Origin of the sequence: Escherichia sp. Lx600-2 (assembly GCF_036662595.1) — a bacterium.
Lineage (GTDB): Bacteria > Pseudomonadota > Gammaproteobacteria > Enterobacterales > Enterobacteriaceae > Escherichia > Escherichia coli.
This window is the reverse complement of the sequence record NZ_JAYQWM010000006.1, coordinates 1-56667: the sequence shown is the minus strand read 5'-3', so window position 1 is coordinate 56667 and position 56667 is coordinate 1. Positions and strand designations below refer to the sequence as shown.

Genomic DNA, 56667 nt, shown 5'->3' with positions numbered 1-56667 from the left:
GTAAGCAGACCGAAGAAGAAGTACTGAATCACCTGTTCGCGAATGAAGATTTCGATCGCTATTACCGCCAGACGCTTTTAGCGGTCAAAAACAATACGCTCTCACCGCGCACCGGCCTGCGGCAGCTCAGTGAATTTATCCAGACGCAATATTTTGATTAAAGGAATTTTTATGTCTTATCAGTATGTGAACGTTGCCACTATCAACAAAGTGGCGGTCATTGAGTTTAACTATGGCCGAAAACTTAATGCCTTAAGTAAAGTCTTTATTGATGATCTTATGCAGGCGTTAAGCGATCTCAACCGGCCGGAAATTCGCTGTATCATTTTGCGCGCGCCGAGTGGATCCAAAGTCTTCTCCGCAGGTCACGATATTCACGAACTGCCGTCTGGCGGTCGCGATCCGCTCTCCTATGATGATCCATTGCGTCAAATCACCCGCATGATCCAAAAATTCCCGAAACCGATCATTTCGATGGTGGAAGGTAGTGTTTGGGGTGGCGCATTTGAAATGATCATGAGTTCCGATCTGATCATCGCCGCCAGTACCTCAACCTTCTCAATGACGCCTGTAAACCTCGGCGTCCCGTATAACCTGGTCGGCATTCACAACCTGACCCGCGACGCGGGCTTCCACATTGTCAAAGAGCTGATTTTTACCGCTTCGCCAATCACCGCCCAGCGCGCGCTGGCTGTCGGCATCCTCAACCATGTTGTGGAAGTGGAAGAACTGGAAGATTTCACCTTACAAATGGCGCACCACATCTCTGAGAAAGCGCCGTTAGCCATTGCCGTTATCAAAGAAGAGCTGCGTGTACTGGGCGAAGCACACACCATGAACTCCGATGAATTTGAACGTATTCAGGGGATGCGCCGCGCGGTTTATGACAGCGAAGATTACCAGGAAGGGATGAACGCTTTCCTCGAAAAACGTAAACCTAATTTCGTTGGTCATTAATCCCTGCGAACGAAGGAGTAAAAATGGAAACTCAGTGGACAAGGATGACCGCCGATGAAGCGGCAGAAATTATCCAGCATAACGACATGGTGGCATTTAGCGGCTTTACCCCAGCGGGTTCGCCGAAAGCCCTACCCACCGCGATTGCCCGCAGAGCTAACGAACAGCATGAGGCCAAAAAGCCGTATCAAATTCGCCTGCTGACGGGGGCGTCAATCAGCGCCGCCGCTGACGATGTACTTTCTGACGCCGATGCTGTTTCCTGGCGTGCGCCATATCAAACATCGTCCGGTTTACGTAAAAAGATCAATCAGGGCGCGGTGAGTTTCGTTGACCTGCATTTGAGCGAAGTGGCGCAAATGGTCAATTACGGTTTCTTCGGCGACATTGATGTTGCCGTCATTGAAGCATCGGCACTGGCACCAGATGGTCGAGTCTGGTTAACCAGCGGGATCGGTAATGCGCCGACCTGGCTGCTGCGAGCGAAGAAAGTGATCATTGAACTCAATCACTATCACGATCCGCGCGTTGCAGAACTGGCGGATATTGTGATTCCTGGCGCGCCACCGCGGCGCAATAGCGTGTCGATCTTCCATGCAATGGATCGCGTCGGTACCCGCTATGTGCAAATCGATCCGAAAAAGATTGTTGCCGTCGTGGAAACCAACTTGCCTGACGCCGGTAATATGCTGGATAAGCAAAATCCCATGTGCCAGCAGATTGCCGATAACGTGGTCACGTTCTTATTGCAGGAAATGGCGCATGGGCGTATTCCGCCGGAATTTCTGCCGCTGCAAAGTGGCGTGGGCAATATCAATAATGCGGTAATGGCGCGTCTGGGGGAAAACCCGGAAATTCCTCCGTTTATGATGTATTCGGAAGTGCTACAGGAATCGGTGGTGCATTTACTGGAAACCGGCAAAATCAGCGGGGCCAGCGCCTCCAGCCTGACAATCTCGGCCGATTCCCTGCGCAAGATTTACGACAATATGGATTACTTTGCCAGCCGCATTGTGTTGCGTCCGCAGGAGATTTCCAATAACCCGGAAATCATCCGTCGTCTGGGCGTCATCGCTCTGAACGTCGGCCTGGAGTTTGATATTTACGGGCATGCCAACTCAACGCACGTAGCCGGGGTCGATCTGATGAACGGCATCGGCGGCAGCGGTGATTTTGAACGCAACGCGTATCTGTCGATCTTTATGGCCCCGTCGATTGCTAAAGAAGGCAAGATCTCAACCGTCGTGCCAATGTGCAGCCATGTTGATCACAGCGAACACAGCGTCAAAGTGATCATCACCGAACAAGGGATCGCCGATCTGCGCGGGCTTTCCCCGCTTCAACGCGCCCGCACGATCATTGATAATTGTGCACATCCTATGTATCGGGATTATCTGCATCGCTATCTGGAAAATGCGCCTGGCGGACATATTCACCACGATCTTAGCCACGTCTTCGACTTACACCGTAATTTAATTGCAACCGGCTCGATGCTGGGTTAATGACTCGTCCCGTCACGATCTTCAGCAATATGCTGAAGCATCGTGGCGGTATAACGATGATTTCTGATTGAATAAAGATATTCCTGCATATACATCGGCCTGTGCGGTGCATCAAAATATTTCAGCGTTGCCGGATTCACCAGTCGCCAGGCAAAATGCGGGATCACCGTCAGAAAATGTCCGCGCTCCACGGCGCTGATTTTGGCCATAAAACTGTAGGGACGATAAATAATGGTTGGATTGATCCCACAAGGTCGCATATTCGCATCAATCATTGCTTCGAAGTTGGCCCGGTTCTGAAAGCGCATTTGTAGCCAGGGCAGCTCCTGAAGCAGCTCTTGCTCTTGTCGCTCTTCATAACGGCGAGAAACGAGAAAGCCCAATCGCAGCGGCGGTAGTTCACTGATAGTCAGGTTTTCCAGTTCCTGAACTCGTGCAGATACATGCTGTGGGGAGATAATAAAATCTAACTGGCGGTCAAAAAGATTATCGATAACGCCGTTTTCGCTGAACTCAACTGGCTGGGCGGTCACGCCTTCATACTTATCTCCGAGACTAATCAACTGATCGAAAATAATTGTCGGATAAGTATTATCTATGCCAATCACAATTTCTCGTGAACGACGTCCTGAGTTATGGATTTCATTATCAATCGCAGAAAGCCGTTGATAAACCGGGAACAGTTTTTGATACAGTTCCTGTCCGGCTTTATTGAGGCTGATATTATTATCTTTGCGGGTAAATAGCGTATAGCCAATTTGTTCTTCCAGCGCGGCAATGCTTTTACCAAATGGCGAAGCCGTCATATGGATTTTTTCTGCCGCCCGGGCAATATTATTGGTTTGCGCTAATAAAATGAAATTGCGCATCTTTTTCGAAATAAAAATGTCCATCCCCCCCTCCCCCGCATCCTTGTCCGCTTAACCGTTTCAGTCAGCCTATCCTTGATGAAACCGCGAGCAAAGATAGGTGATTACGTCATGGTTTTACAGAAAATTACAGAAAAAGGAGGCAATATCGGGTAAAGGCATTAGCCCGACGAATACGTCGGGCTACAAGTATTATTGTGCTGCAGGTGTTTTAGCGGGTTGTTGATCCACAGGTTCTAACTGGAAGACCACATCGACCTGATCATCAAACTGAATAGCGGCCTGCTCGTAAGTTTCCTGGGCTGAGACCGGCGCGGCATCGGCTTTCATCATCCGCACCATTGGGCTGGGCTGATAGTTGGAAACATGGTAGCGCACGCTATATACCGGCCCCAGTTTACGATGAAAGCCGTTCGCCAGTTCCTGCGCCTGATGAATCGCGTTATCAATCGCTGCCTTACGCGCTTTGTCTTTATAGGCATCCGGCTGCGCCACGCCCAGCGACACAGAACGAATTTCGTTAAGACCCGCCTTCAGCGCGCCATCCAGCAAGGAATTCAGTTTGTCTAACTGACGGAGCGTGACTTCCACCGTTCTCACAGCGCGGTAGCCTTTAAGGATACTTTTACCATCCTGATAATCATAATCTGGCTGGGTGCGTAAGTTCGCTGAGCTGATATCTTTTTTCGCGATCTGATTGAGTTCAAGGAAGGAAATGTATTGTGCGACGCGCTCATCTGCCTGTTTCTTGGCAGTAGCGGCATCCTTCGCGGCCACGTTAACTTCAATCGCAAGAGTGGCAATGTCTGGCACCGCATCCACACTTGCCGTACCGGAGGTGACAATATGCGGTCCATCCGGCAATTCGTTAGCCTGCGCTGCCATCCCGCTAATACCCATTAATGCCGCCAGGGCGATAACTTTGAACTTCACGTTAGTCTCTCCGTGTTAATTGACTTGCCCAAAATTCAGGACCTCTGGAGGCAAGCTTAGCGCCTCTGTTTTATTTTTCCATCAGATAGCGCCTAACTGAACAAGGCTTGTGCATGAGCAATGCCATCTCTCGCCAGCTGCAAGGCAATAAACCACATAACACATCCCACTACCAGATTGATAATGCGCTGTGATTTTGCCGTGCGCAGGCGCGGTGCCAGCCAGGCTGCGAGAATAGCCAGACCAAAGAACCACAGGAAAGAGGCGCTAATTGTCCCGAGCGCAAACCAACGTTTTGGTTCCACATCAAGTTGCCCGCCGAGGCTGCCCAGTACAACAAAAGTATCCAGGTAAACATGCGGATTCAGCCAGGTCACTGCCAACATGGTGGCGATAATTTTCCATCTTCCTTGCTTCAGGACTTCGGCACTGGCTAACTCAATATTACTGCTCATCGCTGTTTTAAAAGCGCCAAAACCATACCAGAGCAAGAAGGCTACGCCGCCCCAGGTGACCAGCGCCAGCAACCACGGCGACTGCATCAATAACGCGCTGCCACCAAAAATCCCGGCGCAAATCAGGACCAAATCGCTGATAGCGCAAAGTAAGGCAATCATAATGTGGTACTGACGACGAATGCCCTGATTCATCACAAAAGCATTTTGTGGACCGAGCGGTAGGATCATAGCTGCGCCAAGCGCAAGACCTTGAAAGTAATAAGAAAACACGTTTGGTATTCCGAATTAAGTATCTGATGCAGAGACTATATCGCGGGATTGTTATTAGCAGAAATTGATAATATTAATTGGCAATCAGAAAAACTAATAAGAGAGAGACCAGAGAGTATTATCTGGCCTCAGCGTTGATTACGCAGCTTTGTCTTCTTTCACCCGCTTAAAGTTCACATCCATTTGCGGGTACGGGAAGCTGATACCGGCGGCATCAAATTCACGTTTAATACGCTCCAGCACATCCCAGTACACGTTTTGCAGATCGCCGCTGTTGCTCCAGACGCGGACCACGAAATTAATCGACGATGCACCAAGTTCGTTCAGGCGCACAGTCATTTCGCGATCTTTCAAAATGCGATCTTCAGACTGGATAATATTGGTCAGGATCTGCTTAACCTGATCGATATCGGAATCATACGCCACGCCAATAATAAATTCGTTACGGCGAACTGGCTCGCGGGAGAAGTTAATAATATTTCCGGCAATAATTTTACCGTTCGGAATAACGATAATTTTACCGTCTGCAGTACGCATGGTGGTGGAGAAAATCTGCACACTCAGCACAGTACCGGCTACGCCGCCGAGGTCAACATATTCTCCGGCACGGAACGGGCGGAACATGACAAGTAACACGCCAGCGGCCAGGTTAGACAGTGACCCCTGCAAAGCCAGACCAACAGCTAAGCCTGCGGCACCGAGTACAGCAATGACTGACGCTGTTTGTACGCCCACCCGGCCCAGTGCAGCGATTAGCGTAAAGGCGATAATTCCGTAACGGACTAATGCAGAAAGAAAATCAGCAACAGTGGCATCGATTTTACGGGAGATCATCAGGCGATTCACCGCGTTGGAAATCATCCGCGCGATAATCAAACCAACGATGATGATCGCGAGTGCCGCCACGATGTTTACTGCATAACTTAGCAGCAGCGCCTGGTTAGCCACCAGCCAGCTTCCCGCGCCGTTTATGCTATCGACAACATTCAAATCTTCCATTCAATATTCCTTTTCAACTGACTCAAAATGGAGAAATACACTCCGCCGCCTTATGACGGGCAGTCTGACAAGGGTAAACAATAAAGCATAATTTTGCCAAATAGATCACAGATTTCTCATCTGTATCACCTTGCTATTGGCGAAAAAAAGACCCGCAGAGCGGGGCTCAGACAGATATCAATGTGCGCTTTGTCATGCCGGATGCGGCGTGAACGCCTTATCCGGCCTACAAAAACCTGCGAATTCAATATATTGCAGGATACGTGTAGGCCTGATAAGCGTAGCGCATCAGGCAATTTTTCTTTTGGCAAAAAAAAGACCCGCAGAGCGGGCCTTGAGATAAGCAGAAAGGAATATCTTACAGAACGTCGATCGCGTTCAGTTCCTGGAATGCTTTTTCCAGACGAGCGATCATCGAAGTCTGACCGGCACGCAGCCATACGCGCGGATCGTAGTATTTCTTGTTCGGCTGATCTTCGCCTTTCGGGTTACCCAGCTGACCCTGCAGATAAGCTTCGTTCGCTTTGTAGTAGTTCAGAACGCCTTCCCAGGTTGCCCATTGGGTATCGGTATCGATGTTCATTTTCACTACGCCGTAGCTTACGGAGTCTTTGATTTCCTGAGCTGTAGAACCGGAACCACCGTGGAATACGAAGTTCAGGCTGTTGTGCGGCAGGTTGTGTTTCTTAGAAACATATTCCTGAGAATCACGCAGGATGGTCGGAGTCAGAACCACGTTACCCGGCTTGTAAACACCGTGTACGTTACCGAAGGACGCTGCAATGGTGAAACGCGGGCTGATTTTGCTCAGCTCGGTGTATGCGTAATCAACGTCTTCCGGCTGGGTGTACAGTGCAGAAGCGTCCATGTGGCTGTTGTCCACGCCGTCTTCTTCACCACCGGTGCAACCCAGTTCGATTTCCAGAGTCATGCCGATTTTGGACATGCGCTCCAGGTATTTAGAGCAGATTTCGATGTTCTCTTGCAGAGATTCTTCAGACAGGTCGATCATGTGAGAAGAGAACAGCGGCTTGCCGGTAGCAGCGAAGTGTTTTTCACCCGCGTCCAGCAGACCGTCGATCCACGGCAGCAGTTTCTTCGCGCAGTGGTCAGTGTGCAGGATAACCGGAACACCATAATGTTCAGCCATCTGGTGAACGTGATGCGCACCAGAGATCGCGCCCAGGATAGCAGCACCCTGCGGAACGTCAGATTTCACGCCTTTACCAGCGATAAAGGAAGCACCACCGTTGGAGAACTGAACGATAACCGGCGCTTTAACTTTAGCAGCGGTTTCCAGTACGGCGTTGATGGAGTCAGTACCGACGCAGTTTACTGCTGGCAGTGCGAAGTTGTTTTCTTTTGCTACCTGGAAAACTTTCTGTACGTCATCACCAGTGATTACGCCAGGTTTTACGAAATCAAAAATCTTAGACATGTCTCTTGTCCTGTATCGTCGGGCCTTATACTCGTCATACTTCAAGTTGCATGTGCTGCGTCTGCGTTCGCTCACCCCAGTCACTTACTTATGTAAGCTCCTGGGGATTCACTCTCTTGTCGCCTTCCTGCAACTCGAATTATTTAGAGTATGAAAAAATGCGTGCTCTAAAAGCGCGCTGAAACAAGGGCAGGTTTCCCTGCCCTGTGATTTTTTACTTCTTAGCGCGCTCTTCGAGCATCGCTACTGCAGGCAGTACTTTACCTTCCACGAATTCGAGGAATGCGCCGCCGCCAGTGGAGATGTAGGAGATTTTGTCAGCAATGCCGAACAGGTCGATTGCTGCCAGAGTGTCGCCGCCGCCAGCGATGGAGAACGCTTCGCTGTCTGCGATAGCGTTAGCCACGATTTCAGTACCTTTGCGGAAGTTCGGGAATTCGAACACGCCAACCGGACCGTTCCACAGAATGGTTTTCGCATTCTTCAGGATTTCAGCCAGTTCCTGAGCGGAAGCATCACCGATATCCAGGATCTGCTCGTCAGCTTTCACATCGTTAACAGATTTCAGGGTAGCTGGTGCAGTTTCAGAGAACTCGGTTGCTACGCGAACATCAGACGGAACCGGGATGTTGCAGGTGGTCAGCAGACGTTTTGCTTCGTCAACCAAGTCAGCTTCGTACAGGGATTTACCCACATCGTGGCCTTGTGCCGCGATAAAGGTGTTAGCGATACCACCACCAACAATCAGCTGGTCAGCGATTTTAGACAGGGAGTCCAGAACGGTCAGTTTGGTAGATACTTTAGAACCACCAACGATAGCCACCATCGGGCGAGCAGGTTCTTTCAGTGCTTTACCCAGCGCGTCCAGTTCAGCTGCCAGCAGCGGGCCTGCGCACGCAACGTCAGCGAATTTACCGATACCGTGAGTAGAAGCCTGCGCGCGGTGAGCAGTACCGAATGCGTCCATTACGAACACGTCACACAGTGCAGCGTATTTTTTGGACAGGGTTTCGTCGTCTTTCTTCTCGCCTTTGTTGAAGCGAACGTTTTCCAGAACAACCAGTTCACCTTCAGCAACGTCAACGCCGTCGAGGTAATCTTTAACCAGACGAACCGGGTTAGACAGTTTGTCTTTCAGGTAGTTAACAACCGGCAGCAGAGAGAATTCTTCGTTGTACTCGCCTTCGGTAGGACGACCCAGGTGGGAAGTTACCATCACTTTTGCGCCTTGTTTCAGGGCCAGTTCGATGGTCGGCAGAGAAGCACGGATACGCGCGTCGCTGGTTACTTTCCCGTCTTTTACTGGTACGTTCAGATCCGCACGGATAAATACACGTTTCCCAGCAAGATCCAGATCGGTCATCTTAATTACAGACATGGTGAATCCTCTCGTTGATTCTAAAAGTTTTGCAGACGCTGCTTGCGTCTTACCTGAAAGCAACAGTAGCCATAGCTAACGTCGTGTCGAGCATTCGGTTAGCAAAGCCCCATTCGTTATCGCACCAGACCAACGTTTTGATCAGGTGTGCGCCACTGACCCGGGTTTGGGTGCCATCGACAATGGCACTGTGCGGATCGTGGTTAAAATCTACAGAGACCAACGGCAATTCCGTATAGTCAACTATACCATGAAATGCACCTTGTGCTGCTTTTTGCAGCAACAGGTTGACTTCATTGGCTTTTACAGGTTTCTTCACCGTCACGCTTAAATCGATTGCCGTCACATTTATGGTTGGCACACGTACCGCAATCGCTTCAAAGCGATCGTTAAATTGCGGAAAAAATCGTGTGATACCGGCGGCCAGTTTAGTATCGACCGGAATGATCGACTGGCTGGCTGCCCGGGTGCGACGCAGGTCAGGATGGTATGCATCAATAACCTGTTGATCGTGCATGGCGGAGTGAATTGTGGTCACAGTGCCGGACTCAATACCGTACGCATCATCTAACAATTTGATGACGGGAATTATGCAATTCGTGGTACAGGAAGCGTTAGAAACGATGCGGTGTTCCGCACGAAGTTGATCCTGATTGACGCCGTAAACAACGGTCGCGTCGAGATCGTTACTGCCAGGATGTGAAAAGAGCACTTTTTTGGCCCCGGCGGCAATATGCGCTTCGCCATGCTCGCGGGAGCCATATACGCCGGTGCAGTCGAGGACTACATCAACGCCAAGTTCACGCCAGGGGAGCGATTGCAGTGAACGTTCATGCAATACGCGGATGGCGTCATCACCAACAAAAAGTTGATCGCGTTCCTGTCGTACTTCCCATGCAAAACGGCCATGGCTGGTGTCATATTTCAACAAATGCGCCATGCCCGCAGCATCCGCCAGTTCGTTGATTGCCACCACGGTAATTTCCGCCCGGCGTCCGGATTCATACAAAGCACGAACCACATTACGCCCGATGCGACCGAAGCCATTTATCGCTACGCGTACGGTCATAGATCTCCTGCAAGGTTTTCCCTGAGCAAATTTGCCAGACAGAGTAATCCAGCAAATCGTCCGGGGAAACCTTACCTGTCGCAAACTGCGACTGATTGGTTAATTGTCGAACATTTAATCGACTGAAACGCTTCAGCTAGGATAAGCGAAACGTGGAATAAAAGGAATGATTGTCCAGTCAAAGAAGACAATTATCTGACTTACGTCACGTTTTCAGCCCCGCCCCTGTGGAATTTATTCCACTTTGCAGAATCACGAATAAGCGTAGCAAAATCTTTTCGTTGTGCCGTCACAAACCCTGACTTATATCAGAATATGACTGATGCAGCGTCGATATTATCCGCAATACGTCCGAGTTTCGGAGTACTCCAATGATGACATTGCCCTACCCATATTCTTCCTCCGCACGCTTTTACGCACTGCGCCTCCTCCCCGGGCAGGAAGTTTTTTCCCAGCTACACGCTTTTGCACAGCAGCAGCAACTTCATGCCGCCTGGATTGCAGGCTGTACCGGTAGCCTGACTGACATCGCCTTGCGCTATGCCGGGCAAGAAGGCACCACGCTCCTGAACGGTACATTCGAAGTGATCTCACTAAACGGCACGTTGGAACAGAGTGGTGAGCATCTTCATCTCTGCGTTTCCGATCCACACGGCACGATGCTTGGCGGTCATATGATGCCCGGCTGTACCGTGCGGACCACGCTTGAACTGGTGATCGGTAGCCTTGAGGAACTGGCGTTTAGCCGCCAACCTTGCGCGCTTTCTGGTTACGACGAGTTGCATATTTCCCCCGTTAAATAACTACTTTCAGAGAGGTTTTCTTATGGCGCGTAGCCACTTTTCCAGTCAGGCGCTGGTGTTAATCGTTATATCTATCGCCATCAATATGATCGGCGGGCAACTGGCCAGCATGGTCAAATTACCTATATTTCTCGACTCCATCGGCACACTTATTAGCGCGGTACTGCTTGGTCCGGTGATCGGGATGCTGACCGGTTTACTGACCAATTTACTCTGGGGATTGCTGACCGACCCGATCGCCGCCGCATTTGCGCCCGTGGCGATGGTCATCGGCCTGGTCGCCGGTTGGCTGGCGCGAGCGGGTTGGTTCCGCACCCTGCCAAAAGTCGTTGTCAGCGGCGTGATTATTACGCTTGCGGTAACGGTCGTCGCTGTACCGCTGCGTACTGCGCTGTTCGGCGGTGTCACCGGTAGCGGAGCCGATTTGTTCGTTGCCTGGATGCACTCGATGGGGCAAAACCTGGTGGAGTCGGTGGCGATTACGGTGATAGGCGCGAACCTGGTCGATAAAACTCTTACAGCGGTGATTGTCTGGCTTTTACTGCGCCAGCTGCCGATTCGCACCACGCGCCATTTTCCGGCAATGGCTGCCGTGCGCTAAATGCATCCATTTACCTCATTAACACTATGGGCATTGGCGGCCTGCACCACGCTTATCCTGCCCGCGCAGACCATTTTGCCGATCTATAGCGCGGCGACCTTTTTTTGCCTTATTGCGCTAAAGGCCACGCGGCGGCGGGCAAAATATGTCGCCTGGCTGATGTTCTCGCTGGGAGCCGGGCTGTGGCTGGTACACGGTGGCTGGCTAACAGAATGGCTAAGCGGCACGCCGCGTTCGCCGGAGCGTTGGACGCATGCTATTACGCTCTGGTTGCGGATTCTGGCGATTGTTTCAACCTCACAGTTGTGGATGCAGTACGTCCCCGTGCAATGTTTTATCCGCGCCCTGTTCGCCTCCCGCCTGCCGCCGGGCGTCGCTTATCTGTTTGCCGGGCCGTTATTGGTCGTTGAGCAATTAAAACGGCAATTAGCGATTATCCATGAAGCGCAGCGCGCCCGCGGCGTGCCGCTTGATGAAGGCTGGTATCAGCGTTTACGCGCGATGCCCGCATTAATTATTCCGCTAACACACAATGCGCTAAACGATCTTGCTGTCCGTGGTGCGGCGCTGGATATGCGGGCATTTCGGATCCACAACCGACGAACAACGTTGTGGGCACCAGCCGATAGCACCCTACAACGCGTAGCGCGTTACACCATGATCTTGCTGATGCTGACAGAATTCGGAGCGTGGATATGGTTACGTTAGAACAGTTCCGTTATTGCCCGACACACTCAACGCATCCTCCGTTCTGTTATGACTTTCACTATGTCAAACCGGGGATGGTCGCCATCTTTGGTGACAACGGCAGTGGCAAAAGTACGCTGGCGCAACTGATGGCGGGCTGGTATCCGGACTTTCTGCCTGGAGAGATTGCAGGCACGGGAACGCTCCTCGGTACGCCCGTTGGGCATCTCCCGCTTAATGAACAATCCGCCACCATCCAGCTCGTCCAGCAATCGCCCTATTTGCAGCTCTCCGGCTGTACCTTTAGCGTGGAAGAAGAAGTTGCCTTTGGGCCAGAAAATCTGTGTCTTGCTGAAGCAGAGATTATGGCGCGGATTGATGCCGCCCTGACTCTGACCGAGTGCCAGCCGTTGCGCCATCGTCACCCGGCAACACTCTCCGGTGGAGAGACACAGCGCGTGGTCATCGCCTGCGCCATCGCGATGCAGCCAAAGCTATTAATTCTTGATGAAGCCTTTAGCCGCCTGACGCCGCAGGCCAGCGAAATGCTGTTGCAGCGCTTACAACACTGGGCGTTTGAACGTGGTTCGCTGATTATTCTTTTTGAACGTCATCGCACACCTTTCCTGAACTACTGCCAGCAAGCGTGGCAATTGCAAAACGGAGCGCTCCAGCCACTATGTTAACGTTAAATCAGATAACTTATCGCTGGCCTGACGCGGCAACGGATTGTCTTTGCGACATTTCTCTGCAACTCAAACAAGGTGAATGGTTGGCTCTGACCGGCGACAATGGTGCAGGAAAATCGACGCTGTTACGAGTAATGGCAGGTCTTCTTACGCCCACAGCCGGTACGGTTATGCTGCAACAACAGGCGATGAAAAACCTGAAAAACCGCCAGCGCGCGGCAAAGGTTGGCGTACTGTTTCAGGAAGCGGAAAACCAGCTTTTTCACAGCACCGTCGCTGACGAGATCGCATTTGGTTTGAAACTGCAAAAATGCCCGGCGGATGAAATCACTCAACGTACCAATGCTGCCCTGCAATGCTGTCAGTTAGCAGACACTGCCAGCGCGCACCCGTTGGATCTGCATAGTGCGCAGCGACGGATGGTCGCCGTCGCCTGCCTGGAAGCACTCTCTCCGCCACTATTGCTGCTGGACGAGCCGAGTCGGGATTTTGACGAAAATTGGTTGAGCGTGTTTGAAAGCTGGCTGGAGAAGTGCCGCCAGCGAGGCACGAGCGTCGTAGCAATCAGTCATGACGCCGCATTTACCCGGCGTCATTTCTCTCGTGTGGTGCGACTGGAAGATGGTCTAATCAGGAACATTAATCCACCAGACGATATTCACCCGTAGCGGTCATCATTAAGGTCAAATTTGCAGGTAGACTCTCTTCCAGCACCCGGCGAACATTCGGCCCGTCGGTACGGTCATAAAAAGCTTCTGCGTCTGCCAGCGATACCCCTCCCGCCAGCTTGCGCCCTACCAGTCGTTCCCGCAACGCAGTAGCTGGCGCGTTGATAAAGATCGAGAATTCACAAAATTGCGCAAGCTGGCACCACTTCTCGTCGTCCAGCAACAACCAGTTTCCTTCGACGATGACGAGTGGTGCGGTAACGTGCAACGCATCTTCAACAGGATCATGCTTTTGTCGATCGTACTGCGGCCACGTACAATCCCCTTCCACGACCTGGCGTAGATTTTCCGCCAGTTTCGCAACGTCAAATGTCTCTGGTGCGCCTTTGAAGGGGCGCAATTGATGCGCATCCAGCCAGCTATTGTAATGGTGAAAACCATCCATCGGCAGCGTCTGAATAGCGGGCAGTTCCGGGTCTTGTTGCGCGAGATATTCCCAGAAGGTGGTTAGGGTTGATTTACCCGTCCCCGGCGGAGCGCAAAGAAAAACCACCGTACGCCGCTGCGGATTTACCGTCTGTAAGGCCGCCAACATGTGCAGCAACGGTTTATGTACATTTTCAATCTCTTCGTTCTGGTACTGTGCCTGTATCTTCAGCCCATTCACCGTTAATTCAATTTTCACGGCGTTAATTCCTTTAAGGTGGTCGTTACTGCCAGCGTCAGCGCCGTTTTGACCATTCCGCTAAAACGCGCCTCTGACCAGACGGCGAAATCGGCGAACTTCATCGCTTTCAACGCGTCATAGAGCGTCGCATTGCAGGTTATGCTATTGACGTTGCTGATAAAATCCCAAGTCATGTCATCGGCAAATCCGGGCGTTTCATCCTGTTCTTTCAGGTAATGCCAGTACTGGGAAAAATGCGTGATATCGGCGTACAGCCATTTATCCATTTTCCCCAGCGCATAAATCAAACGCAGTGCAACATCAATATCGTCAAGCGGGCCGCTTTGGGCGAGTAACGGCTTCACTGCATATTCCACGATCTCTTCATCATTATCGACAAACAGCGACGGCAGAAACTGGCGTATTCCCTGGAGCAAAATAGAATGCGCAGTTTTCATAAATGAAAATAAATTGTCCTGTGCATCCAGTTGTTCAAGCACATCATCTTCTGTCAGCGTCGCCATTGGTCTTCCGATAGATCACCATCAATGCAGGGAGTCTATTATATTACACGTTTGGTCCGCGCCGCCGATCAGTAATGTCTGCGTCCGCACCCCATTCGCCGTCTGTTGGATACCGTTCACCAGCTCACCGCCCGTCACGCCCGTAGCGCTAAAGAGGATATCGTTCCCCCTCACCAGTTCATCGAGCGAGTACACACGGTTAACGTCAACGCCCATTGCCTTGCAACGCTTGCGCTCCTGCTCTGCAATCTGCCGATTTTCCGTGTAATCCCCTTTAGCCTGACAAAAATCGATTAATTCCGCCTGCATATCTCCGCCTAACGCTTTGACTGCACAGGCAGAAATCACGCCTTCTGGCGCACCGCCGATGGTGTACATCACATCGTAAGGATTATCCTGCCAGCAGGTCAGCACGCTGGCGGCGACATCGCCATCCGGCAGGGCAAAAACCTTCACGCCCAGCTGTGTTGCTTCTTCAATCGCGGCACTCAGACGCGGTTTATCCAGCGTAACCATGCGCAGCTTGTCCAGCGGTTTACCTAACGCCCGCGCCACGTTACGCAAGTTGTCCGCCAGAGGCAAAGACAGATCAATCGCCCCGGCAGTCAGTCGATTAACAACCAGCTTTTTCATATACATATCGGGCGCATGTAACAGGCTATCTCGAGGGGCGAAAGCCATGACCGCCAGCGCATTGCTCTGCCCCATCGCCACCATCCGCGTGCCTTCAATGGGATCAACCGCGATATCGACTTCTGGCCCATCGCCTTTGCCCACCTCTTCGCCAATCCACAGCATCGGCGCATGGTCAATTTCTCCTTCGCCGATAACCACTCGTCCACGAAAAGCGACTTCGTTTAATGCCTGGCGCATCGCGGTGACCGCCAGGCCATCAATTTTATTTTTGTCGCCACATCCGGTTTGCGGCCAGGCAGCCAACGCTGCCTGTTCCGTAACACGAAATAATGGCCACGCCAGGGACATCATTGCGCGGCCTCCCCGATATCAACGCCAAATTGTGCCAGCAGATATTTCTCGGCCTGTTCATTCCAGATGCCGTGCGTTTCCTCAACCAGCCGCGCCAACTCTTTAAACAGCGGATCGGTTTTGCCTTTTTCGGCAAAATCGGCAATGGCAGTGAGCGGCATGGTCACGCCGTTATAAATGAGTTTTTTACCGCCAGGGATATCCAGCAGATTGAGCACGGTTTCTGGCACCGCATCCAGGCCACCGATATGGGTCACCATAAACGACGGCTGTAACTGCCTAGTGGCGCTAAGGGCAATCGCCTCTTTCATGTCGTCCGTTGAACCGCCGGATGTACCGACAACGTGCGTGCTGTTGTAATGAACGTTGTAGAAATTAAACGGCACTTTGAAGTTTTTATCCGTCGGCCCGGCAAAGAAGTTCAGACAGCCATCTTCCGCCAGTAATTCATCAGCCATCTCAACGACAGCAGGCACCGCCGCATAAACAAAAATGTCATCGAACCCGGCATCTCCTGTCAGCGCCCGCAGCATCTGGACAGGATCGCTCATCCCTTTGGTATTCACATACACCAGCTCAATGCCTTTACTGGCCGCCAGTTCCACCGGCAGCAGCTTCTGTACCTGCGCCAGACGTTTGTCGTCGATATCGACCACCACCACCCGCGACGGTTGTATGCCGCCGTTAATGGCGTAATCGATAGCGCCAATGCCCATCGGACCTGCACACGCCAGCAGTGCAATATTGCCGCCAGGTTTGACGCCCATGCGATGCTCATAAACATATTGCGTGGTGTGATAATTGGCATGATAAGCACCAATAATGCAGCACATAGGCTCTGCCAGCGACGCCGCAGCAAAATAAGAGCCGTGATACGGTAATACGCAGCCCAAATTAATGGCGATTTCGGGAATAATCATATAAGTGGCATTGCCGCCAAAATATTCGTAGCTGTAGCCCGCTGAATATCCGCTTGGTAACCCCATCGCCGGTTGCAATACAAAACGCTGGCCTTTTTTATATTTGCCAGTGAGATTTTTACCCACTTCGATAATAACCCCGGCACATTCATGCCCGGTAATGACCGGATGATTTTCTAAATCGTCGGGTACGCGTTTATGTTCACTACCGAGTAACGCCGCTTTCCAGGTGGATAAACAGACGCTGTCAGAAATCACACTCACCAGTAATTCATTATCGGTAATTTCTGGCAGTTCAAATTCGCGCAGACGGACATCCCGCTTGCCATAAATAGCAGCAACTTTGGTTTTCATTTTTACCTCTGTAATCAGTGTTTATGTTCGGCGGTTAATTGATTAAATAAAGTGTCGAGTTTTGGATCGCCAATATAGTTATTAATCAATATCAGTGGTTTATCCGTCACACGTTTCACGCGCCCTTCCAGACTGGCATGAGTAACGACGATATCCGCATCCGCAGGCACGTTTTCTATGGCGTAATGTTTTACTTCAATTGCCAGCCCCGCTTTTTCCAGGCGTTTACGGAAGGTGGTCGCGCCCATCGCACTGGAGCCCATCCCCGCATCGCAAACAAAGGCGATACGCTTAACCCTGCTTAACGAGAATGCACCCTCTTGTTTCATCGCCTTAACCGCATTGGCTGACTGAGCAAACTCATCTTCGCTCTCCGTTTCCACCGTTTTTTCCATCTTCAGTATCAGCGAAGTGATAGCAAAGGACACCAGGGTACCTACCGTAACACCGGCAATTGTCGCCAGGAACGAACCTTTCGGCGTCAGCGCCAGGTAAGCAAAGATAGACCCCGGACTTGGGCCAGCCACCAGACCACCGTCCAGTAAGTTAAACATCCAGGTGCCAGACATACCGCCCGCAATCATGGCAATAATAGTCAGCGGCTTCATCAGCACATATGGGAAATACAGTTCGTGGATGCCACCGAGGAAGTGAATAATCATCGCCCCGGGCGCAGAACGTTTACTCATCCCTTTACCAAACAAGGTAAACGCCAGCAGCAGCCCCAGGCCCGGACCTGGGTTAGAGGCCACCATAAAGAAGATGGATTTACCGTTAACCGAAGCCTGTTGCATTCCCAGCGGATAATAGACGCCCTGATCGATCGCATTATTAAGGAAAAGCACTTTCGCCGGTTCATTGATGACTGACAGCAGAGGCAGATAACCCGCATGTACCAGCGCCTCAATACACTCTTTGACGAAAGTATTGGCAATTAACACCGCCGGGCCGATCACTTCAAAACCCAGCAGACAAAGGAGCATCCCCGCGATACCTAATGAGAAGTTATTGATAACCATCTCAAAACCGGCAGGTATGCGTTTTTCCAGTGCCTTATCAACATATTTTATGACCAGACCACCGAGCGGCCCCATAATCATTGAGCCAAGGAACATCGGGATCTCTGCGCCGACGATCACACCAATAGTACCTATTCCGCCCATGACCGCGCCGCGTTTACCGCCGACCAGATGACCACCGGTAGAACCAATCATCACGGGCAATAAATAGGTAATCATCGGGCCGACAATTTTGGCGAAATGTTCGTTAGGCAGCCAACCGGTGGGAATAAATAACGCAGTAATAAAACCCCAGGCAATAAAAGCACCAATATTGGGGATGACCATTGCAGTCAAAAAGCCCCCAAAAGCCTGGACCTTTGCACGAGCAGACTTGTTTTCCATAATATTATCCTGTAGAGGAGAGAGTAATTATCCGCGGCTGATAATGTCCGCTAATTGTTTTTCTGATGATGCTGTTAAGAGTTGTTCGAGTATTTCTTCTTCGCACAGTAATTCACTTAACGCCTGAATAGCGCCAATGTGCGAATCGGCATCGGCAGCAGAGAGTCCGATGAGTAATTTAATTGGTTCGTCATTCCCCGGAAAATAAACACCTTGTTCAAGTAATGTCAAAGACATCCCGGTTTTAAGCGCCCCACATTCCGGTCGCGCATGAGGCATTGCCACGCCTGGTGCGAGAATATAATAAGGGCCATTGTTGATGGTGGAATCTTTAATAGCCTGAATGTAATTCTCGCTGATATAGTTTTTATCCAGCAATGATGCCATCGAGAAATCGATAGCTTCCTGCCAATCTTTTGCTGAATGTATAACTGAGATTGATGATTCTGGAAAATAATCACTAAGCCGCATAAATTATCCTTATTTTATTTTTAGGGTGCCGTCCGGCGGTAAAAATAAAATACTCGTGCGGTTTAATGAAAGCAATTGGGTACGCGAGAAGAAAAACCCCATAAACCAAAATAATAAAACCTTAAATAACAACAATATGAAATTGATATCTTTAAAGTCAACTTTGTATTTGTTATGTTTATCACAAAATCAACATTTTGTTTGTTATTGTATTTGTGATGCATATCTCTATTTATTTATTGAATGTTCGAAAACATACTTTTCTAATGCAATGTTTTTTCGCTATACCCCTTTATAGAATCTGAATTCTCACCTGTCGGCTGTTTTCTCCTCATCTCATGTGACATATTCCCACACTTTACTCAAGGAAGATTGTCATGAAAGCACCTGTTTCATTAACCTCATTTCGCCCACAAAAATCTCTTGCTATCGCCATCGGCGTGCTTGCCGTGGTTGTGCTGCCATTTCTCTCGTATTACACCGTTAATGAAGGTGAACGCGGCATTTTGCTGCGCTACGGAAAAATCGTAAAAGTTGCCGAGCCGGGTCTGGGTTTTAAGATCCCGTTTATGGAAAGCGTGGAGAAAATTTCCACGCGTAATCAGGCTGTGGTCTATCAGGGATTACAGGCCTACAGCCGCGACCAGCAACCGGCACAAATGACAGTATCAGTCAGCTTCCACATTAAACCTTCAGAAGCAGGCGCGGTTTATACCACCTACAACACCATTGAAGCATTAAAAGATCGTCTGATTGTCCGTCAGTTGCCAACTCAACTGGAGAACGTTTTCGGCCAATATACCGCCATCAGCGCTGTACAGGATCGTACAAAACTGGTTCAGGATCTGCAAAATGCCATGCGCAAAGCCGTTGTTGGGCCAGTGGTAATTGACGGGGTCCAGATTGAAAATATTGATTTTTCTGACGCTTATGAAAAGTCGATTGAAGACCGAATGAAAGCAGAAGTCGCCATTGCCACGCGTAAGCAAAATCTGGAAACAGAGAAAATCCAGGCGCAAATAGCGGTAACTCAGGCCCAGGCAGAAGCAGACAGTAAACTGGCGGCAGCCAAAGCAGAAGCGGAAACTATTCGCGTAAGAGGCGCGGCAGAGGCTGAAACTATTCGTTTAAAAAGTGCGGCTGAAGCAGAAGCAATCCGCCTGCGCGGTGAAGCTCTGCGGGATAATCCCGGACTTGTAGCCCTCACCACTGCCGAACGTTGGGACGGTAAACTGCCCGATACCATGATCCCCGGCAGCACAGTTCCGTTTATCTCTACTAAGTAAAAAAAGGGCCGCTTTCGCGGCCCTTGAGAGTGATGGCAAAAGCAAAACTGCCTGATGCGCTACGCTTATCAGGCCTACATACTTCCTGCAATATATTGAATTTGCACGATCTTGTAGGTCGGATAAGGCGTTCACGCCGCATCCGACATGAACAACGCGCACTTTACCAATAATCTAAAGGGCCGCTTTCGCGGCCCTTCTCACAAAACGTCTTACTGATTACAGCAGCGCTTTTGCTTTCGCAACAACGTTATCAACAGTGAAGCCGAACTCTTCAAACAGCAGCTCTGCCGGAGCAGATTCACCGAAGGTGGTCATACCGACGATAGCACCGTTCAGGCCAACATACTTGTACCAGTAGTCAGCAATACCCGCTTCTACCGCAACGCGTGCAGTAACCGCTTTCGGCAGTACGGATTCACGGTAAGCCGCATCCTGCTTGTCGAATGCATCGGTAGACGGCATGGAAACCACGCGCGCCTTCACGCCTTCGGCAGTCAGTTTTTCGTAGGCGGCAACAGCCAGTTCAACTTCCGAACCGGTCGCGATGAAGATCAGTTCCGGCTGACCGGCACAGTCTTTCAGCACATAACCACCGCGCGCGATGTTTGCCAGCTGCTCTTCAGTACGCTCCTGCTGCGCCAGGTTCTGACGGGAGAGGATAAGCGCGGTCGGGCCGTCCTGACGCTCAACACCGTATTTCCATGCCACTGCAGATTCAACCTGGTCACATGGACGCCATGTAGACATGTTCGGGGTCACGCGCAGAGAAGCAACCTGCTCTACCGGCTGGTGAGTCGGGCCATCTTCGCCCAGACCGATGGAGTCGTGGGTGTAAACCATCACCTGACGCTGTTTCATCAGCGCAGCCATACGTACGGCATTACGTGCGTATTCTACGAACATCAGGAAGGTGGAGGTGTACGGCAGGAAGCCACCGTGCAGGGAGATACCGTTAGCAATCGCGGTCATACCGAACTCGCGAACACCGTAGTGGATGTAGTTACCCGCAGCATCTTCGTTGATTGCTTTAGAACCAGACCACAGGGTCAGGTTAGACGGTGCCAGGTCAGCGGAGCCGCCGAGGAATTCCGGCAACAGCGGACCGAACGCTTCGATAGCATTCTGCGACGCTTTACGGCTGGCGATTTTCGCCGGATTAGCCTGCAGTTTAGCAATGAACTCTTTCGCTTTCGCGTCGAAGTCAGACGGCATTTCACCTTTCATACGACGGGTGAATTCAGCCGCTTCCTGCGGGAAGGCTTTGGCGTAAGCCGCGAATTTCTCATTCCAGGCAGCTTCTTTCGCCTGGCCTGCTTCTTTCGCATCCCACTGCGCATAGATTTCAGACGGGATTTCGAACGGTGCGTATTTCCAGCCCAGCTGTTCGCGGGTCAGAGCGATTTCTGCATCACCCAGCGGCGCACCGTGGGAGTCGTGAGTACCGGCTTTGTTCGGGGAACCGAAACCGATGATGGTTTTGCACATCAGCAGGGACGGTTTGTCAGTCACTGCGCGCGCTTCTTCTACTGCGCGTTTGATGGATGCTGCGTCATGACCGTCGATGTCGCGAATAACGTGCCAGCCGTAAGCTTCGAAACGCATTGCGGTGTCGTCGGTGAACCAGCCTTCAACGTGACCATCAATAGAGATACCGTTGTCATCGTAGAACGCAATCAGTTTACCCAGCTTCAGCGTACCCGCCAGAGAGCAAACTTCGTGGGAGATGCCTTCCATCATGCAGCCGTCGCCCATGAAGGCGTAGGTGTAGTGATCGACAATGTCGTGGCCCGGACGGTTAAACTGCGCCGCCAGCGTTTTTTCTGCAATCGCCATACCTACTGCGTTGGCAATACCCTGCCCCAGCGGACCGGTGGTGGTTTCCACACCAGCGGTGTAACCCACTTCCGGGTGGCCCGGAGTTTTAGAGTGCAGCTGACGGAAGTTTTTCAGTTCTTCCATCGGCAGATCGTAACCGGTGAGGTGCAGCAGGCTGTAGATCAGCATGGAGCCGTGGCCGTTGGACAGCACGAAGCGGTCACGGTCAGCCCAGGACGGATTCTGCGGGTTGTGTTTCAGGAAATCACGCCACAGGACTTCGGCAATGTCAGCCATACCCATAGGGGCACCCGGGTGACCGGATTTGGCTTTCTGTACTGCGTCCATGCTCAGCGCACGAATAGCATTGGCAAGCTCTTTACGTGAGGACATTTTGACTCCAGATCGGATGATGAAGGGCACGCCCTTAACGACTTGACGACAGCGCGTTTTGGGCTACGCCGGAAAATTTGCCAACAATTTACCGCAAGCCGCGCGTCATGTACATGGAACATCCTTTTGCCGCTTCAGAAATCTCTGGATCATGCTCGCATGTTGCGCAATCTACTCGCCCGTCCGCTGCGCTTTTCCTTATACTGAGACTGAGCGTCGGTTCACCTGCAAACGGCGCATTTTTAGAATAATCCTGACCTTGTGCGGAAGAAAAAACATGAAAATTCGCGCCTTATTGGTAGCAATGAGCGTGGCAACGGTACTGACTGGTTGCCAGAATATGGACTCCAACGGACTGCTCTCATCAGGAGCGGAAGCTTTTCAGGCTTACAGTTTGAGTGATGCTCAGGTGAAAACCCTGAGCGATCAGGCATGTCAGGAGATGGACAGCAAGGCGACGATTGCGCCAGCCAATAGCGAATACGCTAAACGTCTGACAACCATTGCCAACGCGCTAGGCAACAATATCAACGGTCAGCCAGTGAATTACAAAGTGTATATGGCGAAGGATGTGAACGCCTTTGCGATGGCTAACGGCTGTATCCGCGTCTATAGCGGGCTGATGGATATGATGACGGATAACGAAGTCGAAGCGGTGATCGGTCACGAAATGGGGCACGTGGCGTTAGGCCATGTGAAGAAAGGGATGCAGGTGGCACTTGGTACAAATGCCGTGCGAGTCGCGGCGGCCTCTGCGGGCGGTATCGTCGGCAGTTTATCGCAATCACAGCTTGGTGATCTGGGCGAGAAATTAGTCAATTCGCAATTCTCCCAGCGCCAGGAAGCAGAGGCGGATGATTACTCCTACGATTTACTGCGCCAACGCGGCATCAGTCCGGCAGGTCTTGCCACCAGCTTTGAAAAACTGGCAAAACTGGAAGAAGGTCGCCAAAGCTCAATGTTTGACGACCATCCAGCATCCGCCGAACGCGCCCAGCATATTCGCGATCGTATGAGCGCGGACGGGATTAAGTAAGGCATGGTGGTGCCAAACGTAGTTCAGATAAGGCATTTACGCCGCATCTGACATAAATGGCACATTCACTACCTCGTGCGCATTGCCGGATGCGATGCTGGCGCATCTTATCCGGCCTACGGGTGCCAAACGTAGGTCAGATAAGGCGTTCACCCCGCATCTGACATGAATGGCACATTTGTTACCTTGTGCGCATTGCCGGATGCGATGCTGGCGCATCTTATCCGGCCTACGGGTGCCGAACGTAGGTCGGATAAGGCGTTCACGCTGCATCCGACATTAATGGCACGTTTTACCCGTGCGCATCGCATCTGGTGCTTACTCGCCCTTTTTCGCCGCCTGAATATACAGCATTTCCAGCGCCAGCGTTGCCGCTGCCAGAGCGGTGATTTCCGACTGATCGTATGCCGGAGCCACTTCCACTACGTCCATCCCAACGATGTTGAGATCTTTCAGGCCGCGTACCAGTTTAATAGCGCGATCGGAGGTCAGACCGCCAATTACCGGCGTACCGGTTCCCGGCGCAAATGCAGGATCCAGGCAGTCGATATCAAAGGTCAGGTAAACCGGCATATCACCCACAATTTGTTTCACCTGGGCGATAACGTCATCCACGCTGCGATCGTTCACCTGGCAGGCGTCCAGCACGGTAAAGCCGTTGTCTTTATCAAATTCGGTACGAATACCAATCTGCACGGAATGATTCGGATCGATCAGACCTTCTTTCGGCGCGGTATAGAACATGGTGCCGTGGTCAAATTCACAACCGTTCGCGTAGGTATCGGTGTGGGCGTCAAAGTGTACCAGCGCCATTTTGCCGAAATGCTTCGCATGAGCACGCAGCAGCGGCAGCGTAACAAAGTGGTCACCACCGAAGGAGAGCATACGCTTACCGGCAGCCAGCAGCTTCTCGGCGTGTGCCTGCAGTTTTTCGCTCATCTCACGGGCATCGCCGAAGGCATATACCAGATCGCCGCAGTCCACCACGTTCAGACGCTCGCGCATGTCGAAATTCCACGGGAAGCGGTTGTGTTCCCAGGCCAGGTTAGTCGAAACCTGGCGAATCGCCGCCGGGCCGTGACGACCACCGGCACGGCCAGAGGTGGCCATGTCGAACGGCACGCCGGTGATCACCCAGTCGGCATCGCTGTCATACGGCTGGAAGTTCATCGGCAGGCGTAAAAAACCAAAGGCGTTGGAAACCAGTGAGTTATCGTATTGATGACCTAAGGTGCTCATGGATGGACTCCTATTACAAAGTCGATATAAAAAAACCCTTCCGCGTCGTTAGGCCCGACGAGGAAGGGTTGGATTTGCGAAACACAAGTTTGTGCTAATTATCGCCTTAAATGGGCGAGGCATCAAGCGAGGTTGCTATTTCCGACACGGTGGCGGCGCATAGCCATTGTTATCTGCCGGAAAGGCTTGTCCAGAGCACGGCGGCAGCGCGTTTTGCGCCTGGCCTTGTAATTCAAAGGCGGCAAAGCCGATTACACCGGTATTACGCACATCGCCTTGCGCCGAATTGGCTGCGTAGGAATCAGCAACGTTGGCGAACTGAAAAGCCGCTTCGGTATGTTTATCTTTGCGGAATCCTTTAATCGCTAACGAATCTCCGGCATTCACAATATAGCCGTTGTTATTCAGCGAACCTTGCTTGCCGTTCAGCACATCCAGGCCATCAACCGTAGCAACGATCTCGTAGTTGGTGTTACGACTGTAATTACGAACATATAATTGATAATTCATTCCGACTCTGGCGTGGACAATATAGCGTGGTTCATTATTGGATGAATCATAAACACGCGTAATAGGTAGAGAATTAAAATTACCATCGCGAATAGCATATTCCAGTTCGTTAATACGAATGCTATAAACGCGGTCGTAGCCGGAAGGAACATTAGTCGAATAACTAATAACGATCATCTCCGCCGGATCGCGCCAGGCTCGCTCAGCAGATACGCCCTGAACCGTTGAGTGCACATCCCCACCCCAGGCGGTGCCGACATTGCCCGATGCACTGCTATTATACTGCGCATTACTGGAACAACCGGCCAGCAGCACGATTAATGCCACCAACGCGCTACGTACTTTCCATTTTTTCATAACCGTTCCCTCTGCATTTAATTAATGCAGCGATTGTAGGGAGATTATTTAATAAGAAAAGCAGCTAAATTATTTTTAAGAATATATAAAAAGAAAGCGGGCCGATTTACGTAAATAAATCGACCCGCCAGCAGAATAATCTTAATTATTCATCTTCAAGATAGGTATAACCGTACAAACCTGCCTCGAACTCTTCAAGGAACTGTTGTTGCAGTTCAGCATCAAGATCGGTTTTCTTCACTTGATCACGGAACTGAGTTAACAGCGTTTTCGGATCGAGCTGTACATATTGCAGCATGTCCGCCACGGTATCGCCTTCGTCAGACAGTTCCACTTCTACACTACCGTCAGGGAAGACGAACACGTCAACCGCTTCGGTATCACCGAACAGGTTGTGCATGTTGCCGAGGATCTCCTGATATGCGCCGACCATAAAGAAACCGAGCATCGGCGGATTCTCTGGATCGTACTCCGGCATAGGCATTGTCGTGGCAATACCATCACCATCGATATAGTGGTCGATAGCACCGTCAGAGTCACAGGTAATATCCAGCAGCACAGCGCGGCGTTCCGGCACTTGATCCAGCCCTTCCAGCGGCAGAACCGGGAACAACTGGTCGATCCCCCACGCATCCGGCATCGACTGGAACAGCGAGAAGTTGACGTACATTTTGTCCGCCATACGTTCCTGCAGCTCGTCGATAATCGGACGATGAGCACGGTTTTGCGGATCCAGTTGCTTTTGCACTTCATGGCACATGCTCAAATAAAGCTGCTCAGCCCATGCACGTTCTTGCAGGCTAAAGGTGCCGGAAGAGTAGCCGATATGAATGTCGTGCAGATCCATCTGACTGTCGTGTAACCATTCACGCAGAGAACGGCGAGTTCCCGGTTCGTGCATCTCCTGCCAGGTTTCCCACATGCTTTGCAGCGCGCGCGGCGCATCTTCTGCAGGCGCGGTCGGCACCGTGTATTCGTTACGTTCCACGCCGATGATATTCGACACCAGCACGGTGTGATGCGCAGTCACCGCACGACCCGATTCGGTGATTACCGTCGGATGCGGCAGACCGTTTTCTTCACACGCATCACCAATCGCCCAGATGATGTTGTTGGCATATTCATTGAGGCCGTAGTTCACCGAACAGTCGGACTGCGAACGAGTACCTTCATAATCCACGCCCAGACCGCCGCCGACGTCGAAGCACTGAATATTGACGCCCAGCTTGTGCAGTTCCACATAGAAACGCGCCGATTCACGAACGCCTGTGGCGATATCGCGAATATTCGCCATCTGCGAACCGAGGTGGAAGTGCAGTAGTTGCAGGCTGTCGAGACGCCCGGCTTCACGCAGGGTTTCAACCAGTTGCAGTACCTGAGTCGCAGCCAGGCCGAACTTCGATTTTTCCCCGCCGGAGGACTGCCATTTACCCGAGCCCTGCGAAGCCAGACGTGCACGCACGCCCAGACGAGGAACGACATTCAGACGTTCTGCTTCATCCAGCACAATGGCGATTTCTGACATCTTCTCAATGACCAGATAGACCTTGTGCCCCATCTTCTCGCCAATTAATGCCAGGCGGATATATTCGCGGTCTTTATAACCGTTGCAGACGATGACGCTACGGGTCATGCCAGCATGTGCCAGCACTGCCATCAACTCGGCTTTGGAACCGGCTTCCAGACCCAGTGGTTCGCCCGAATGAATCAGGGACTCGATCACGCGGCGGTGCTGGTTAACTTTGATCGGATAAACAAGGAAGTAATCGCCGTTATAGCCGTAGGATTCCCGCGCACGTTTGAACGCGGCGTTAATGGAACGCAAACGGTGCTGCAGGATCTGTGGGAAACAGAACAGTGCAGGCAGACGCTGGCCCTGTGCTTCACGAGTTTTCACTAACTGCGCGAGATCGACGCGAGCTTCCGGGACGTCCGGGTCCGGGCACACGCTAATGTGGCCCAGCTCGTTAACGTCATAGTAGTTATTGCCCCACCAGGCAATATTGTAAGTACGCAGCATCTTGCTGGCTTCCTGGGAGCTCATTGCAACCTCCTGCATGGAGCGTAGTACACCGTGTTCGCCCGCTGACGAAGGCAAACCCATAGACATGTCGTCAGACATAGCGAACCTCAAATTATTTTATTAAGTGTAAAACAGTTAACGACTATCGCAGCCTGGAACTGCGATAACAACCCATAAGCACATGGATTTTCCAGCAGTGAATGCTGACGCTCCAACTGCGCAACCGGTTTCTTTTTCATAACATTATTAAGCACATAACCGAACGTAAGTGTGACAGTTCGGCGAAACCACGAGAAAACTCTTGTTTTTACAAGAGCGCCCTTGTTCAGTCCTCAGTAACTGTAACCAGCTCTTGAATCCTGAGAAGCGCCGAGATGGGTATAACATCGGCAGGTATGCAAAGCAGAGATGCAGAGTGCGGGGAACGAATCTTCACCAGAACGGTGAGACAGGTTAAGCAGCAGACAACGGTTCATTATTTCGTATCACCTCCACGGCCGCCTGTTAAGACAAACCCACAAGCCAAAACTCTGATTTCAACCCGGCTGGAAGTGGCAACACGAAAGAAACGTCGTGTGCTTTTTATTTAAGCCGCGCGCCGCGTTTTATACCCCACAATGGCAGAAAATTGCAAAAGATAAATACGCAGAATGCCGGCATTGTCAGGAAAAATTTCCAGCCACGTTTTTAACAGAATGAGACACGATTCAAAAAAAAGTGGAAATCGGGTGAAGAATTGACCTAAAATAGCCATCCAGATGTTAATCCATCCATACCGATTAACACTCAGACTGCCAGTGTTTTTAACCTGCAGAGTCGTGGTAGGATCCGCTACCACAGAAAATCCACACAACAGTTTGAGCTAACCAAATTCTCTTTAGGTGATATTAAATATGGCAAAACACCTTTTTACGTCCGAGTCCGTCTCTGAAGGGCATCCTGACAAAATTGCTGACCAAATCTCTGATGCCGTTTTAGACGCGATCCTCGAACAGGATCCGAAAGCACGCGTTGCTTGCGAAACCTACGTAAAAACCGGCATGGTTTTAGTTGGCGGCGAAATCACCACCAGCGCCTGGGTAGACATCGAAGAGATCACCCGTAACACCGTTCGCGAAATTGGCTATGTGCATTCCGACATGGGCTTTGACGCTAACTCCTGTGCGGTTCTGAGCGCTATCGGCAAACAGTCTCCTGACATCAACCAGGGCGTTGACCGTGCCGATCCGCTGGAACAGGGCGCGGGTGACCAGGGTCTGATGTTTGGCTACGCAACTAATGAAACCGACGTGCTGATGCCAGCACCTATCACCTATGCACACCGTCTGGTACAGCGTCAGGCTGAAGTGCGTAAAAACGGCACTCTGCCGTGGCTGCGCCCGGACGCGAAAAGCCAGGTGACTTTCCAGTATGACGACGGCAAAATCGTTGGTATCGATGCTGTCGTGCTTTCCACTCAGCACTCTGAAGAGATCGACCAGAAATCGCTGCAAGAAGCGGTAATGGAAGAGATCATCAAGCCGATTCTGCCCGCTGAATGGCTGACTTCTGCCACCAAATTCTTCATCAACCCGACCGGTCGTTTTGTTATCGGTGGTCCGATGGGTGACTGCGGTCTGACTGGTCGTAAAATTATCGTTGATACCTACGGCGGCATGGCGCGTCACGGTGGCGGTGCATTCTCTGGTAAAGATCCATCAAAAGTGGACCGTTCCGCAGCCTACGCAGCACGTTATGTCGCGAAAAACATCGTTGCTGCTGGCCTGGCCGATCGTTGTGAAATTCAGGTTTCCTACGCAATCGGCGTGGCTGAACCGACTTCCATCATGGTAGAAACTTTCGGTACTGAGAAAGTGCCTTCTGAACAACTGACTCTGCTGGTACGTGAGTTCTTCGACCTGCGCCCATACGGTCTGATTCAGATGCTGGATCTGCTGCACCCGATCTACAAAGAAACCGCAGCATACGGTCACTTTGGTCGTGAACATTTCCCGTGGGAAAAAACCGACAAAGCGCAGCTGCTGCGCGATGCTGCCGGTCTGAAGTAATCTTTCTTCACCTGCTTTCAAAGGCCAGCCTCGCGCTGGCCTTTTTCTTTTACCTCACCGCGGTGGATAGGCGTTCACGCCGCATCCGGCAAAAAAACCGCCTGCACAATAACATCATTCTTCCTGATCACGTTTCACCGCAAATTATCATCACAACTGAAACCGATTACACCAACCACAACAGACAAAGATTTGTAATATTTTCATATTATTATTCGGTTTTCACAGTTGTTACATTTCTTTTCAGTAAAGTCTTAATTGCAGATAACAGCGTTTAATCTATGATGATATAACTCAATTATTTTCATGCACTTAAATCATAACTAAGATAAATGTTAGTGTAAGCGATTACACTGATGTGATTTGCTTCACATCTTTTTACGTCGTACTCACCTATCTTAATTCACAATAAAAAATAACCATATTGGAGGGCATCATGCCTGACGCTAAAAAACAGGGGCGGTCAAACAAGGCAATGACGTTTTTCGTCTGCTTCCTTGCCGCTCTGGCGGGATTACTCTTTGGCCTGGATATCGGTGTAATTGCTGGCGCACTGCCGTTTATTGCAGATGAATTCCAGATTACTTCGCACACGCAAGAATGGGTCGTAAGCTCCATGATGTTCGGTGCGGCAGTCGGTGCGGTGGGCAGCGGCTGGCTCTCCTTTAAACTCGGGCGCAAAAAGAGCCTGATGATCGGCGCAATTTTGTTTGTTGCCGGTTCGCTGTTCTCTGCGGCTGCGCCAAACGTTGAAGTACTGATTCTTTCCCGCGTTCTGCTGGGGCTGGCGGTAGGTGTGGCCTCTTATACCGCACCACTGTACCTCTCTGAAATTGCGCCGGAAAAAATTCGCGGCAGTATGATCTCGATGTATCAGTTAATGATCACTATCGGGATCCTCGGTGCTTATCTTTCTGATACCGCCTTCAGCTACACCGGTGCATGGCGCTGGATGCTGGGTGTGATTATCATCCCGGCAATTTTGCTGCTGATTGGTGTCTTCTTCCTGCCAGACAGCCCACGTTGGTTTGCCGCCAAACGCCGTTTTGTTGATGCCGAACGCGTGCTGCTACGCCTGCGTGACACCAGCGCGGAAGCGAAACGCGAACTGGATGAAATCCGTGAAAGTTTGCAGGTTAAACAGAGTGGCTGGGCGCTGTTTAAAGAGAATAGCAACTTCCGCCGCGCGGTGTTCCTTGGCGTACTGTTACAGGTAATGCAGCAATTCACCGGGATGAACGTCATCATGTATTACGCGCCGAAAATCTTCGAACTGGCGGGTTATACCAACACTACCGAGCAAATGTGGGGGACAGTGATTGTCGGCCTGACCAACGTACTTGCCACCTTTATCGCAATCGGCCTTGTTGACCGCTGGGGACGTAAACCAACGCTAACGCTGGGCTTCCTGGTGATGGCTGCTGGTATGGGCGTACTCGGTACAATGATGCATATCGGTATCCACTCTCCGTCGGCGCAGTATTTCGCCATCGCCATGCTGCTGATGTTTATTGTCGGTTTTGCCATGAGTGCCGGTCCGCTGATTTGGGTACTGTGCTCCGAAATTCAGCCGCTGAAAGGCCGCGATTTTGGCATCACCTGCTCCACCGCCACCAACTGGATTGCCAACATGATCGTTGGCGCAACGTTCCTGACCATGCTCAACACGCTGGGTAACGCCAACACCTTCTGGGTGTACGCGGCTCTGAACGTACTGTTTATCCTGCTGACATTGTGGCTGGTACCGGAAACCAAACACGTTTCGCTGGAACATATTGAACGTAATCTGATGAAAGGTCGTAAACTGCGCGAAATCGGCGCTCACGATTAATCTCCTCAGGCTTCCTCCCGTCGCGGAGGAAGCCGCCTCTTGCAGTCATCTTTTCTTCGCTCTATCCTCTGCCGCTATGAAAACATCCCGTCTCCCTATCGCCATCCAACAGGCCGTTATGCGTCGCCTGCGGGAAAAACTCGCCCAGGCCAACCTGAAGCTAGGGCGTAACTACCCGGAGCCAAAACTCTCTTACACCCAGCGCGGAACCTCCGCCGGAACAGCCTGGCTGGAAAGCTATGAAATCCGCCTCAATCCCGTTTTGCTGTTGGAAAACAGTGAAGCCTTTATTGAAGAAGTGGTGCCGCACGAACTGGCACATTTGCTGGTATGGAAACATTTCGGCCGCGTAGCACCACATGGCAAAGAGTGGAAGTGGATGATGGAAAACGTGCTGGGTGTTCCCGCCCGTCGTACGCATCAGTTCGAACTGCAATCCGTGCGTCGCAACACCTTCCCCTACCGCTGCAAGTGCCAGGAGCATCAGCTTACCGTACGCCGCCATAATCGCGTAGTTCGTGGCGAAGCCGTCTATCGCTGTGTTCACTGCGGCGAACAACTGGTCGCAAAATAACCATCTGAACTATCAGGAACTTTCCTGATCTGGCTGATTGCATACCAAAACAACTTTCGCTACGTTGCTGGCTCGTTTTAACACGGAGTAAGTGATGTACCGTTATTTGTCTATTGCTGCGGTGGTACTGAGCGCAGCATTTTCCGGCCCGGCGTTGGCCGAAGGTATCAATAGTTTTTCTCAGGCGAAAGCCGCGGCGGTAAAAGTCCACGCTGACGCGCCCGGTACGTTTTATTGCGGATGTAAAATTAACTGGCAGGGCAAAAAAGGCGTTGTTGATCTGCAATCGTGCGGCTATCAGGTGCGCAAAAATGAAAACCGCGCCAGCCGCGTAGAGTGGGAACACGTCGTTCCCGCCTGGCAATTCGGTCACCAGCGCCAGTGCTGGCAGGACGGTGGACGTAAAAACTGCGCCAAAGATCCGGTCTATCGCAAGATGGAAAGCGATATGCATAACCTGCAACCGTCAATCGGCGAGGTGAATGGCGATCGCGGCAACTTTATGTACAGCCAGTGGAATGGCGGCGAAGGCCAGTACGGTCAATGCGCCATGAAGGTCGATTTCAAAGAAAAAGCTGCCGAACCACCAGCGCGTGCACGCGGTGCCATTGCGCGCACCTACTTCTATATGCGTGACCAATACAACCTGACACTCTCTCGCCAGCAAACGCAGCTGTTCAACGCATGGAACAAGATGTATCCGGTTACCGACTGGGAGTGCGAGCGCGATGAACGCATCGCGAAGGTGCAGGGCAATCATAACCCGTATGTGCAACGCGCTTGCCAGGCGCGAAAGAGCTAACCTACACTAGCGGGATTCTTTTTGTTAACCCCTACCCCACGCGAACAACCGCGTGGGGAGACGACGCGGATTTTTAACTATGCGTATCCCCCGCATTTATCATCCTGAACCACTGACCAGCCATTCTCACATCGCGCTTTGCGAAGATGCCGCCAACCATATCGGGCGCGTACTGCGCATGGGGCCGGGGCAGGCGTTGCAATTGTTTGACGGCAGCAACCAGGTCTTTGACGCCGAAATTACCAGCGCCAGCAAAAAAAGCGTGGAAGTGAAGGTGCTGGAAGGCCAGATCGACGATCGCGAATCTCCGCTGCATATTCACCTCGGTCAGGTGATGTCGCGTGGTGAAAAAATGGAATTTACGATCCAGAAATCGATCGAACTCGGTGTAAGCCTCATTACGCCACTTTTTTCTGAGCGCTGCGGCGTTAAACTGGATAGTGAACGTCTGAACAAGAAGCTCCAGCAGTGGCAGAAGATTGCAATTGCTGCCTGTGAGCAGTGTGGTCGTAACCGGGTGCCGGAAATCCGTCCAGCGATGGATCTGGAAGCCTGGTGTGCAGAGCAGGATGAAGGACTGAAACTGAATCTTCACCCGCGCGCCAGTAACAGCATCAATACGTTGCCTTTACCGGTTGAACGCGTCCGCCTGCTGATTGGCCCGGAAGGCGGTTTATCGGCAGATGAAATTGCCATGACTGCCCGCTATCAATTTACTGATATCCTGTTGGGACCTCGCGTTTTGCGTACAGAGACAACTGCGCTCACCGCCATTACCGCGCTACAAGTACGATTTGGCGATTTGGGCTAACGGAGAAGAATAATGATCAAGCTCGGCATCGTGATGGACCCCATCGCAAACATCAACATCAAGAAAGATTCCAGTTTCGCTATGTTGCTGGAAGCACAGCGTCGTGGTTACGAACTTCACTATATGGAGATGGGCGATCTGTATCTGATCAATGGCGAAGCCCGCGCCCATACCCGCACGCTGAACGTGAAGCAGAACTACGAAGAGTGGTTTTCATTCGTCGGTGAACAGGATCTGCCGCTGGCCGATCTCGATGTGATCCTGATGCGTAAAGACCCGCCGTTTGATACCGAGTTTATCTACGCGACCTATATTCTGGAACGTGCCGAAGAGAAAGGGACGCTGATCGTTAACAAGCCGCAGAGCCTGCGCGACTGTAACGAGAAACTGTTTACCGCCTGGTTCTCTGACTTAACGCCAGAAACGCTGGTTACGCGCAATAAAGCGCAGCTAAAAGCGTTCTGGGAGAAACACAGCGACATCATTCTTAAGCCGCTGGACGGTATGGGCGGCGCGTCGATTTTCCGCGTGAAAGAAGGCGATCCAAACCTCGGCGTGATTGCCGAAACCCTGACTGAGCATGGCACTCGCTACTGCATGGCGCAAAATTACCTGCCAGCCATTAAAGATGGCGACAAACGCGTGCTGGTGGTGGATGGCGAGCCGGTACCGTACTGCCTGGCGCGTATTCCGCAGGGGGGCGAAACCCGTGGCAATCTGGCTGCCGGTGGTCGCGGTGAACCTCGTCCGCTGACGGAAAGTGACTGGAAAATCGCCCGTCAGATCGGGCCGACGCTGAAAGAAAAAGGGCTGATTTTTGTTGGTCTGGATATCATCGGCGACCGTCTGACTGAAATTAACGTCACCAGCCCAACCTGTATTCGTGAGATTGAAGCAGAGTTTCCGGTGTCGATCACCGGAATGTTAATGGATGCCATCGAAGCACGTTTACAGCAGCAGTAACCCACCTTAGCGAGAAGGATCTCGTTGAGACTCTGAGTGACAGCGCCCTTCTTTCCACGCATACTGGGCGCTGTTGCTTTTTTGAACCAGGAAACAGAACCTCTGACAATGAATTTACAGCATCACTTTCTTATTGCCATGCCTGCTCTCCAGGATCCGATTTTCCGTCGTTCCGTGGTCTACATTTGCGAACATAATACCAATGGTGCAATGGGGATCATCGTCAACAAGCCGCTGGAAAATCTCAAAATTGAAGGGATTCTGGAAAAGCTGAAGATCACGCCGGAGCCGCGTGATGAATCAATCCGTCTGGATAAACCGGTTATGCTCGGCGGCCCACTGGCTGAAGATCGCGGGTTTATTTTGCATACTCCGCCCTCCAATTTTGCTTCCAGCATTCGCATTTCAGACAACACGGTGATGACCACTTCCCGCGATGTGCTGGAAACGCTCGGCACCGATAAACAACCGTCTGACGTATTGGTGGCTCTGGGCTATGCCTCCTGGGAGAAAGGTCAACTGGAACAAGAAATTCTCGATAACGCGTGGCTAACCGCCCCGGCAGATCTGAATATTCTGTTCAAAACGCCAATTGCCGACCGCTGGCGCGAGGCGGCAAAACTGATTGGTGTGGATATTCTCACCATGCCTGGTGTGGCAGGGCACGCCTGATGAGTGGAACCTTACTCGCTTTCGACTTCGGCACCAAAAGCATTGGCGTAGCGGTCGGCCAACGCATTACCGGCACCGCTCGCCCTTTGCCTGCAATTAAAGCACAGGACGGTACGCCGGACTGGAACATTATCGAGCGTTTACTGAAAGAGTGGCAGCCAGACGAAATCATCGTCGGTTTGCCGCTGAATATGGACGGTACCGAACAGCCGTTAACCGCCAGAGCGCGTAAATTTGCCAACCGTATTCATGGTCGTTTCGGTGTTGACGTAAAGCTCCATGACGAGCGTCTTAGCACCGTGGAAGCCCGTTCCGGTCTGTTTGAACAGGGCGGCTATCGGGCGCTTAACAAAGGCAAAGTCGACTCTGCCTCTGCGGTTATTATTCTCGAAAGCTATTTCGAGCAGGGATATTAAGGCGATTTAAACGCCTGCTGGAGTGTATAATATCATCGCGCCTTATTGCCGGATGCGGCGTGAACGCCTTATCCGGCCTACATGTGGCAGCGATTGTAGGTCTGATAAGACGCGCAAGCGTCGCATCAGACGTTTATTGCCTTTGTAGGCCCGATAAGCTTGCACATCGGGCATGGCAACGTCACAAACGCCCTTCCCCCACCCGCTGCTGATAACTCTGCTGAAACGTTATCATCCCCACCTGTTGCCCAGTTTGAATAACATGCGGTAACTGGTGGGTTTTCCCTTCGCGAATCAAATTCCCCACCGCGGGTGTATTAATCAGTAATTCAAACAGCGCCATGCGTCCTTCCTGTTTATCCACTTCCAGCTTTTGTGACAGCACTGCCCGTAAACTACCTGCCAGTTGATTACGCACGGGATCTTTTTCCTGCGCTGGAAATGAATCCACAAGTCGCTCAACTGCCTGCGCGGCACCACGTGTATGTAAGGTTGCCAGCACCAGATGCCCGGTTTCTGCCGCCGTCAGCGCCAGACGGATTGTCTCGCTGTCACGCAGCTCTCCGAGCAAAATCACATCAGGATCTTCCCGCAATGCGGCCCGCAATCCCGATGCGAACGTCATACAATGCAAACCGATTTCCCGCTGCTGGATCAAACATCGCTGGCTGGCATAGAGATATTCAACAGGATCTTCCAGCGTCAGAATATGCGCATCAGCATGTTGATTGAGATAACCAACCATCGCCGCCAGCGTGGTAGATTTTCCACTCCCCGTCGCCCCGTCACCAGAATCAGGCCATTCTCGCTCTTGAGTAATTCCGGCAATACCGGTGGTGCGCCAAGCTGTTCGAGCTGCGGGCAGTGCGAAGGTAACAGCCGTAACGCCAGAGAAATACCTTGCCGTTGCGCGAACGCACTGCCACGCAATCGCTGGTTTTCCGTCAGCGACACGGCAAAATCCAGCTGACCATTCTCCAGCAATATTGCCCGCTGATCGTCATCCAGCCACTCCCGCAGTAGCTCTTCGACGTCCGGCGCATCAAACGGCGCAGCTTCCATTAGCCCGCGAATGCGCCATCGTGCGGGCCAGGCGCTGCACAGGTGTAGATCCGAGACGTTATGCTTTACACTAAGGGCCACAATTTCTTCCATATTCATACTAAGATCCTCGGAAAATGAACGATATTGCGCATAACCTGGCACAGGTCCGGGACAAAATCTCAGCGGCTGCAACGCGTTGCGGCCGTTCTCCAGAAGAAATTACGCTGCTTGCAGTCAGTAAAACAAAACCTGCGAGCGCCATCGCAGAAGCCATTGATGCCGGGCAGCGTCAATTTGGTGAAAACTACGTTCAGGAAGGGGTAGATAAAATTCGCCACTTTCAGGAACTGGGCGTAACAGGATTAGAATGGCATTTTATTGGCCCGTTGCAGTCTAATAAAAGCCGCCTGGTGGCAGAGCATTTCGACTGGTGTCATACCATCGACCGTTTGCGCATCGCTACCCGCCTCAACGATCAGCGCCCGGCAGAACTTCCCCCTCTTAACGTGCTGATTCAAATTAATATTAGTGATGAAAACAGTAAGTCCGGGATTCAACTGGCAGAACTGGACGAGCTGGCAGCTGCGGTCGCTGAACTACCGCGTTTACGTCTGCGCGGGCTGATGGCAATCCCTGCGCCTGAGTCAGAATATGTAAGGCAGTTTGAAGTTGCACGCCAAATGGCTGTAGCATTTGCCGGACTGAAAACGCGCTACCCGCATATCGACACGCTCTCTCTGGGAATGTCGGACGATATGGAAGCCGCCATTGCGGCAGGTAGCACGATGGTTCGTATCGGCACTGCAATTTTTGGTGCGCGTGATTACTCTAAAAAATAAGGAATTAAAGGAACGCCATGAATACGTTGACTTTCCTGCTTTCAACGGTCATTGAGCTGTATACCATGGTGCTGTTATTACGCATCTGGATGCAGTGGGCTCATTGTGATTTTTACAACCCCTTCTCACAGTTTGTAGTGAAGGTAACGCAGCCAATTATCGGGCCACTGCGCCGCGTTATTCCGGCAATGGGCCCCATTGACAGCGCCTCGCTGCTGGTTGCCTATATTCTCAGTTTTATCAAAGCCATCGTGCTGTTTAAAGTGGTGACCTTCCTGCCAATCATCTGGATTGCCGGTTTACTGATTCTGCTGAAAACCATCGGCCTGCTGATTTTCTGGGTCCTGCTGGTGATGGCGATTATGAGCTGGGTAAGCCAGGGCCGTAGCCCGATTGAATACGTGCTGATTCAGCTGGCCGATCCGCTGCTGCGCCCGATTCGCCGCTTGCTACCGGCAATGGGTGGGATTGATTTCTCGCCGATGATCCTCGTTCTGCTGCTGTATGTCATCAATATGGGTGTCGCAGAAGTATTACAGGCAACCGGAAACATGCTGCTGCCGGGGCTGTGGATGGCGTTATGAGTGCCGTAACAGTTAACGATGACGGTCTGGTTTTACGGCTTTATATTCAGCCGAAAGCCAGCCGTGATTCTATTGTCGGTTTACATGGCGACGAGGTAAAAGTCGCCATAACCGCGCCGCCGGTTGACGGCCAGGCCAACAGTCATCTGGTGAAGTTTCTCGGTAAGCAATTCCGGGTTGCCAAAAGCCAGGTGGTGATTGAAAAAGGCGAACTTGGCCGCCACAAACAAATTAAAATCATTAATCCGCAACAAATCCCGCCAGAAATCGCGGCGTTAATTAATTAGGTATCCTATGCAAAAAGTTGTCCTCGCAACCGGCAATGCCGGTAAAGTGCGTGAGCTGGCGTCGCTGCTTAGCGACTTCGGTCTTGATATCGTGGCCCAAACAGACCTCGGCGTAGATTCCGCTGAAGAAACCGGCCTGACCTTTATCGAAAACGCGATTCTGAAAGCGCGCCATGCGGCAAAAGTGACCGGTTTACCGGCAATTGCCGACGACTCTGGTCTGGCGGTAGATGTGCTTGGCGGCGCGCCGGGCATTTACTCCGCGCGTTATTCCGGTGAAGACGCGACCGATCAAAAGAATCTGCAAAAACTGCTGGAAACACTGAAAGACGTACCGGACGACCAACGTCAGGCGCGTTTCCACTGCGTGCTGGTGTATCTGCGTCACGCGGAAGATCCGACCCCGCTGGTGTGCCACGGCAGCTGGCCGGGCGTGATTACTCGTGAACCGGCGGGCACTGGTGGCTTTGGTTATGATCCAATCTTCTTCGTACCTTCCGAAGGGAAAACCGCTGCCGAACTGACCCGCGAAGAAAAGAGCGCCATTTCCCACCGTGGTCAGGCATTGAAACTGCTGTTGGACGCTTTACGTAATGGTTAAATTACCGCCGCTGAGTCTCTACATTCACATCCCGTGGTGCGTGCAGAAATGCCCGTACTGCGATTTCAACTCTCACGCGTTGAAAGGAGAAGTGCCGCACGACGATTATGTTCAGCATCTGCTTTGCGATCTGGACAATGATGTGGCTTACGCTCAGGGCCGTGAAGTAAAGACAATCTTTATTGGCGGTGGTACGCCGAGCCTGCTTTCCGGCCCGGCGATGCAAACGCTGCTGGACGGCGTGCGTGCGCGTTTGCCGCTGGCAGCGGATGCAGAAATTACTATGGAAGCGAACCCAGGCACGGTAGAAGCGGATCGCTTTGTCGATTATCAGCGTGCTGGTGTAAACCGCATCTCTATTGGTGTGCAGAGTTTTAGCGAAGAAAAGCTGAAACGACTTGGGCGTATTCATGGCCCGCAAGAAGCGAAACGCGCGGCAAAGCTGGCGAGCGGTTTAGGGTTACGTAGCTTTAACCTTGATTTGATGCATGGACTACCGGATCAATCACTGGAAGAGGCGCTTGGCGATCTACGCCAGGCCATTGAACTGAATCCGCCGCATCTTTCCTGGTATCAACTGACCATCGAACCCAATACGCTGTTTGGTTCGCGACCACCGGTGCTGCCGGACGATGACGCGCTGTGGGATATTTTCGAACAGGGGCATCAGTTATTAACCGCAGCGGGCTATCAGCAATATGAAACTTCCGCTTACGCCAAACCGGGTTATCAGTGCCAGCACAATCTCAACTACTGGCGATTTGGCGACTACATCGGTATTGGCTGCGGTGCGCACGGCAAAGTGACCTTCCCGGATGGGCGCATTCTGCGTACCACCAAAACGCGTCATCCGCGTGGTTTTATGCAGGGAAGGTATCTGGAAAGCCAGCGTGATGTCGAAGCTGCAGATAAGCCGTTTGAGTTCTTTATGAATCGCTTCCGTCTGCTGGAGGCCGCGCCGCGCGTGGAGTTTAGCCAGTATACTGGCCTTTCAGAAGAGGTTATTCGCCCTCAGTTAGACGAGGCTATCGCTCAGGGTTATCTCACAGAATGTGCGGATTACTGGCAGATAACGGAACATGGGAAGTTGTTTTTAAATTCGCTGCTGGAGCTTTTTCTGGCGGAGTAAACTTGTATTGCCGGATGCGGCGTGAACGCCTTATCCAGCCTACATGTGGCAACGGTTGTAGGTCTGATAAGACGCGCAAGCGTCGCATCAGACGTTGATTGCCGGATGCGGCGTGAGCACCTCAGCCGACATGTGGCAGCTGTTGTAGGTCTGATAAGACGCGCTAGCGTCGCATCAGACGTTGATTGCCGGATGCGGGGTCAACGCCGCATCCTGCTACAAATCGTGCGCTATATCAAAACTTACTTAATCACCCCATTGCGCCGCAGTTGTTCGGTATCTTTTTTCCAGCGTTCATTAGCCTGGTTGATATCGTCAATCTTCATCAAAATCGCGACTTTTTTACTGTTTATTTCTGAAACTTTCATCGTTAACGGATATTGCCCTTTTTCGAGCGTTATCCAGTCATCCTGCAATTTACGGCTAATTTTTTGTGATTGCAGAAAAGTCTGTCGCCGTTGTTCGTTGATATCGAAATCTCGCTTCTGCTGAATCGGCACTTCATAACACTCTTCACTCTGTTTATGACATGCCGCAATCGCCGGTTGATAAACCTCTTTGTCATATTTAACCACGAACGCCTCGCTATCGTTCTGTTTATTAAACTCATCACGCTGTTGGTGAATTTTTTTAAAGGCGTCTTTGCGGGCCATTTGCTTACCATTTGCATCTTTTCCCCAATATGCATCCGCTGCTTTCTGCGCCGCCACCATTTGCTTATCAAGCGCTTTCACTTCCTTTTCCAGCGCAGGAATCGAGTTCTTCTGGGTATTCAACGCAGTCTCAAGCTGACTAAAGCGATAATTGAAATCTTCGCTATTCACGATCAGATATTTATTATTCGTTTTGATATCGTCGACCACCCGCCCACGATCGCTAGCTGCCGCCTGAAAAGAGTAAAAGTTCACCGACCAGCCAGACGCGGGCGTTCCTTTACTGGTTAACATCGCCGAGAATTTTACCGCTTTATCTTTCGTCCAGGTCTGTTCGAGCAGTTCGTAATCTGCCAACTGACCGATCCAGGTATAGAGATCATCGCTGGAAGAAACATCGCCTTCTGCTGACCAGGTGGCCTGATTACCTTTCGCATCAAGGTTTTTTAAACTGATAGCATCAAGCTTGAGAATGCCGTGATACTGCTTTTTGAATTGATCTTTTAAGATATTTTCAGTTGGCGGTTCGCCATCTGCCCAGACATTACCAGTCATCAACATAAGCAGCGCCGTGCCAACAATCCATTGCTTTTTCACCCGAAAACCCTCGCGCGGAATAATTTATTCTAGTGATTATCATTAGGGTAATTAAAATTGGCAATGGACGTGAGTCTGAAGTGAAAAAGCCCCGGCACGATACCGGGGCGAGGCGATTAGTACTGATTGAAGATCTGCTGGATCTGCTGCGGATCTTTGGTTTGCGTCAGAGCCAGTTGCAGCAGAACGCGCGCTTTTTGCGGGTTCAACGTGCCAGAGGCGACGAAGCCGTATTTCGCATCATCCACTTCGGCATCCTGAGTGGTAGCGCCCGTCGGTACGCGGGAAGAACGCACGACTGCAGTACCGTTTTTCGCGGCGGTCGCCAGAGTGTCAAATACGGTTTTATACAGGTTGCCGTTACCCACACCAGCGCTAACGATGCCATCATAGCCCGCATCTACCAAGGCTTTAGCCGGAAGATCGGATGCGTTAGCGTAGTTATAAACAATGCCGACTTTCGGCAGTTCATTCAGCTTAGAGACATCGAACGGCGTGTCGCTGGTGTGCTTACGTGCCGGGGTACGTTGGTAGTCAATCTTACCGTTGTGAATGTAACCCAGAGGACCGTAGTTAACAGACTTGAAGGTCGCTACGTCGGTGGTGTTGGTTTTGGTGACATCGCGACCGTCCAGTACGGTGTCGTTCATCACCACCAGCACGCCACGATTAGCGGAGGCTTTATCAGCTGCGGTCACTACCGCGTTATACAGGTTGAATGGACCGTCTGCGCTCATGGACGTGGACGGGCGCATTGCGCCGACCATCACCACCGGTTTGTCGCATTTCACCGTCAGGTCGAGGAAGTAAGCGGTTTCTTCCATCGTGTCGGTACCGTGAGTAATGACGAAGCCGTCGGTTTTATCGCAGTCGGTGTTAATTTTTTTCGCCAGTGTCAGCCAGACATCATCGTTCATGTCCTGGGAGCCGATATTCACTACCTGCTCGCCTTTAACGTTCGCAATGTCCTTCAGTTGCGGCACCGCATTAACCAGATTTTCTACGCCAACTTTACCCGCTGTGTAGTTAGATTTGGTTGCGGAGTCACCACCACCGGCAATGGTCCCGCCGGTTGCTAAAATGGTGATATTGGGTAATGCCAATGCTGCACCACTAAAACCCATAACCAGTGCGGCAAGTGCCGTCTTTTTGAAAAACTCCATTTCATTCCTCCAGTTACGTGAACGCTACGCATTATCCCTTAGCTCTGTATGGGAAATTTGACGTTAAACAATTTACAACGTGAATATATTTTGGAGATCTACAAAGTTAGAGGCAGGTAACAAAACGAAGAATTAAACGGCATAAAAAAGTATTATGCCGTCTTAAAATAGAGGATTATTTTAAATTCCCGACCAGGGCTTTGCGGCTATCTTCCAGAGTCACAACGCGGCTACAAACATCTTTGCCAAACTGCTGGAAATCTTTTTCCTGCTTTTTCCACTCGGTTTGGATTGAGGATTGCAGCCCCCCCAGGCTTCCCAGCACATTCTGTAATGGGTTACCGCCGCTTTTCAGCACCGCTTTCGCGCCCATTTCATTAATGCTGTCCTGTAAAATTCCGCCCATTGCCTGATTCACTAATTGCTGGCCTTCAGCGCGAACCTGATCAATGGCTTTATAGTGGAACGTCAGGCCATCGCTGCGCGTTTCGATAATGCGGTTCATCTGCTCTTTCAGCTGCGCATCAAGTTTGGTCAGACGGCTGCGCATTTTGCTACTTTCGCCCATCTCCTGAACGATAATTTTATCCAGAGCAATACGGGCTTTCTCGACGCGGCTTTTCGCGCCTTCATCAATCCACGGCAGCGTGCTACGTAGTTCAGCCTGATAATCCTTCGCCTGCTCGCGCTGGGCGGCATTCAGGGAATATTGCTTACCGTTATACATCACGTTGCCGTCTGGCGTGATCACCAGATTGCCGTTTTCGCCCTTCACCTGCACGGTTTGCGGGCTGACAATCACATCGTCACGCGGCGTGACGCTGCACTGGTAGTCGGCGTGAGCGGTCATTGCCGTCACTGAAAGTGCTGCCGCCAGCAGCATTTTGCGCATCATAGTCTTCCCTCAAGAACAAATCAGGCCAGCATTTGCTGGCCCCAGATTGATAACAAAGTACGCGTTTTCCATGCCGGATGCGGCGTAAACGCCTTATCCCGCCTACTCGATCGTGCATCTTTGTAGGCATGATAAGCGTAGCGCATCAGGCAGTTTTGCATTTGTCATCGCCCGTATGCTTTCTTAGTCCCACCAAACGTCGAAAAGTTCGCTGGTGCGTACCTCATCCAGTTTGCGCTCTTCCAGCCACTTACGCACAATCGCCTGATGTTCTTCGGTGCATTTGCCGATTTCCTGCATGCAGATCAGACCTTCCCAGGCCAGATAACCGCTGCCGTCAAAGGCCAGTTTGTTCGGTTCGATAACCTCGTTAATAAAATCATCAACGGTTTTATCAATCTGTTCTTCCGATGTACCTTCCGGGAATCGCCATGCCACCGAAAATCCTAACTCCTGGAATTCGTCGATGTGCATTTTTTTACGCAGACGACGGCTACGGTTCTTTGCCATTATTTCACCCTCTCGAACATTAAGTCCCATACTCCGTGACCAAGACGATGACCACGTTGTTCAAATTTCGTCACCGGACGTGATGCCGGACGCGGTACGTAATCATTGCTCTCTGACAGGTTTTTATAACCGTCAATAGAAGACATCACTTCAAGCATATGTTCCGCATAAGGTTCCCAGTCGGTCGCCATATGGAATACGCCCCCCAGCTGCAGTTTGCTTTTTACCAGTTCGGCAAACGGCACCTGAACGATACGGCGTTTATTATGGCGCGCTTTGTGCCACGGGTCAGGGAAAAAGAGCTGCACCATGCGCAATGAATTGTCAGGAATCATTTTATGCAGCACTTCAACCGCATCGTGACACATCACGCGCAGGTTGCTTAAGCCCTCTTCATGCGCAGAAGCCAGGCACGCACCAACGCCCGGTGAATGCACTTCAATGCCGAGGAAGTCCTGCTCGGGGCGATCTTTAGCCATTGCCACCAGCGACGCCCCCATGCCAAAACCAATCTCAAGCGTCACCGGCGCTTCACGGCCAAAAAGCGCGGGGAAATCCAGCATATCTTCGCTGAATTCAACGCCCATCACCGGCCAGTAGTTTTCCAGCGCATGTTCCTGGCCTTTGGTCAGTCGCCCCTGGCGGCGCACAAAACTACGGATACGGCGCAGTGGGCGGCCGTTTTCATCAAATTCCGGTGAAATGACGTCGTTTTTCATAAAGATTTAGTCGCTTGTGAAAGTGTTCTGAAAACGGGCATTATCCAAAGTTAGTTGCCGGATGCAAGCATGATAAGGCCGTGGCTGCGGAAAGTTCCGGTTTACACCCTGCCGTCGCTGTGCTGCAATCTTGCCCCCAACAACAGTGAATTCGGTGACCATGCAAGCGTCGCAATTTTCAGCCCAGGTTCTGGACTGGTACGATAAATACGGGCGAAAAACTCTGCCCTGGCAAATTGACAAGACGCCCTACAAAGTATGGCTCTCAGAAGTGATGTTGCAACAAACTCAGGTTGCGACCGTTATCCCCTATTTTGAACGCTTTATGGCGCGCTTCCCGACGGTGACCGATCTCGCCAATGCGCCGCTCGACGAAGTTCTCCACTTGTGGACCGGGCTTGGCTATTACGCCCGCGCGCGCAATCTGCATAAAGCGGCACAACAAGTGGCGACCTTACACGGCGGTAAATTCCCGGAAACCTTTGAGGAAGTTGCAGCACTGCCGGGCGTCGGGCGTTCCACCGCAGGCGCGATTCTCTCGCTTTCTCTGGGTAAGCACTTTCCGATTCTCGACGGTAACGTCAAACGGGTGCTGGCGCGCTGCTATGCTGTAAGCGGCTGGCCTGGGAAAAAAGAGGTCGAGAATAAATTATGGAGTTTAAGCGAGCAGGTGACGCCCGCGGTCGGCGTGGAACGGTTTAATCAGGCGATGATGGATTTGGGCGCGATGATTTGCACGCGTTCGAAGCCGAAATGTTCGCTCTGTCCGCTACAAAACGGATGTATTGCCGCCACCAACAATAGCTGGTCGCTTTATCCGGGCAAAAAACCGAAACAGACGCTGCCGGAGCGCACCGGCTACTTTCTCCTGTTACAGCACGAAGATGAAGTATTGCTGGCGCAGCGTCCGCCGAGCGGATTGTGGGGCGGTTTATACTGTTTCCCGCAGTTTGCCGACGAAGAAAGTTTGCGGCAGTGGCTGGCGCAACGGCAGATTGCTGCCGATAACCTGACGCAGCTGACCGCGTTTCGGCATACCTTCAGCCATTTCCACTTAGATATTGTGCCTATGTGGCTTCCCGTGTCGTCATTCACCGGCTGCATGGATGAAGGCAATGCGCTCTGGTATAACTTAGCGCAACCGCCGTCAGTTGGCCTGGCGGCTCCCGTGGAGCGTTTGTTACAGCAGTTACGCACTGGCGCGCCGGTTTAGCGCGTGAGTCGATAAAGAGGATGATTTATGAGCAGAACGATTTTTTGTACTTTCCTGCAACGTGAAGCAGAAGGTCAGGATTTTCAGCTGTACCCCGGCGAACTGGGAAAACGCATCTATAACGAGATCTCCAAAGAAGCCTGGGCGCAGTGGCAGCACAAACAAACCATGCTGATTAATGAAAAGAAACTCAACATGATGAATGCCGAGCACCGCAAGCTGCTGGAGCAGGAGATGGTCAACTTCCTGTTCGAGGGTAAAGAGGTGCATATCGAGGGCTATACGCCGGAAGATAAAAAATAAAAACAGTGCCGGAGCACGCCTCCGGCAGCTTGCATAAAAACAAACACAACACGCACCCGGAATGATGAAAAAATATCTCGCGCTGGCTTTGATTGCGCCGTTGCTCATCTCCTGTTCGACGACCAAAAAAGGCGATACCTATAACGAAGCCTGGGTCAAAGACACCAACGGTTTTGATATTCTGATGGGGCAATTTGCCCACAATATTGAGAACATCTGGGGCTTCAAAGAGGTGGTGATCGCCGGTCCTAAGGACTACGTGAAATACACCGATCAATATCAGACCCGCAGCCACATCAACTTCGATGACGGTACGATTACTATCGAAACCATCGCCGGGACAGAACCTGCCGCGCATTTGCGCCGGGCAATTATCAAAACGTTGCTGATGGGTGACGATCCGAGTTCGGTCGATCTCTATTCCGACGTTGATGATATTACAATTTCGAAAGAACCTTTCCTTTACGGTCAGGTGGTGGACAACACCGGGCAGCCGATTCGCTGGGAAGGTCGCGCAAGCAACTTCGCGGATTATCTGCTGAAAAACCGTCTGAAGAGCCGCAGCAACGGGCTGCGTATCATCTACAGCGTCACCATTAACATGGTGCCGAACCACCTTGATAAACGTGCGCACAAATATCTCGGCATGGTCCGCCAGGCGTCACGGAAATATGGCGTTGATGAGTCGCTGATTCTGGCAATTATGCAGACTGAATCTTCCTTTAACCCGTATGCGGTCAGCCGTTCCGATGCGCTGGGGTTAATGCAGGTGGTACAACATACTGCCGGGAAAGATGTGTTCCGCTCGCAGGGGAAATCCGGCACGCCGAGCCGCAGTTTCTTGTTTGATCCTGCCAGCAATATTGATACCGGCACCGCGTATCTGGCGATGCTGAACAATGTTTATCTCGGCGGAATTGATAACCCTACATCCCGGCGTTATGCCGTCATCACCGCCTATAACGGCGGCGCAGGCAGCGTGCTGCGAGTCTTTTCGAATGATAAGATTCAGGCGGCTAATATTATTAACACCATGACGCCGGGCGATGTTTATCAAACGCTGACGACCCGCCATCCCTCTGCGGAATCTCGCCGTTATCTTTATAAAGTGAATACCGCGCAAAAATCCTACCGCCGCCGATAATTCCACTAACCGCCCCTGACGATGCTCAGGGGCAAAAATGTTATCCATATCACAATTTCGTTTTGCAAATTAGGAATGTTTGCAATTATTTGCCGCAGGTAACAAAAAACCAGTCCGCGAAGTTGATAGAATCCCATCATCTCGCACGGTCAAATGTGCTTTTTCAAACACTCATCCGCATCACGATGTGAGGAAATTAACATGAATCTTAAGCTGCAGCTGAAAATCCTCTCTTTTCTGCAGTTCTGTCTGTGGGGAAGTTGGCTGACAACCCTCGGCTCCTATATGTTTGTTACCCTGAAGTTTGACGGTGCTTCTATTGGCGCAGTTTATAGTTCACTGGGTATCGCCGCGGTCTTTATGCCTGCGCTGCTGGGGATTGTGGCCGACAAATGGTTAAGTGCGAAATGGGTATATGCCATTTGCCACACCATTGGCGCTATCACGCTGTTCATGGCGGCACAGGTCACGACGCCGGAAGCGATGTTCCTTGTGATATTGATTAACTCGTTTGCTTATATGCCAACGCTTGGGTTAATCAACACCATCTCTTACTATCGCCTGCAAAATGCCGGGATGGATATCGTTACTGACTTCCCGCCAATCCGTATCTGGGGCACCATCGGCTTTATCATGGCAATGTGGGTGGTGAGCCTGTCTGGCTTCGAATTAAGCCACATGCAGCTGTATATTGGCGCAGCACTTTCCGCCATTCTGGTTCTGTTTACCCTGACTCTGCCGCATATTCCGGTTGCTAAACAGCAAGCGAATCAGAGCTGGACAACCCTGCTGGGCCTCGATGCATTCGCGCTGTTTAAAAACAAGCGTATGGCAATCTTCTTCATCTTCTCAATGCTGCTGGGCGCGGAACTGCAGATTACCAACATGTTCGGTAATACCTTCCTGCACAGCTTCGACAAAGATCCGATGTTTGCCAGCAGCTTCATCGTGCAGCATGCGTCAATCATCATGTCGATTTCGCAGATCTCTGAAACCCTGTTCATTCTGACCATCCCGTTCTTCTTAAGCCGCTACGGCATTAAGAACGTAATGATGATCAGTATCGTGGCGTGGATCCTGCGTTTTGCGCTGTTTGCTTACGGCGACCCGACTCCGTTCGGCACCGTACTGCTGGTTCTGTCGATGATTGTTTACGGCTGTGCGTTCGACTTCTTCAACATCTCTGGTTCGGTGTTTGTCGAAAAAGAAGTTAGCCCGGCTATTCGCGCCAGTGCGCAAGGGATGTTCCTGATGATGACCAACGGCTTCGGCTGTATCCTCGGGGGCATCGTGAGCGGTAAAGTGGTTGAGATGTACACCCAAAACGGCATTACCGACTGGCAGACCGTATGGTTGATTTTCGCTGGTTACTCCGTGGTTCTGGCCTTCGCGTTCATGGCGATGTTCAAATATAAACACGTTCGTGTCCCGACAGGTACACAGACGGTTAGCCACTAATTACGCAAAGAAAAACGGGTCGCCAGAAGGTGACCCGTTTTTTTTATTCTTACTTCAACACATAACCGTACAACCGTTTCATGCCATCCGCATCGGTTTCGCTATAAACACCTTGCAGCTCCGGCGAAAATCCCGGCAACAAATTCACCCCTTCTTCCAGTGCAAGGAAATAACGTTGAACCGCCCCACCCCAGACTTCCCCGGGTACCACGCAAAGCACGCCAGGTGGATAAGGCAACGCCCCTTCTGCCGCAATTCGCCCTTCGGCATCACGAATCCGCACCAACTCCACGTCACCGCGAATATAAGCGCTATGCGCATCCTGGGGGTTCATCACCACTGACGGGAAACTCTGCTGGCGGAACATCGCTTTTTGTAGGTCTTTGACGTCGAAACTGACATACAGATCGTGCATCTCCTGACACAACTGGCGCAGGGTGTAGTCGCGATAGCGCACCGGATACTTGTTATAAACGCTCGGCAACACCTCAGCCAGCGGCGAGTCATCCTCAATATGCTGTTCAAATTGCGCCAGCATCGCCACCAGTTGTGCCAGCTTCTCGTGGCTTTCCGCCGGAGTTAATAAGAACAGAATGGAGTTGAGATCGCACTTCTCCGGCACAATGCCGTTCTCACGCAGATAGTGCGCCAGAATCGTCGCCGGAACGCCAAAGTCGCTATATTCGCCGGTTTCGGCATCGATACCTGGTGTAGTGAGTAACAGCTTGCACGGATCAACAAAATACTGATCCGCGGCATATCCTTCAAAGCCGTGCCACTTCGCCCCCGGCTCAAAACTGAAAAAACGGCGGTCGCTGGCTAACACTGATGTCGGATAATCCTGCCACAATTTGCCATCAACAACGGGCGGGATAAACGGGCGGAACAGCTTACAGCGCGCAAGAATAGCCTTGCGCGACTCAATACCCAACTCAACGCACTCAGCCCACAGCCGACGCCCACTCTCCCCTTCATGAATTTTGGCGTTAACATCCAGTGCAGCAAACAGCGGATAGAAAGGGCTGGTAGAAGCATGGAGCATAAAGGCGTTATTCAACCGCTTATGCGGGCAAAAACGCGCCTGTCCGCGGATATGGTTATCTTTTTTATGGATCTGCGACGTCTGTGAGAATCCCGCCTGCTGTTTGTGCACCGACTGAGTCACAAAGATCCCTGGATCGTTTTCGTTAAGTTCTAACAGCAGCGGCGAGCTATCCGCCATCATCGGGATAAACTGTTCGTAACCGACCCACGCGGAATCAAACAGAATGTAATCACACAGATGCCCAATGGTATCGATCACCTGACGGGCGTTATAGACAGTGCCGTCATAGGTTCCCAGCTGAATAATCGCCAGGCGAAACGGGCGCAGCAGGTCGGCTTTTTCTGGCGCAACGTCGCGAATTTGCTGGCGCAGATACTCTTCATTAAAACAGTGCGCATCAATACCGCCAATGAAACCAAACGGGTTGCGTGAAGCTTCCAGATAGACCGGCGTCGCCCCCGCCTGAATCAGCGCGCCGTGATGATTCGACTTATGGTTGTTACGGTCGAAAAGCACCAGATCGCCACGCGTTAACAGCGCATTCGTCACCACTTTATTCGCTGCCGATGTGCCGTTCAGCACAAAATAGGTTTTATCGGCATGAAAGACTTTGGCTGCGAATTTCTGCGCATCTTTCGCCGATCCTTCATGAATAAGCAGATCGCCCAATTTTACGTCAGCATTACACATATCAGCGCGAAAGACGTTCTCACCAAAGAAATCGTAAAAATGGCGTCCGGCAGGATGCTTTTTAAAGAACGCACCATGTTGATGTCCAGGGCAAGCAAAGGTGCTGTTGCCCATCTCAACGTACTGCGTCAGCATGTCATAAAACGGTGGCAGCAAATTCTCTTCATACTGACAGGCTGCGGATTCCAGCTCCAGCCACTGCTGCTCGTTGCCATTGATTACCGCCGTAACGCCCGCAGGTAATTCAACAGCATGTTCGGAATACAAAAACACCGGTAGATGAAAACCGGTGCGCTTAAGCAACGCAAGAATGCCACTGCGACTATCCGCAGCGGTAATGACGACTGCCGCGACGTCCGTAAAATCAGTATCTCCCAACGCCACCACGCGGCGATGAGTAGAAAGTCGGGATACCAGTTCACTACTGGCGGCAATATTCATTGATTTCATAAGCGCAAAACCCGTTTCGGGGAAGTAAGAATACCGGACAAGGTGTAAAACCCTGCCCCATGAGATATGGGTCAAACTGGTCACCAGCTCCGACCGCCAGACATCAGTAAAAGCAGAAACGCTCTGATTTTACTGTTGTCCTGCAGTGAACGTGCGTTAACTTCACCGCATGAGCAGTAGCATAAAAAGAGAAGGGTTTCGCGCGAAACGGCGATAAGCGAGAGAATGTAAGGAGATGGCGTGCATCGGGCAAACTCCGTACAGAGAGGAGAAAATTCGCGCAATCATGGCACCTTTCGCTAAGACGTGCAAGCCAGGACTTTGCGACCAGACAAGCCATCAACAAGGCAAAAAGTTCATAATAAGAAAATCAAACAATACAGTTAACAGGAACTCTTGTGGTCATCGGCCCTTTTATCAACGCAAGTGCAATATTACTGGGTGGCATGCTCGGTGCACTGCTTAGCCAACGCTTACCGGAACGTATCCGCGTCTCCATGACATCAATTTTTGGTCTGGCATCGCTGGGGATTGGTATTTTACTGGTGGTGAAATGCGCCAACCTTCCAGCGATGGTTTTAGCAACCTTACTCGGAGCATTAATCGGCGAAATTTGTCTGCTGGAGAAAGGCGTCAATACAGCGGTCGCCAAAGCACAAAATCTGTTTCGTCACTCACGTAAGAAGCCAGCGCATGAATCTTTTATTCAGAATTATGTCGCGATTATTGTCCTGTTTTGCGCCAGCGGCACCGGGATCTTCGGGGCGATGAACGAAGGGATGACCGGCGATCCGAGTATTTTAATCGCCAAGTCATTTCTTGATTTCTTTACGGCGATGATCTTCGCCTGCTCGCTGGGTATTGCGGTATCGGTGATTAGTATCCCATTACTGATCATCCAGTTAACGCTGGCGTGGGCTGCCGCGCTGATATTACCGCTGACCACACCGTCGATGATGGCAGACTTCAGCGCCGTAGGCGGTTTATTGCTGCTGGCAACCGGATTACGCATCTGTGGCATTAAAATGTTCCCGGTGGTCAACATGCTTCCAGCACTCCTTCTGGCAATGCCGCTTTCCGCCGCCTGGACCGCCTGGTTTGCCTGACAATGCGTGCAATAGCGGCAAAGTGATGATAGATTGTGCAGTCTGCAGTAAATTGAAGAAATTTGATTGACGAGACGAGGCGATTCAGGTTTAATGCGCCCCGTTGCCCGGATAGCTCAGTCGGTAGAGCAGGGGATTGAAAATCCCCGTGTCCTTGGTTCGATTCCGAGTCCGGGCACCACTATTCATAAGGCCTCGCTGCAAAGCGGGGCTTTTTCACTTTCTGGCTACGGTAGATTTCTGGCCATTGCAAAGCATTATCTATTGGCTGGTTTTTTTCGCCTTTTCACGGATGTTCGTGACGTTTATACACCTCAGTACCCTCTGATATACCTTCTCTCTGCTGCCTGAAAACAAGAAATTCAATAGGTTAATAATTTATGCGTTTGTCCATCTAAAGGCGACAGTTGCCACAGTATCTAAACTGACTGATGCAAAGTCCCTCTACCCGGTAAGGTATCAGGACCATCAACGCAGACTTTTCGCAACAACCACTACCAAAATACCGCGTAAATAACCTTCCAGAACAAGCATGACTTTTTTAACTCTCTTTTCCCCACCTGAGAAGCACCTCTTCCGCAATCCCCACAGGCAAAAACTCCTGCTCCAGACGACCACGCGGTAAACGGGTTAAGTAGCGATAAAAATCGGCCTCCTCGTTAAGCAAGCCATCAGGTACAGCTTCCTTCGCTATGACCGGTTCTGGAACGGCGCTATGACTGACATACTGCTCAAACAACTCACGGTTCATATGCAGGGCATCAAGCGTCGGACGACAACGCCTGGCTCTCGCCAGCATCAGTAGTCCCCAGCTATCCATGTCCCCCCAATAGGCAACGCGTTTTTCATCCAGAACAGAACTGGATAGCCATTGCACGTCCAGGCCACAGCCTAAAATCGCGATAGTGTCAGATAATGCTGGAAGATGATGCAAACACTGCTCATTTTCAACCACCAGCACTTGCGACGCGGGTAATGTTGTTTCCGCCAGTTCCGCCGTTGTTACCCGGCATTTTTTAAAAGGAAGCAAGCCGGGTGATAATGGTACAACTAAAACCCAGTGACTGGACTCATCAAAAGCATCAAGAAAAGTTGTTAATCCCTGCTCGCTGGCTTCTCCTGAAAATCGCACGTCCAACTGACCATAGTGTTGTTCCACAAACGTAATTTCGGCAACCGTCCACTGTGCCCAGTGATTACGGTAATGCTGCGTTTTATCCACCATGTCAGACCTCCCGGGTAGCGGGTCTCGGTGCCAGGTCAGGTAGCCATCATCGGTGGTGCCCCTGTTCATCACGCTCTCATCAAGCAGCGCACACAAGGCATACACCATATGGTCGCGGCTGATGTCGCTGTAGCCTGCCTCCATGAGCGCAGCTTTTGCCTCTTTCACCAAACGGCAAGCCCGGCGGTAAAGCCCTTCCCCGTCGCGAACTTCCTGGCCGCTCCGCAACTGGCTGGCCATCAGCCAGCCTGGGTAGAAGATACGTTCTATCTGGCTGAGTTCGGGTTTATTCATGAGCGCAGCACCGCAAAGAGTTCAAGATTCACATCCCCCAGTGAGCGCGGGGTATAGAAGGTGCAACTGCCCATCTCAAGCATCGCGCGTGCCGCTTCAGTACTCAGATCCAGCGAGAAATACTGGTTCTCAAGGCGTAACGGGATAGCGGCCGGAACATGCGTTAGCGGTTTGATAACCATCCCGCTCAGGGCCACATTCACCACATCCGAAACATCATCAAAGCTGCCCGCTTTACACAGCCGCGGGAATTTCGTCTGAAGTTCATGGTTTGGCATGGATGAACGTACGGAGAGATAGAAGTCAGCCCCTTCACGCAAGCGCGCATCGTGCAGGGCGCCTTTCCAGATTTGGTCCTGATGCTCGAGGTGGATACTCACCACCCGCGACGGCAGGCTCGCTTCCAGCAGCTTGTCGAGCAGTGCCAGCAACGGTGGGAATACCCGCTCCGGTGCATCATGCTGATAAGCAGGAATATCGCCTGCGTCGTGCTCCAGTGAGAAGGTCAGCAGGCTGCCCGCCAGACGGGTTAGTTCGCGGTACAGCAACTCAGGGTGACGGTCCGGTGTTTGCAGTAATTCAGCGAGCACCGGCTCGGCGCTGTTCAGCGCATTAAGCAGCCAGAATAATGAGACATCGGCGACCGCAAAATCGGCCATCCGTTCGTTGCTTTCACGCCGCATCGCCATCAAACGCTTGCGTCTTGCCTGCAAGCGGACCAGCAGGTCACTCATTTCGCTTACCAGCCAGGGGCTTGCTGCAACCGAGAGCATCGGCGGGATAAAGGAGGGATCGCGACGCCACTGCCCTTGCGCATTACGCACCAGACGGGCGACCGGGCAGGTCAGATAAGCGGTGTTTTCCTGCGTGGACAAACGAAGCGTCATGGCGTAACGCAGAATGGCCAGTTCACCACTTTCGTGTCCGGCCAGCTCCTGGACCACTACGCGCTCCGTTTTCCAGCGACGTGGACGTTCACTCTCCTGACCGTTATCCAGATTGCCGCCACTGGCGCTCAACAGCGGCAGTGCGGCAACCACTTCAACAGCCTCGGAGCCATTTGCGGCGGATAAATCACAGACTGGCGGAAGATTATCCGCCAGATCCGTATCAACAATCGTGCCATCCTGGAAACGTACGACCAGACGGGTGGCGTTCAGGCGCGAGAGCGCCAGCGCAGCATCATCAAATTCTGCCACCACCACGCCCCAGGGATGAGAAATACCCATCCGGGCGACCATGTCGGCAACGTGTTCACTCCAGCGGTCCTGCTGCTGGAACTGTTGCGGGGCCAGAGCGGCCCCATCCTCCCAAAGTGGGCGGTAAATTTTCATCCCTGATTTCCCCTCGCCTTACGACTTGGCTTTTGGCATCTGAGAAACCAGTGACAGGTTGACGTCCATCCCTTCTACCTGGAAGTGCGGAATAGCGAACAGTCGGACGCGGAAGAAGCCCGGGTTGTCTTCGATATCTTCCACCACCACTTTCGCGTCACGCAGCGGGTGAGAGGCCTGAAGCTCGTCGCCCGGGTCAGTCATTTCGGTCACCAGACTGCGAACCCAGGTGTTGAGTTCTAATTCCAGCAGACGACGGTCTTTGGTGGTGCCGATATTTTCGCGCTGAATCAGCTTCAGGTAGTGTGCGATACGCGACAGCAGGAAGATGTAAGGCAGACGGGCATTAATGCGGCTGTTAGCCGTTGCATCCGCAGTGTCATACAGCGCCGGTTTCTGCGTGGAGTTCGCCGAGAAGAAGCACGCGTAGTCGCGGTTCTTGTAGTAGGACAGCGGAATGAAGCCAAGGTTAGCGAATTCAAATTCGCGGGTTTCCGGGATCATCACTTCTGACGGGATCTTCACCTGGTTGCCGGTGCCCAGATCGTACAGATGGATTGGCAGATCCTGGACGGCACCACCGGCCTGCGGGCCACGGATTTGTACACACCAGCCGTTGTTGATGAAGCTGCGTACCATGTTGGATGCAAAGGCAAACGAGGCGTTGGTCCACAGATATTTATCGTGATCGGGGCCTTTCACTTCTTCCACGTAGTTGAAGCTACGAACCGGCACAGTATCCGGGCCATACGGCAGGCGACCCAGCACGCGCGGCATCACCAGACCGATATAACGGGCATCGTCCGTCTCACGGAAGGATTTCCACTTGATGTACTCCGCACGGTCGAAGTAGTTACCAATGTCTTTGATGGCCGCCACTTCCTCCATCGAATCTTTGAGGAAAAATTTCGGGCCGGCAGAGCCGATAAACGGCATATGCGCTGCGGCGGAGACTTTTGATATATTACGCAGCAGCGCGACATCCTGCGCAGACGCATCAAATTCGTAAGCGGAAATCAGCGCAGCGATCGGCTCTCCACCCGGGGTGTCGTACTCATCAATATATGTATGTTTATACAGTATGCTCTGGATGATTTCTGGGCTATCTTCGAAGTCCTGACGCAGATCTTCTTTTGACATATCCAGCAGTTCAACCTTCACGTTCTGGCGGAAATCTGTTTTGTCGACCAGCGATTTCACGCCGCGCCACAGGCTCTCCACCGCCTGGAATTCTTCGCTATGCATTACCGCATCCAGCTGGCGACTAATCTGGTAGTCCAGCTCCGCGATATGATGGTCAATCAGGTTTTTGTCGAGTTTTTCAACCTTTGAGCCCGATTTTGTCAGGCACTCCAGAAACACCTGCATCCCCGCCGTTAAACGTTCATCAGCGGTCGCATCTGACATCGCCTGCGCGTCCTGCCAGATATCCAGCGCGCTCAGTTCAGACACCGGGTTAAGATTAATTTTTTCAAACAGGGACGCATAAACCCCGCCTGCAGCAGGACGTTCCAGCACAACGCTTGCGCCAGCCGCGGCGTTTTCATTTTTTACAGACATGAGCATTCCTTGGTTAATCCGTGATTACCGGGTGACGGTTAGGAGTGTTTTGGGGCCAGGGCTGAAAGTTCGGCTCTGAGTTCTGCGCTTAATGCCGGGTCGAGCAGAATTTTTTCCAGTTCCTTTCGGAAAGCCTGATTGTCCAGCAAGTTCGCTTTTAAATCGCGAAGCAGGTTACGCATAGAAAGCATTGCCTTCAGCTGAGGAATTTGCCGGGAAACCTGCTCAGGGGTGAAATCCTTCATGCTCTGGAATATCAGAGAGATGTTGTCTTCGCTACCATCATCAGCAAGTGTGTTTTTAACGGTCAGATTAACTTTTGGGTGATGCTGCCAACTTACTGATTTAGTGTATGATGGTGTTTTTGAGGTGCTCCAGTGGCTTCTGTTTCTATCAGC

Annotated in this window: 58 protein-coding genes, 1 tRNA gene and 3 pseudogenes (1 of these 62 only partly in view); 29 read left to right on the top strand and 33 right to left on the bottom strand. The window is 51.6% G+C overall.

The annotated features are described in order from the left end of the window. The 3 genes in view from meaB to scpC are tightly spaced (at most 23 nt apart) and all read left to right on the top strand, a layout consistent with a single transcriptional unit that may run on beyond the window. On the top strand, window positions 1-161 hold the 3' end of the coding sequence (gene meaB / locus OQV04_RS03640) for a methylmalonyl Co-A mutase-associated GTPase MeaB (RefSeq protein WP_032281559.1). The gene continues 835 nt to the left of window position 1, outside the view; only the last 161 of its 996 coding nucleotides appear in the window; its start codon lies beyond the left edge, outside the window; its stop codon occupies window positions 159-161. A gap of 10 nt (window positions 162-171) precedes the next feature. After that, on the top strand, window positions 172-957 hold the full coding sequence (gene scpB, locus OQV04_RS03635) for a methylmalonyl-CoA decarboxylase (RefSeq protein ID WP_000122063.1): 786 nt from the start codon (window positions 172-174) through the stop codon (window positions 955-957). A 23-nt stretch (window positions 958-980) separates the two neighbouring features. Beyond that, entirely contained in the window at window positions 981-2459 is a 1479-nt protein-coding gene (gene scpC / locus OQV04_RS03630; RefSeq protein WP_000449941.1) for a propionyl-CoA:succinate CoA transferase, read from the top strand. Here scpC and srsR read toward each other — a convergent pair. The 7 genes from srsR to epd all read right to left on the bottom strand — a co-directional run bounded on the left by srsR (window position 2456) and on the right by epd (window position 9873). Then, complete coding sequence (gene srsR, locus OQV04_RS03625) at window positions 2456-3352, bottom strand: LysR family transcriptional regulator SrsR (RefSeq protein WP_000350807.1); 897 nt, start codon at window positions 3350-3352, stop codon at window positions 2456-2458. The two genes, scpC and srsR, sit on opposite strands and share 4 nt — an antisense overlap. 168 nt (window positions 3353-3520) lie before the next feature. After that, window positions 3521-4261 (bottom strand): oxidative stress defense protein, encoded by a 741-nt coding sequence (locus OQV04_RS03620; RefSeq protein WP_000669834.1) that lies wholly within the window; start codon window positions 4259-4261, stop codon window positions 3521-3523. Window positions 4262-4353: 92 nt separating this feature from the next. Continuing rightward, window positions 4354-4989: an arginine exporter ArgO gene (gene argO, locus OQV04_RS03615; protein WP_000493346.1), complete on the bottom strand. Its 636-nt coding sequence runs from the start codon at window positions 4987-4989 to the stop codon at window positions 4354-4356. Between the two features lie 138 nt (window positions 4990-5127). Next, entirely contained in the window at window positions 5128-5988 is an 861-nt protein-coding gene (mscS, locus tag OQV04_RS03610; RefSeq protein ID WP_000389818.1) for a small-conductance mechanosensitive channel MscS, read from the bottom strand. Between the two features lie 358 nt (window positions 5989-6346). Beyond that, window positions 6347-7426, bottom strand: coding sequence for a class II fructose-bisphosphate aldolase (fbaA, locus tag OQV04_RS03600; RefSeq protein WP_000034372.1), 1080 nt, complete (start codon window positions 7424-7426; stop codon window positions 6347-6349). A gap of 214 nt (window positions 7427-7640) precedes the next feature. Further along, window positions 7641-8804 (bottom strand): phosphoglycerate kinase, encoded by a 1164-nt coding sequence (pgk, locus tag OQV04_RS03595; protein ID WP_000111269.1) that lies wholly within the window; start codon window positions 8802-8804, stop codon window positions 7641-7643. Window positions 8805-8853: 49 nt separating this feature from the next. Beyond that, the gene (gene epd, locus OQV04_RS03590) at window positions 8854-9873 is read right to left on the bottom strand and encodes an erythrose-4-phosphate dehydrogenase (RefSeq protein WP_000218480.1); all 1020 of its coding nucleotides are present in this window, start codon (window positions 9871-9873) and stop codon (window positions 8854-8856) included. 371 nt (window positions 9874-10244) lie between these two features. On the opposite strand from epd, the gene OQV04_RS03585 reads away from it, so the two are divergent. Genes OQV04_RS03585 through OQV04_RS03565 form a run of 5 tightly spaced genes read left to right on the top strand, consistent with a single transcriptional unit; the run spans window position 10245 to window position 13321 of the window. After that, the gene (locus OQV04_RS03585) at window positions 10245-10676 is read left to right on the top strand and encodes a PPC domain-containing DNA-binding protein (protein WP_000988700.1); all 432 of its coding nucleotides are present in this window, start codon (window positions 10245-10247) and stop codon (window positions 10674-10676) included. 22 nt (window positions 10677-10698) lie between these two features. Next, on the top strand, window positions 10699-11277 hold the full coding sequence (locus tag OQV04_RS03580; protein ID WP_000124313.1) for an ECF transporter S component: 579 nt from the start codon (window positions 10699-10701) through the stop codon (window positions 11275-11277). Continuing rightward, entirely contained in the window at window positions 11278-11985 is a 708-nt protein-coding gene (locus OQV04_RS03575; protein WP_000553212.1) for an energy-coupling factor transporter transmembrane component T, read from the top strand. After that, complete coding sequence (locus OQV04_RS03570) at window positions 11973-12650, top strand: ABC transporter ATP-binding protein (RefSeq protein WP_032281565.1); 678 nt, start codon at window positions 11973-11975, stop codon at window positions 12648-12650. The genes OQV04_RS03575 and OQV04_RS03570 overlap by 13 nt, the downstream gene beginning before the upstream one ends. Further along, window positions 12644-13321, top strand: a complete 678-nt coding sequence (locus tag OQV04_RS03565; protein ID WP_045176759.1) for an ABC transporter ATP-binding protein — start codon at window positions 12644-12646, stop codon at window positions 13319-13321. The genes OQV04_RS03570 and OQV04_RS03565 overlap by 7 nt, the downstream gene beginning before the upstream one ends. Here the strand turns inward: OQV04_RS03565 and OQV04_RS03560 are convergent. Genes OQV04_RS03560 through cmtB form a run of 6 tightly spaced genes read right to left on the bottom strand, consistent with a single transcriptional unit; the run spans window position 13293 to window position 18647 of the window. Further along, a complete protein-coding gene (locus OQV04_RS03560; RefSeq protein ID WP_032281561.1) occupies window positions 13293-14006 on the bottom strand; it encodes a nucleoside/nucleotide kinase family protein in 714 nt (237 codons plus the stop codon). The genes OQV04_RS03565 and OQV04_RS03560 overlap by 29 nt on opposite strands. After that, window positions 14003-14512, bottom strand: coding sequence for a fumarase E (fumE, locus tag OQV04_RS03555; RefSeq protein ID WP_032222435.1), 510 nt, complete (start codon window positions 14510-14512; stop codon window positions 14003-14005). Before fumE ends, OQV04_RS03560 begins: the two co-directional genes overlap by 4 nt. A gap of 21 nt (window positions 14513-14533) precedes the next feature. Beyond that, on the bottom strand, window positions 14534-15499 hold the full coding sequence (gene glpX, locus OQV04_RS03550) for a class II fructose-bisphosphatase (RefSeq protein ID WP_032281562.1): 966 nt from the start codon (window positions 15497-15499) through the stop codon (window positions 14534-14536). Then, a complete protein-coding gene (locus OQV04_RS03545) occupies window positions 15496-16773 on the bottom strand; it encodes a zinc-binding dehydrogenase (RefSeq protein WP_247806620.1) in 1278 nt (425 codons plus the stop codon). The genes glpX and OQV04_RS03545 overlap by 4 nt, the downstream gene beginning before the upstream one ends. Before the next feature lie 14 nt (window positions 16774-16787). After that, window positions 16788-18176, bottom strand: coding sequence for a PTS mannitol transporter subunit IICB (cmtA, locus tag OQV04_RS03540; RefSeq protein WP_000428805.1), 1389 nt, complete (start codon window positions 18174-18176; stop codon window positions 16788-16790). Window positions 18177-18203: 27 nt separating this feature from the next. After that, complete coding sequence (gene cmtB / locus OQV04_RS03535) at window positions 18204-18647, bottom strand: PTS mannitol transporter subunit IIA (RefSeq protein ID WP_032281567.1); 444 nt, start codon at window positions 18645-18647, stop codon at window positions 18204-18206. Window positions 18648-19024: 377 nt separating this feature from the next. Between cmtB and OQV04_RS03530 the strand changes: the two genes are divergently transcribed. Beyond that, complete coding sequence (locus OQV04_RS03530) at window positions 19025-19933, top strand: prohibitin family protein (RefSeq protein ID WP_000646940.1); 909 nt, start codon at window positions 19025-19027, stop codon at window positions 19931-19933. Window positions 19934-20152: 219 nt separating this feature from the next. Here the strand turns inward: OQV04_RS03530 and tkt are convergent, their stop codons facing one another. Then, complete coding sequence (tkt, locus tag OQV04_RS03525; protein WP_032281569.1) at window positions 20153-22144, bottom strand: transketolase; 1992 nt, start codon at window positions 22142-22144, stop codon at window positions 20153-20155. A 277-nt stretch (window positions 22145-22421) separates the two neighbouring features. On the opposite strand from tkt, the gene loiP reads away from it, so the two are divergent. Further along, entirely contained in the window at window positions 22422-23180 is a 759-nt protein-coding gene (gene loiP, locus OQV04_RS03520; protein ID WP_000701842.1) for a metalloprotease LoiP, read from the top strand. Between the two features lie 318 nt (window positions 23181-23498). Here loiP and speB read toward each other — a convergent pair whose 3' ends face one another. From speB to yqgD, 6 genes are all read right to left on the bottom strand, one after another. Further along, window positions 23499-24419, bottom strand: a complete 921-nt coding sequence (speB, locus tag OQV04_RS03515) for an agmatinase (protein WP_000105566.1) — start codon at window positions 24417-24419, stop codon at window positions 23499-23501. A 135-nt stretch (window positions 24420-24554) separates the two neighbouring features. Then, window positions 24555-25286 (bottom strand): lipoprotein, encoded by a 732-nt coding sequence (locus tag OQV04_RS03510; protein WP_000758914.1) that lies wholly within the window; start codon window positions 25284-25286, stop codon window positions 24555-24557. A gap of 145 nt (window positions 25287-25431) precedes the next feature. After that, complete coding sequence (gene speA / locus OQV04_RS03505) at window positions 25432-27408, bottom strand: biosynthetic arginine decarboxylase (RefSeq protein ID WP_001295380.1); 1977 nt, start codon at window positions 27406-27408, stop codon at window positions 25432-25434. An 8-nt stretch (window positions 27409-27416) separates the two neighbouring features. Further along, complete coding sequence (gene yqgB / locus OQV04_RS03500) at window positions 27417-27548, bottom strand: acid stress response protein YqgB (protein ID WP_001297406.1); 132 nt, start codon at window positions 27546-27548, stop codon at window positions 27417-27419. Between the two features lie 93 nt (window positions 27549-27641). After that, window positions 27642-27785: a protein YqgG gene (gene yqgG / locus OQV04_RS03495; protein WP_001297404.1), complete on the bottom strand. Its 144-nt coding sequence runs from the start codon at window positions 27783-27785 to the stop codon at window positions 27642-27644. A gap of 110 nt (window positions 27786-27895) precedes the next feature. Beyond that, entirely contained in the window at window positions 27896-28147 is a 252-nt protein-coding gene (gene yqgD / locus OQV04_RS03490) for a protein YqgD (protein ID WP_001303651.1), read from the bottom strand. 55 nt (window positions 28148-28202) lie between these two features. Here yqgD and metK point away from each other — a divergent pair, with 55 nt between their 5' ends. From metK to ruvX, 8 genes are all read left to right on the top strand, one after another. Next, the gene (gene metK, locus OQV04_RS03485) at window positions 28203-29357 is read left to right on the top strand and encodes a methionine adenosyltransferase (protein ID WP_001062128.1); all 1155 of its coding nucleotides are present in this window, start codon (window positions 28203-28205) and stop codon (window positions 29355-29357) included. A gap of 436 nt (window positions 29358-29793) precedes the next feature. Then, window positions 29794-31188: a galactose/proton symporter gene (gene galP / locus OQV04_RS03480; protein WP_001112301.1), complete on the top strand. Its 1395-nt coding sequence runs from the start codon at window positions 29794-29796 to the stop codon at window positions 31186-31188. Window positions 31189-31264: 76 nt separating this feature from the next. Then, the gene (locus OQV04_RS03475; protein ID WP_001300769.1) at window positions 31265-31762 is read left to right on the top strand and encodes a SprT family zinc-dependent metalloprotease; all 498 of its coding nucleotides are present in this window, start codon (window positions 31265-31267) and stop codon (window positions 31760-31762) included. Window positions 31763-31856: 94 nt separating this feature from the next. After that, window positions 31857-32564 carry a deoxyribonuclease I gene (gene endA / locus OQV04_RS03470; RefSeq protein WP_001613793.1) on the top strand — a complete coding sequence of 236 codons (708 nt, stop codon included), beginning with the start codon at window positions 31857-31859 and terminating at the stop codon, window positions 32562-32564. A gap of 79 nt (window positions 32565-32643) precedes the next feature. Beyond that, complete coding sequence (gene rsmE / locus OQV04_RS03465) at window positions 32644-33375, top strand: 16S rRNA (uracil(1498)-N(3))-methyltransferase (protein WP_001222509.1); 732 nt, start codon at window positions 32644-32646, stop codon at window positions 33373-33375. 12 nt (window positions 33376-33387) lie between these two features. Beyond that, a complete protein-coding gene (gene gshB, locus OQV04_RS03460; protein WP_000593273.1) occupies window positions 33388-34338 on the top strand; it encodes a glutathione synthase in 951 nt (316 codons plus the stop codon). Window positions 34339-34446: 108 nt separating this feature from the next. Then, window positions 34447-35010, top strand: a complete 564-nt coding sequence (locus OQV04_RS03455; RefSeq protein ID WP_001053178.1) for a YqgE/AlgH family protein — start codon at window positions 34447-34449, stop codon at window positions 35008-35010. Further along, entirely contained in the window at window positions 35010-35426 is a 417-nt protein-coding gene (gene ruvX / locus OQV04_RS03450; protein WP_000017103.1) for a Holliday junction resolvase RuvX, read from the top strand. The genes OQV04_RS03455 and ruvX overlap by 1 nt, the downstream gene beginning before the upstream one ends. Before the next feature lie 181 nt (window positions 35427-35607). On the opposite strand, the pseudogene OQV04_RS03445 reads toward ruvX, so the two are convergent. Continuing rightward, window positions 35608-36587 (bottom strand): annotated as a pseudogene (locus OQV04_RS03445) (PilT/PilU family type 4a pilus ATPase). 17 nt (window positions 36588-36604) lie between these two features. Between OQV04_RS03445 and yggS the strand changes: the two are divergent. From yggS to hemW, 5 genes are read left to right on the top strand one after another with little or no spacing between them, the layout of a single operon-like run. Further along, complete coding sequence (yggS, locus tag OQV04_RS03440; RefSeq protein ID WP_000997795.1) at window positions 36605-37309, top strand: pyridoxal phosphate homeostasis protein; 705 nt, start codon at window positions 36605-36607, stop codon at window positions 37307-37309. A 17-nt stretch (window positions 37310-37326) separates the two neighbouring features. Next, entirely contained in the window at window positions 37327-37893 is a 567-nt protein-coding gene (gene yggT, locus OQV04_RS03435) for an osmotic shock tolerance protein YggT (RefSeq protein ID WP_001094831.1), read from the top strand. Beyond that, window positions 37890-38180 (top strand): DUF167 family protein YggU, encoded by a 291-nt coding sequence (gene yggU / locus OQV04_RS03430; protein WP_001277222.1) that lies wholly within the window; start codon window positions 37890-37892, stop codon window positions 38178-38180. Before yggT ends, yggU begins: the two co-directional genes overlap by 4 nt. 7 nt (window positions 38181-38187) lie before the next feature. Further along, window positions 38188-38781, top strand: a complete 594-nt coding sequence (locus OQV04_RS03425) for an XTP/dITP diphosphatase (protein ID WP_001174747.1) — start codon at window positions 38188-38190, stop codon at window positions 38779-38781. Then, window positions 38774-39910, top strand: a complete 1137-nt coding sequence (gene hemW / locus OQV04_RS03420) for a radical SAM family heme chaperone HemW (RefSeq protein WP_032281572.1) — start codon at window positions 38774-38776, stop codon at window positions 39908-39910. The genes OQV04_RS03425 and hemW overlap by 8 nt, the downstream gene beginning before the upstream one ends. A gap of 242 nt (window positions 39911-40152) precedes the next feature. On the opposite strand, the gene OQV04_RS03415 is transcribed toward hemW, so the two are convergent. The 5 genes from OQV04_RS03415 to trmB form a co-directional block, all read right to left on the bottom strand. Next, the gene (locus OQV04_RS03415) at window positions 40153-41160 is read right to left on the bottom strand and encodes a DUF1202 family protein (protein WP_032281573.1); all 1008 of its coding nucleotides are present in this window, start codon (window positions 41158-41160) and stop codon (window positions 40153-40155) included. 116 nt (window positions 41161-41276) lie between these two features. Further along, window positions 41277-42323: an L-asparaginase 2 gene (ansB, locus tag OQV04_RS03410; RefSeq protein WP_000394107.1), complete on the bottom strand. Its 1047-nt coding sequence runs from the start codon at window positions 42321-42323 to the stop codon at window positions 41277-41279. A gap of 175 nt (window positions 42324-42498) precedes the next feature. Next, window positions 42499-43218 carry a DUF2884 domain-containing protein gene (locus OQV04_RS03405; RefSeq protein WP_000984796.1) on the bottom strand — a complete coding sequence of 240 codons (720 nt, stop codon included), beginning with the start codon at window positions 43216-43218 and terminating at the stop codon, window positions 42499-42501. A 183-nt stretch (window positions 43219-43401) separates the two neighbouring features. Further along, window positions 43402-43728, bottom strand: a complete 327-nt coding sequence (locus OQV04_RS03400) for a YggL family protein (protein WP_001107564.1) — start codon at window positions 43726-43728, stop codon at window positions 43402-43404. Continuing rightward, window positions 43728-44447: a tRNA (guanosine(46)-N7)-methyltransferase TrmB gene (gene trmB / locus OQV04_RS03395; RefSeq protein ID WP_000786911.1), complete on the bottom strand. Its 720-nt coding sequence runs from the start codon at window positions 44445-44447 to the stop codon at window positions 43728-43730. Before trmB ends, OQV04_RS03400 begins: the two co-directional genes overlap by 1 nt. 160 nt (window positions 44448-44607) lie before the next feature. On the opposite strand from trmB, the gene mutY reads away from it, so the two are divergent. From mutY to nupG, 4 genes are all read left to right on the top strand, one after another. Next, a complete protein-coding gene (mutY, locus tag OQV04_RS03390) occupies window positions 44608-45660 on the top strand; it encodes an A/G-specific adenine glycosylase (protein ID WP_001301529.1) in 1053 nt (350 codons plus the stop codon). A 27-nt stretch (window positions 45661-45687) separates the two neighbouring features. After that, the gene (locus OQV04_RS03385; protein ID WP_000091700.1) at window positions 45688-45963 is read left to right on the top strand and encodes an oxidative damage protection protein; all 276 of its coding nucleotides are present in this window, start codon (window positions 45688-45690) and stop codon (window positions 45961-45963) included. A gap of 64 nt (window positions 45964-46027) precedes the next feature. Then, a complete protein-coding gene (gene mltC / locus OQV04_RS03380) occupies window positions 46028-47107 on the top strand; it encodes a membrane-bound lytic murein transglycosylase MltC (RefSeq protein WP_000760323.1) in 1080 nt (359 codons plus the stop codon). 201 nt (window positions 47108-47308) lie between these two features. After that, window positions 47309-48565, top strand: a complete 1257-nt coding sequence (gene nupG / locus OQV04_RS03375; protein WP_001049791.1) for a nucleoside permease NupG — start codon at window positions 47309-47311, stop codon at window positions 48563-48565. Between the two features lie 49 nt (window positions 48566-48614). Here the strand turns inward: nupG and speC are convergent, their stop codons facing one another. Then, window positions 48615-50750 carry an ornithine decarboxylase gene (gene speC, locus OQV04_RS03370; RefSeq protein ID WP_032281576.1) on the bottom strand — a complete coding sequence of 712 codons (2136 nt, stop codon included), beginning with the start codon at window positions 50748-50750 and terminating at the stop codon, window positions 48615-48617. A gap of 162 nt (window positions 50751-50912) precedes the next feature. Further along, a complete protein-coding gene (locus OQV04_RS03365; RefSeq protein WP_212734937.1) occupies window positions 50913-50996 on the bottom strand; it encodes a hypothetical protein in 84 nt (27 codons plus the stop codon). 152 nt (window positions 50997-51148) lie between these two features. On the opposite strand from OQV04_RS03365, the gene OQV04_RS03360 reads away from it, so the two are divergent. Together OQV04_RS03360 and OQV04_RS03355 are read left to right on the top strand one after the other, a co-directional pair. Next, a complete protein-coding gene (locus OQV04_RS03360; protein WP_000234483.1) occupies window positions 51149-51856 on the top strand; it encodes a DUF554 domain-containing protein in 708 nt (235 codons plus the stop codon). Between the two features lie 105 nt (window positions 51857-51961). Next, a tRNA-Phe gene (locus tag OQV04_RS03355) sits at window positions 51962-52037 on the top strand. A gap of 360 nt (window positions 52038-52397) precedes the next feature. Here the strand turns inward: OQV04_RS03355 and OQV04_RS03350 are convergent. The 5 genes and pseudogenes from OQV04_RS03350 to OQV04_RS03330 all read right to left on the bottom strand — a co-directional run. Continuing rightward, window positions 52398-53018 (bottom strand): annotated as a pseudogene (locus tag OQV04_RS03350) (Wadjet anti-phage system protein JetD domain-containing protein); the annotation flags it as partial. A gap of 78 nt (window positions 53019-53096) precedes the next feature. Further along, a pseudogene (locus OQV04_RS03345) lies at window positions 53097-53375 on the bottom strand (DotU family type IV/VI secretion system protein); the annotation flags it as partial. Continuing rightward, window positions 53372-54709 (bottom strand): type VI secretion system baseplate subunit TssK, encoded by a 1338-nt coding sequence (gene tssK / locus OQV04_RS03340; RefSeq protein WP_032281577.1) that lies wholly within the window; start codon window positions 54707-54709, stop codon window positions 53372-53374. The pseudogene OQV04_RS03345 and the gene tssK, both read right to left, overlap by 4 nt. Window positions 54710-54727: 18 nt before the next feature. Next, window positions 54728-56275 carry a type VI secretion system contractile sheath large subunit gene (tssC, locus tag OQV04_RS03335; protein WP_247806618.1) on the bottom strand — a complete coding sequence of 516 codons (1548 nt, stop codon included), beginning with the start codon at window positions 56273-56275 and terminating at the stop codon, window positions 54728-54730. Between the two features lie 32 nt (window positions 56276-56307). After that, on the bottom strand, window positions 56308-56667 hold a 360-nt coding region (locus tag OQV04_RS03330; protein WP_332641595.1), incomplete at its 5' end, for a type VI secretion system contractile sheath small subunit.

Bases quoted from the DNA above. Each gene is read 5' to 3' on its own strand.
- mltC (WP_000760323.1), top strand. From the start codon at position 46,028: ATGAAAAAATATCTCGCGCTGGCTTTGATTGCGCCGTTGCTCATCTCC.
- yqgB (WP_001297406.1), bottom strand. From the start codon at position 27,548: ATGAAAAAGAAACCGGTTGCGCAGTTGGAGCGTCAGCATTCACTGCTG.
- epd (WP_000218480.1), bottom strand. From the start codon at position 9,873: ATGACCGTACGCGTAGCGATAAATGGCTTCGGTCGCATCGGGCGTAAT.
- ruvX (WP_000017103.1), top strand. From the start codon at position 35,010: ATGAGTGGAACCTTACTCGCTTTCGACTTCGGCACCAAAAGCATTGGC.
- cmtA (WP_000428805.1), bottom strand. From the start codon at position 18,176: ATGGAAAACAAGTCTGCTCGTGCAAAGGTCCAGGCTTTTGGGGGCTTT.
- nupG (WP_001049791.1), top strand. From the start codon at position 47,309: ATGAATCTTAAGCTGCAGCTGAAAATCCTCTCTTTTCTGCAGTTCTGT.
- galP (WP_001112301.1), top strand. From the start codon at position 29,794: ATGCCTGACGCTAAAAAACAGGGGCGGTCAAACAAGGCAATGACGTTT.
- OQV04_RS03425 (WP_001174747.1), top strand. From the start codon at position 38,188: ATGCAAAAAGTTGTCCTCGCAACCGGCAATGCCGGTAAAGTGCGTGAG.
- OQV04_RS03385 (WP_000091700.1), top strand. From the start codon at position 45,688: ATGAGCAGAACGATTTTTTGTACTTTCCTGCAACGTGAAGCAGAAGGT.
- fumE (WP_032222435.1), bottom strand. From the start codon at position 14,512: ATGGCGACGCTGACAGAAGATGATGTGCTTGAACAACTGGATGCACAG.
- tssC (WP_247806618.1), bottom strand. From the start codon at position 56,275: ATGCTCATGTCTGTAAAAAATGAAAACGCCGCGGCTGGCGCAAGCGTT.
- loiP (WP_000701842.1), top strand. From the start codon at position 22,422: ATGAAAATTCGCGCCTTATTGGTAGCAATGAGCGTGGCAACGGTACTG.
- fbaA (WP_000034372.1), bottom strand. From the start codon at position 7,426: ATGTCTAAGATTTTTGATTTCGTAAAACCTGGCGTAATCACTGGTGAT.
- speB (WP_000105566.1), bottom strand. From the start codon at position 24,419: ATGAGCACCTTAGGTCATCAATACGATAACTCACTGGTTTCCAACGCC.
- tssK (WP_032281577.1), bottom strand. From the start codon at position 54,709: ATGAAAATTTACCGCCCACTTTGGGAGGATGGGGCCGCTCTGGCCCCG.
- yqgG (WP_001297404.1), bottom strand. From the start codon at position 27,785: ATGAACCGTTGTCTGCTGCTTAACCTGTCTCACCGTTCTGGTGAAGAT.
- scpB (WP_000122063.1), top strand. From the start codon at position 172: ATGTCTTATCAGTATGTGAACGTTGCCACTATCAACAAAGTGGCGGTC.
- OQV04_RS03455 (WP_001053178.1), top strand. From the start codon at position 34,447: ATGAATTTACAGCATCACTTTCTTATTGCCATGCCTGCTCTCCAGGAT.
- srsR (WP_000350807.1), bottom strand. From the start codon at position 3,352: ATGGACATTTTTATTTCGAAAAAGATGCGCAATTTCATTTTATTAGCG.
- trmB (WP_000786911.1), bottom strand. From the start codon at position 44,447: ATGAAAAACGACGTCATTTCACCGGAATTTGATGAAAACGGCCGCCCA.
- OQV04_RS03585 (WP_000988700.1), top strand. From the start codon at position 10,245: ATGATGACATTGCCCTACCCATATTCTTCCTCCGCACGCTTTTACGCA.
- speC (WP_032281576.1), bottom strand. From the start codon at position 50,750: ATGAAATCAATGAATATTGCCGCCAGTAGTGAACTGGTATCCCGACTT.
- hemW (WP_032281572.1), top strand. From the start codon at position 38,774: ATGGTTAAATTACCGCCGCTGAGTCTCTACATTCACATCCCGTGGTGC.
- rsmE (WP_001222509.1), top strand. From the start codon at position 32,644: ATGCGTATCCCCCGCATTTATCATCCTGAACCACTGACCAGCCATTCT.
- glpX (WP_032281562.1), bottom strand. From the start codon at position 15,499: ATGATGTCCCTGGCGTGGCCATTATTTCGTGTTACGGAACAGGCAGCG.
- speA (WP_001295380.1), bottom strand. From the start codon at position 27,408: ATGTCTGACGACATGTCTATGGGTTTGCCTTCGTCAGCGGGCGAACAC.
- tkt (WP_032281569.1), bottom strand. From the start codon at position 22,144: ATGTCCTCACGTAAAGAGCTTGCCAATGCTATTCGTGCGCTGAGCATG.
- yggU (WP_001277222.1), top strand. From the start codon at position 37,890: ATGAGTGCCGTAACAGTTAACGATGACGGTCTGGTTTTACGGCTTTAT.
- OQV04_RS03570 (WP_032281565.1), top strand. From the start codon at position 11,973: ATGGTTACGTTAGAACAGTTCCGTTATTGCCCGACACACTCAACGCAT.
- OQV04_RS03405 (WP_000984796.1), bottom strand. From the start codon at position 43,218: ATGATGCGCAAAATGCTGCTGGCGGCAGCACTTTCAGTGACGGCAATG.
- metK (WP_001062128.1), top strand. From the start codon at position 28,203: ATGGCAAAACACCTTTTTACGTCCGAGTCCGTCTCTGAAGGGCATCCT.
- OQV04_RS03530 (WP_000646940.1), top strand. From the start codon at position 19,025: ATGAAAGCACCTGTTTCATTAACCTCATTTCGCCCACAAAAATCTCTT.
- OQV04_RS03580 (WP_000124313.1), top strand. From the start codon at position 10,699: ATGGCGCGTAGCCACTTTTCCAGTCAGGCGCTGGTGTTAATCGTTATA.
- ansB (WP_000394107.1), bottom strand. From the start codon at position 42,323: ATGGAGTTTTTCAAAAAGACGGCACTTGCCGCACTGGTTATGGGTTTT.
- OQV04_RS03565 (WP_045176759.1), top strand. From the start codon at position 12,644: ATGTTAACGTTAAATCAGATAACTTATCGCTGGCCTGACGCGGCAACG.
- OQV04_RS03400 (WP_001107564.1), bottom strand. From the start codon at position 43,728: ATGGCAAAGAACCGTAGCCGTCGTCTGCGTAAAAAAATGCACATCGAC.
- mutY (WP_001301529.1), top strand. From the start codon at position 44,608: ATGCAAGCGTCGCAATTTTCAGCCCAGGTTCTGGACTGGTACGATAAA.
- OQV04_RS03545 (WP_247806620.1), bottom strand. From the start codon at position 16,773: ATGAAAACCAAAGTTGCTGCTATTTATGGCAAGCGGGATGTCCGTCTG.
- OQV04_RS03510 (WP_000758914.1), bottom strand. From the start codon at position 25,286: ATGAAAAAATGGAAAGTACGTAGCGCGTTGGTGGCATTAATCGTGCTG.
- yggT (WP_001094831.1), top strand. From the start codon at position 37,327: ATGAATACGTTGACTTTCCTGCTTTCAACGGTCATTGAGCTGTATACC.
- OQV04_RS03575 (WP_000553212.1), top strand. From the start codon at position 11,278: ATGCATCCATTTACCTCATTAACACTATGGGCATTGGCGGCCTGCACC.
- yggS (WP_000997795.1), top strand. From the start codon at position 36,605: ATGAACGATATTGCGCATAACCTGGCACAGGTCCGGGACAAAATCTCA.
- scpC (WP_000449941.1), top strand. From the start codon at position 981: ATGGAAACTCAGTGGACAAGGATGACCGCCGATGAAGCGGCAGAAATT.
- pgk (WP_000111269.1), bottom strand. From the start codon at position 8,804: ATGTCTGTAATTAAGATGACCGATCTGGATCTTGCTGGGAAACGTGTA.
- cmtB (WP_032281567.1), bottom strand. From the start codon at position 18,647: ATGCGGCTTAGTGATTATTTTCCAGAATCATCAATCTCAGTTATACAT.
- mscS (WP_000389818.1), bottom strand. From the start codon at position 5,988: ATGGAAGATTTGAATGTTGTCGATAGCATAAACGGCGCGGGAAGCTGG.
- OQV04_RS03365 (WP_212734937.1), bottom strand. From the start codon at position 50,996: ATGCACGCCATCTCCTTACATTCTCTCGCTTATCGCCGTTTCGCGCGA.
- OQV04_RS03475 (WP_001300769.1), top strand. From the start codon at position 31,265: ATGAAAACATCCCGTCTCCCTATCGCCATCCAACAGGCCGTTATGCGT.
- gshB (WP_000593273.1), top strand. From the start codon at position 33,388: ATGATCAAGCTCGGCATCGTGATGGACCCCATCGCAAACATCAACATC.
- endA (WP_001613793.1), top strand. From the start codon at position 31,857: ATGTACCGTTATTTGTCTATTGCTGCGGTGGTACTGAGCGCAGCATTT.